The 56,526-nt window shown below is 66.6% G+C and carries 54 protein-coding genes and 1 riboswitch (1 of these 55 only partly in view); of the genes, 33 read left to right on the top strand and 21 right to left on the bottom strand.

The genetic code is table 11. The features are described 5' to 3' along the window. The 9 genes from CH339_RS13905 to CH339_RS13865 form a co-directional block, all read right to left on the bottom strand. Positions 1-789, bottom strand: the 5' portion of a protein-coding gene (locus tag CH339_RS13905) for an NAD(P)/FAD-dependent oxidoreductase (RefSeq protein ID WP_111434963.1). Its footprint begins 339 nt before the window's first position; only the first 789 of its 1,128 coding nucleotides appear in the window; its start codon is at positions 787-789; its stop codon lies off the left edge, out of view. After that, on the bottom strand, positions 786-1,817 hold the full coding sequence (locus CH339_RS13900; protein ID WP_111434962.1) for a histone deacetylase family protein: 1,032 nt from the start codon (positions 1,815-1,817) through the stop codon (positions 786-788). The genes CH339_RS13905 and CH339_RS13900 overlap by 4 nt, the downstream gene beginning before the upstream one ends. Next, entirely contained in the window at positions 1,814-2,302 is a 489-nt protein-coding gene (locus CH339_RS13895; RefSeq protein WP_111434961.1) for a GNAT family N-acetyltransferase, read from the bottom strand. The genes CH339_RS13900 and CH339_RS13895 overlap by 4 nt, the downstream gene beginning before the upstream one ends. Before the next feature lie 14 nt (positions 2,303-2,316). Continuing rightward, positions 2,317-3,243, bottom strand: a complete 927-nt coding sequence (gene kce, locus CH339_RS13890; RefSeq protein ID WP_111434960.1) for a 3,5-dioxohexanoate:acetyl-CoA acetone transferase — start codon at positions 3,241-3,243, stop codon at positions 2,317-2,319. After that, positions 3,240-4,589 (bottom strand): aminotransferase family protein, encoded by a 1,350-nt coding sequence (locus CH339_RS13885; protein WP_111434959.1) that lies wholly within the window; start codon positions 4,587-4,589, stop codon positions 3,240-3,242. The genes kce and CH339_RS13885 overlap by 4 nt, the downstream gene beginning before the upstream one ends. Continuing rightward, on the bottom strand, positions 4,586-5,677 hold the full coding sequence (locus tag CH339_RS13880; RefSeq protein ID WP_111434958.1) for an ABC transporter ATP-binding protein: 1,092 nt from the start codon (positions 5,675-5,677) through the stop codon (positions 4,586-4,588). The genes CH339_RS13885 and CH339_RS13880 overlap by 4 nt, the downstream gene beginning before the upstream one ends. A gap of 109 nt (positions 5,678-5,786) precedes the next feature. Further along, positions 5,787-6,950, bottom strand: coding sequence for an extracellular solute-binding protein (locus tag CH339_RS13875; RefSeq protein ID WP_111434957.1), 1,164 nt, complete (start codon positions 6,948-6,950; stop codon positions 5,787-5,789). A gap of 59 nt (positions 6,951-7,009) precedes the next feature. After that, entirely contained in the window at positions 7,010-7,792 is a 783-nt protein-coding gene (locus tag CH339_RS13870; protein ID WP_111434956.1) for an ABC transporter permease, read from the bottom strand. A 15-nt stretch (positions 7,793-7,807) separates the two neighbouring features. Next, positions 7,808-8,677: an ABC transporter permease gene (locus CH339_RS13865; protein WP_111434955.1), complete on the bottom strand. Its 870-nt coding sequence runs from the start codon at positions 8,675-8,677 to the stop codon at positions 7,808-7,810. Positions 8,678-8,795: 118 nt separating this feature from the next. On the opposite strand from CH339_RS13865, the gene CH339_RS13860 reads away from it, so the two are divergent. Beyond that, a complete protein-coding gene (locus CH339_RS13860; protein ID WP_111434972.1) occupies positions 8,796-9,770 on the top strand; it encodes a LysR family transcriptional regulator in 975 nt (324 codons plus the stop codon). A gap of 37 nt (positions 9,771-9,807) precedes the next feature. Here CH339_RS13860 and CH339_RS13855 read toward each other — a convergent pair whose 3' ends face one another. Next, entirely contained in the window at positions 9,808-10,299 is a 492-nt protein-coding gene (locus CH339_RS13855; RefSeq protein ID WP_146610178.1) for a protoglobin domain-containing protein, read from the bottom strand. A 116-nt stretch (positions 10,300-10,415) separates the two neighbouring features. Beyond that, a complete protein-coding gene (locus CH339_RS13850; protein ID WP_111434953.1) occupies positions 10,416-11,405 on the bottom strand; it encodes a LysR family transcriptional regulator in 990 nt (329 codons plus the stop codon). Between the two features lie 99 nt (positions 11,406-11,504). Between CH339_RS13850 and CH339_RS13845 the strand changes: the two genes are divergently transcribed. The 8 genes from CH339_RS13845 (at position 11,505) to CH339_RS13810 (ending at position 20,664) form a co-directional block, all read left to right on the top strand. After that, positions 11,505-12,956: an aldehyde dehydrogenase family protein gene (locus CH339_RS13845; RefSeq protein ID WP_111434952.1), complete on the top strand. Its 1,452-nt coding sequence runs from the start codon at positions 11,505-11,507 to the stop codon at positions 12,954-12,956. 16 nt (positions 12,957-12,972) lie between these two features. After that, positions 12,973-13,962, top strand: a complete 990-nt coding sequence (locus CH339_RS13840) for a membrane dipeptidase (protein WP_111434951.1) — start codon at positions 12,973-12,975, stop codon at positions 13,960-13,962. Then, positions 13,962-15,677 (top strand): hypothetical protein, encoded by a 1,716-nt coding sequence (locus CH339_RS13835; RefSeq protein ID WP_111434950.1) that lies wholly within the window; start codon positions 13,962-13,964, stop codon positions 15,675-15,677. The genes CH339_RS13840 and CH339_RS13835 overlap by 1 nt, the downstream gene beginning before the upstream one ends. Continuing rightward, on the top strand, positions 15,674-16,408 hold the full coding sequence (locus CH339_RS13830; RefSeq protein WP_170138526.1) for a DUF3726 domain-containing protein: 735 nt from the start codon (positions 15,674-15,676) through the stop codon (positions 16,406-16,408). Before CH339_RS13835 ends, CH339_RS13830 begins: the two co-directional genes overlap by 4 nt. Before the next feature lie 24 nt (positions 16,409-16,432). After that, the gene (locus CH339_RS13825) at positions 16,433-17,449 is read left to right on the top strand and encodes an Ldh family oxidoreductase (RefSeq protein ID WP_111434948.1); all 1,017 of its coding nucleotides are present in this window, start codon (positions 16,433-16,435) and stop codon (positions 17,447-17,449) included. Positions 17,450-17,576: 127 nt separating this feature from the next. Beyond that, positions 17,577-18,587 carry an ABC transporter substrate-binding protein gene (locus CH339_RS13820; RefSeq protein WP_111434947.1) on the top strand — a complete coding sequence of 337 codons (1,011 nt, stop codon included), beginning with the start codon at positions 17,577-17,579 and terminating at the stop codon, positions 18,585-18,587. Positions 18,588-18,749: 162 nt separating this feature from the next. Then, a complete protein-coding gene (locus CH339_RS13815; RefSeq protein WP_111434946.1) occupies positions 18,750-19,622 on the top strand; it encodes an ABC transporter permease in 873 nt (290 codons plus the stop codon). A 4-nt stretch (positions 19,623-19,626) separates the two neighbouring features. Then, positions 19,627-20,664: a quaternary amine ABC transporter ATP-binding protein gene (locus tag CH339_RS13810; RefSeq protein ID WP_111434945.1), complete on the top strand. Its 1,038-nt coding sequence runs from the start codon at positions 19,627-19,629 to the stop codon at positions 20,662-20,664. Between the two features lie 33 nt (positions 20,665-20,697). Here CH339_RS13810 and CH339_RS13805 read toward each other — a convergent pair whose 3' ends face one another. Further along, entirely contained in the window at positions 20,698-21,603 is a 906-nt protein-coding gene (locus CH339_RS13805) for a MurR/RpiR family transcriptional regulator (RefSeq protein WP_111434944.1), read from the bottom strand. Between the two features lie 144 nt (positions 21,604-21,747). Between CH339_RS13805 and CH339_RS13800 the strand changes: the two genes are divergently transcribed. The 7 genes from CH339_RS13800 to CH339_RS13770 all read left to right on the top strand — a co-directional run bounded on the left by CH339_RS13800 (position 21,748) and on the right by CH339_RS13770 (position 29,622). Next, positions 21,748-22,266: a TRAP transporter small permease gene (locus CH339_RS13800; protein ID WP_111434943.1), complete on the top strand. Its 519-nt coding sequence runs from the start codon at positions 21,748-21,750 to the stop codon at positions 22,264-22,266. A gap of 2 nt (positions 22,267-22,268) precedes the next feature. Beyond that, positions 22,269-23,549 (top strand): TRAP transporter large permease, encoded by a 1,281-nt coding sequence (locus CH339_RS13795; protein ID WP_111434942.1) that lies wholly within the window; start codon positions 22,269-22,271, stop codon positions 23,547-23,549. Between the two features lie 69 nt (positions 23,550-23,618). Beyond that, positions 23,619-24,659 (top strand): TRAP transporter substrate-binding protein, encoded by a 1,041-nt coding sequence (locus tag CH339_RS13790; protein ID WP_111434941.1) that lies wholly within the window; start codon positions 23,619-23,621, stop codon positions 24,657-24,659. 113 nt (positions 24,660-24,772) lie between these two features. Beyond that, positions 24,773-25,993 carry a diaminopropionate ammonia-lyase gene (locus CH339_RS13785; RefSeq protein ID WP_111434940.1) on the top strand — a complete coding sequence of 407 codons (1,221 nt, stop codon included), beginning with the start codon at positions 24,773-24,775 and terminating at the stop codon, positions 25,991-25,993. Further along, entirely contained in the window at positions 25,990-27,222 is a 1,233-nt protein-coding gene (locus CH339_RS13780; RefSeq protein ID WP_111434939.1) for a M20 family metallo-hydrolase, read from the top strand. Before CH339_RS13785 ends, CH339_RS13780 begins: the two co-directional genes overlap by 4 nt. A gap of 4 nt (positions 27,223-27,226) precedes the next feature. After that, the gene (locus CH339_RS13775) at positions 27,227-28,159 is read left to right on the top strand and encodes an N-carbamoyl-D-amino-acid hydrolase (RefSeq protein WP_111434938.1); all 933 of its coding nucleotides are present in this window, start codon (positions 27,227-27,229) and stop codon (positions 28,157-28,159) included. Next, on the top strand, positions 28,156-29,622 hold the full coding sequence (locus CH339_RS13770; RefSeq protein ID WP_111434937.1) for a pyridoxal-phosphate dependent enzyme: 1,467 nt from the start codon (positions 28,156-28,158) through the stop codon (positions 29,620-29,622). The genes CH339_RS13775 and CH339_RS13770 overlap by 4 nt, the downstream gene beginning before the upstream one ends. A 68-nt stretch (positions 29,623-29,690) precedes the next feature. On the opposite strand, the gene CH339_RS13765 is transcribed toward CH339_RS13770, so the two are convergent. Then, positions 29,691-30,605 carry a hydrogen peroxide-inducible genes activator gene (locus CH339_RS13765; protein WP_111434936.1) on the bottom strand — a complete coding sequence of 305 codons (915 nt, stop codon included), beginning with the start codon at positions 30,603-30,605 and terminating at the stop codon, positions 29,691-29,693. Positions 30,606-30,735: 130 nt separating this feature from the next. Here CH339_RS13765 and CH339_RS13760 point away from each other — a divergent pair, with 130 nt between their 5' ends. After that, the gene (locus tag CH339_RS13760) at positions 30,736-31,209 is read left to right on the top strand and encodes a Dps family protein (RefSeq protein WP_111434935.1); all 474 of its coding nucleotides are present in this window, start codon (positions 30,736-30,738) and stop codon (positions 31,207-31,209) included. Positions 31,210-31,577: 368 nt separating this feature from the next. After that, positions 31,578-32,261 (top strand): HAD family hydrolase, encoded by a 684-nt coding sequence (locus CH339_RS13755; protein ID WP_111434934.1) that lies wholly within the window; start codon positions 31,578-31,580, stop codon positions 32,259-32,261. A gap of 159 nt (positions 32,262-32,420) precedes the next feature. On the opposite strand, the gene CH339_RS13750 is transcribed toward CH339_RS13755, so the two are convergent. From CH339_RS13750 to CH339_RS13740, 3 genes are read right to left on the bottom strand one after another with little or no spacing between them, the layout of a single operon-like run. Then, positions 32,421-34,073, bottom strand: a complete 1,653-nt coding sequence (locus tag CH339_RS13750) for an ABC transporter ATP-binding protein (RefSeq protein WP_111434933.1) — start codon at positions 34,071-34,073, stop codon at positions 32,421-32,423. 4 nt (positions 34,074-34,077) lie between these two features. Next, a complete protein-coding gene (locus tag CH339_RS13745; protein ID WP_170138525.1) occupies positions 34,078-35,001 on the bottom strand; it encodes an ABC transporter permease in 924 nt (307 codons plus the stop codon). A gap of 7 nt (positions 35,002-35,008) precedes the next feature. Continuing rightward, positions 35,009-35,965, bottom strand: a complete 957-nt coding sequence (locus CH339_RS13740) for an ABC transporter permease (protein ID WP_111434932.1) — start codon at positions 35,963-35,965, stop codon at positions 35,009-35,011. A gap of 617 nt (positions 35,966-36,582) precedes the next feature. On the opposite strand from CH339_RS13740, the gene CH339_RS24340 reads away from it, so the two are divergent. Beyond that, positions 36,583-36,909, top strand: coding sequence for a hypothetical protein (locus CH339_RS24340; RefSeq protein WP_146610177.1), 327 nt, complete (start codon positions 36,583-36,585; stop codon positions 36,907-36,909). Between the two features lie 204 nt (positions 36,910-37,113). Here the strand turns inward: CH339_RS24340 and CH339_RS13735 are convergent, their stop codons facing one another. Both CH339_RS13735 and CH339_RS13730 read right to left on the bottom strand, forming a co-directional pair. Continuing rightward, positions 37,114-37,569 carry a DUF2852 domain-containing protein gene (locus CH339_RS13735; protein ID WP_111434931.1) on the bottom strand — a complete coding sequence of 152 codons (456 nt, stop codon included), beginning with the start codon at positions 37,567-37,569 and terminating at the stop codon, positions 37,114-37,116. Between the two features lie 324 nt (positions 37,570-37,893). Then, entirely contained in the window at positions 37,894-38,532 is a 639-nt protein-coding gene (locus CH339_RS13730) for a TetR/AcrR family transcriptional regulator (protein WP_111434930.1), read from the bottom strand. 153 nt (positions 38,533-38,685) lie between these two features. Between CH339_RS13730 and CH339_RS13725 the strand changes: the two genes are divergently transcribed. After that, a complete protein-coding gene (locus tag CH339_RS13725; RefSeq protein WP_111434929.1) occupies positions 38,686-39,291 on the top strand; it encodes a PilZ domain-containing protein in 606 nt (201 codons plus the stop codon). Positions 39,292-39,318: 27 nt separating this feature from the next. Here the strand turns inward: CH339_RS13725 and CH339_RS13720 are convergent, their stop codons facing one another. After that, positions 39,319-40,767 (bottom strand): cobyric acid synthase, encoded by a 1,449-nt coding sequence (locus tag CH339_RS13720; protein WP_244669208.1) that lies wholly within the window; start codon positions 40,765-40,767, stop codon positions 39,319-39,321. A gap of 81 nt (positions 40,768-40,848) precedes the next feature. Further along, positions 40,849-41,053: riboswitch (cobalamin riboswitch) on the top strand. A gap of 146 nt (positions 41,054-41,199) precedes the next feature. Between CH339_RS13720 and CH339_RS13715 the strand changes: the two genes are divergently transcribed. From CH339_RS13715 to cobJ, 7 genes are read left to right on the top strand one after another with little or no spacing between them, the layout of a single operon-like run. Continuing rightward, on the top strand, positions 41,200-41,604 hold the full coding sequence (locus CH339_RS13715) for a DUF1636 family protein (protein WP_111434927.1): 405 nt from the start codon (positions 41,200-41,202) through the stop codon (positions 41,602-41,604). Next, positions 41,601-42,641, top strand: coding sequence for a cobalamin biosynthesis protein CobW (gene cobW, locus CH339_RS13710; RefSeq protein ID WP_111434926.1), 1,041 nt, complete (start codon positions 41,601-41,603; stop codon positions 42,639-42,641). Before CH339_RS13715 ends, cobW begins: the two co-directional genes overlap by 4 nt. Before the next feature lie 4 nt (positions 42,642-42,645). Continuing rightward, complete coding sequence (gene cobN / locus CH339_RS13705) at positions 42,646-46,020, top strand: cobaltochelatase subunit CobN (protein ID WP_111434925.1); 3,375 nt, start codon at positions 42,646-42,648, stop codon at positions 46,018-46,020. Then, positions 46,017-47,309: a precorrin-3B synthase gene (gene cobG, locus CH339_RS13700; protein WP_111434924.1), complete on the top strand. Its 1,293-nt coding sequence runs from the start codon at positions 46,017-46,019 to the stop codon at positions 47,307-47,309. The genes cobN and cobG overlap by 4 nt, the downstream gene beginning before the upstream one ends. Continuing rightward, on the top strand, positions 47,306-47,938 hold the full coding sequence (locus CH339_RS13695; RefSeq protein ID WP_111434923.1) for a precorrin-8X methylmutase: 633 nt from the start codon (positions 47,306-47,308) through the stop codon (positions 47,936-47,938). Before cobG ends, CH339_RS13695 begins: the two co-directional genes overlap by 4 nt. Further along, positions 47,938-48,666 (top strand): precorrin-2 C(20)-methyltransferase, encoded by a 729-nt coding sequence (locus tag CH339_RS13690; protein ID WP_111434922.1) that lies wholly within the window; start codon positions 47,938-47,940, stop codon positions 48,664-48,666. Before CH339_RS13695 ends, CH339_RS13690 begins: the two co-directional genes overlap by 1 nt. Further along, positions 48,663-49,427, top strand: coding sequence for a precorrin-3B C(17)-methyltransferase (gene cobJ, locus CH339_RS13685; protein ID WP_111434921.1), 765 nt, complete (start codon positions 48,663-48,665; stop codon positions 49,425-49,427). The genes CH339_RS13690 and cobJ overlap by 4 nt, the downstream gene beginning before the upstream one ends. On the opposite strand, the gene CH339_RS13680 is transcribed toward cobJ, so the two are convergent. Further along, positions 49,415-50,182: a cobalt-precorrin-6A reductase gene (locus tag CH339_RS13680; protein ID WP_111434920.1), complete on the bottom strand. Its 768-nt coding sequence runs from the start codon at positions 50,180-50,182 to the stop codon at positions 49,415-49,417. The two genes, cobJ and CH339_RS13680, sit on opposite strands and share 13 nt — an antisense overlap. Positions 50,183-50,194: 12 nt before the next feature. On the opposite strand from CH339_RS13680, the gene cbiE reads away from it, so the two are divergent. The 6 genes from cbiE to CH339_RS13650 all read left to right on the top strand — a co-directional run bounded on the left by cbiE (position 50,195) and on the right by CH339_RS13650 (position 56,230). After that, entirely contained in the window at positions 50,195-51,406 is a 1,212-nt protein-coding gene (gene cbiE / locus CH339_RS13675; RefSeq protein ID WP_111434919.1) for a precorrin-6y C5,15-methyltransferase (decarboxylating) subunit CbiE, read from the top strand. Beyond that, complete coding sequence (locus CH339_RS13670) at positions 51,403-51,816, top strand: cobalamin biosynthesis protein (RefSeq protein WP_111434918.1); 414 nt, start codon at positions 51,403-51,405, stop codon at positions 51,814-51,816. The genes cbiE and CH339_RS13670 overlap by 4 nt, the downstream gene beginning before the upstream one ends. Beyond that, positions 51,813-52,574: a precorrin-4 C(11)-methyltransferase gene (cobM, locus tag CH339_RS13665; protein ID WP_111434917.1), complete on the top strand. Its 762-nt coding sequence runs from the start codon at positions 51,813-51,815 to the stop codon at positions 52,572-52,574. Before CH339_RS13670 ends, cobM begins: the two co-directional genes overlap by 4 nt. 90 nt (positions 52,575-52,664) lie before the next feature. After that, positions 52,665-53,189 carry a DUF2937 family protein gene (locus CH339_RS13660; RefSeq protein ID WP_111434916.1) on the top strand — a complete coding sequence of 175 codons (525 nt, stop codon included), beginning with the start codon at positions 52,665-52,667 and terminating at the stop codon, positions 53,187-53,189. Positions 53,190-53,251: 62 nt separating this feature from the next. Next, positions 53,252-54,157 (top strand): LysR family transcriptional regulator, encoded by a 906-nt coding sequence (locus CH339_RS13655; protein ID WP_111434915.1) that lies wholly within the window; start codon positions 53,252-53,254, stop codon positions 54,155-54,157. Positions 54,158-54,325: 168 nt separating this feature from the next. Beyond that, positions 54,326-56,230 carry a HoxN/HupN/NixA family nickel/cobalt transporter gene (locus CH339_RS13650; RefSeq protein WP_111434914.1) on the top strand — a complete coding sequence of 635 codons (1,905 nt, stop codon included), beginning with the start codon at positions 54,326-54,328 and terminating at the stop codon, positions 56,228-56,230. Positions 56,231-56,262: 32 nt separating this feature from the next. Here the strand turns inward: CH339_RS13650 and CH339_RS24965 are convergent. Continuing rightward, on the bottom strand, positions 56,263-56,526 hold a 264-nt coding region (locus CH339_RS24965), incomplete at its 5' end, for a hypothetical protein (protein ID WP_210207377.1).

The following is a 56,526-nucleotide window of genomic DNA, read 5'->3' as shown; positions in this document are numbered from 1 at the left end:
GACCGGGTCCTCGTCGGCTGGCGAGACCAGCAGCCGGCCGCGCTCCGGCTTGGCGTACCAGGTCTCGGAGCCCGAGACGACCAGCGGCCAGCGCTCCACGCCCATGTCGTCCGGCATCGGCAGGACGGCGATGGAGCGGCGCATGGGCGTCAGCCCGACGGGCGCCACATGGGCCATGGCGGCAAGGCCGTCGGCCCAGGCACCGGCGGCGTTGACGACGATCGGCGCCTCGTAGGAGGCATCCTTCGTGCGGACCTGCCAGGTGGTGCGGGCACGGACGATCTCGGTGACCTCGGCCCGGCGCTCGATGCGCCCCGCTCCGGAGCGGGCAAGCCGGGCAAAGCCCTGCAGCAGCCGGTCGACGTCGATGTCCTGGGCGTTCGGCTCGAAGACGGCGCGTTCGATCTTCTCGCGCCTCAGGATCGGGATGCGGCCGACGGCGTCGTCCGGCGTGATCTCCTGGAGGCCATCGCTGCCGGCAAGGTAGCGCTCCAGGGCCTCGATCTCGTTCGCGGCCGCGACCATCATCTCGCCGCGCGGGCTCAGCAGCGAAAAGTCCGCAATGCCTTCGGGATTTTCCAGCACCGGCGCGCTTGCCGCGTTCAACGCCCGCACCGTGGCGTTGCCGTAATTTCGGATGAAGACGGCGGCGGAGCGGCCCGTTGCGTGGTAGCCGATGGCGTCCTCGCGCTCCAGCACGAGGACCTTGGCCTCCGGGGCGAGGCGGGCGGCGGCGCCGATGCCGCCGATGCCGCCGCCGATGACGAGAATGTCCGCGGTTTCCGTCACGACGCCCGCTCCGCGCCGAAGCCGGTCAGGAAGCTCGTCAGGTTCGGCCCCAGCTCCGGGCAGAGATAGCCGCCCTCCTGGACGATGACGGTCGGCAGCTTCAGGCCGGCCAACGCGTCGGCGATGCGGGCAAAGCCGGCCGTCGTCACGGCAAGGCCGCCGAACGGATCGCCCTCGAAGGCATCGAGCCCGAGGGCGACGACGAGGACGTCGGCCCCGAAAGCTCTGACGCGCGAAAGGCCGGTGTCGAGGGCGGCAAGGAAGGACTCGTCCTTCGAGCCGCGCGGGATCGGCAGGTTGAGATTGGTGCCGAGGCCGGCGCCCGTCCCACGCTCGTCGGCATGGCCCCAGAAGAACGGGTAGTAGCGCGCCGGATCGGCGTGGATGGAGACGGTGAGGACGTCACTGCGCGTGTAGAAGATGCCTTGGGTGCCGTTGCCGTGGTGGAGGTCGACGTCGACGATGGCCGGGCGGTGGCCGGCGGTCAGCAGGCGCTCGGCGGCAATCGAGGTGTTGTTGAGGAAGCAGAAGCCGCCTGCAAGGTCGGCAAAGGCGTGGTGCCCTGGCGGGCGGCAGAGCGCGTAGGCATCGCCGGCGCCGGAGGCCACGTGGTCGGCGGCGGCGACCGCCGTCTGGGCGCTCCAATAGGCCGATTCCCAGGTGTTTTCCGAAATCGGGCAGGCGGTGTCGGCCATGTGGAAGCCGGCCTGGCCGACGGCGGATTTCGGGTAGCCGACGTCGCGCCGGTCCGGGTGGATGTTGGGCACGACCTCGGCGGAGGCGCCGGGAATGCGCTGCCAGCGGGCGTAGATGTTCTGCAGAAAGACGAGATATTCCGGCGAGTGGATGGCCGCGATCGGGCCGAAGCCTCGGTCGGCCGGAGCGTCCGTAGCGACCTTCGCCTCGGCGAGGCCGGCAAGGAGTGCGTCGATGCGGCCCGGCACCTCCGGGTTCGGCTGCGGCGCGCCGCTCGACAGGAAATGCTTGGGGTCGTGGCGGCGCTGCTGGTCGTGGAAGAAGGCTTTCATTGTGGGTCACTCATTCTGCCGAAGTCCGGTCCCTCAAGGACGAGGGTCTGGTCGTGGCCGCCATTGGCAAAGCCGTGGCGGCGATAGAAGCGCTCGGCGCGCGGATTGTCGAGGTGGACGGTCAGCTTCATATAGCCGGCCTGCCAGCGTGCTTCGCCGTGGCGTGCGGCCTCAGCCAGCAGCCGTTTGCCGAGGCCGGAATTGCGCAAGGCGCCGTCGATCCAAAGGTCCTGCAGATAGATGCCGGGCATGCCCCTGAGGGTCGAAAACTCCGGAAAGAAGAGGGCAAGGCCGACGGCAATGCCGTCCCGCTCGGCGATCAGGCAGTGGAACAGCGGCGTCTCGCCGAAGCCGTGGCGACGGAGGATGTCAGTGCTCGAGGCGAACGTCGTCGTCTCGCCGAGGTCGACGGCAAGGCGGGCGAGCATGGACTGGATCTTGTCGGCGTCGCCGTCGGTTGCGAGGCGGATGGCGATGTCGGTCATGGGTCTATCTGGTGTCAGAACGCCGTGCGGTCGGCGCCCTTGAGGTCGAGCATTTCTCGGGCGTCGTCCGGTGTGGCGACGACCCGGCCGAGTTTTTCGACGATCTGACGGATCAGCGCAACCTGGTCGGCGTTGGAGCGGGCGAGTTCGCCGCGGGCGATGTAGATGCTGTCCTCAAGGCCGACGCGGACGTGACCGCCCATGGCCGCGGCCATGGTGGTGATCGGGATCTGGTGGCGGCCGGCGGCAAGCGCCGACCACTGGTAGCCGTCGCCGAACAGCTTGTCGGCGATCCGCTTCATGTGGGTGAGGTTTTCCGGGTCGGCGCCGATGCCGCCGAGCACCCCGAAGACGAACTGGATGAAGAGCGGGGCTTCGACGAGACCGCGGTCGAGGAAATGGCGCAGCATGTAGAGGTGGCCGACGTCGTAGCACTCGAACTCGAAACGGGCGCCGCGCTTGTCGCCCATCTCCGCGATGACATGGGCGATGTCGCGCGGCGTGTTCTTGAAGATGAGGTCGTCGGAGTTTTCCAGGAACGGCTTTTCCCAGTCGTGGCGCCAATCGGTGATGCGGCTTGCTGCCGGATAGAGCGCAAAGTTCATGGAGCCCATGTTGACGGAGCACATCTCCGGTGCGGCCGTCATCGGCGCGCGCAGGCGCTCGTCCAGCGTCATCGTCGCGCTGCCGCCAGTGGTCAGGTTGAGGACCGCATCGCTTGCCTGCTTGATGCGCGGCAGGAAGGCCATGAAATGGTCCGGATCGGCGGAGGGGCGCCCGTCCGCCGGGTCGCGGGCGTGAAGGTGCAGGATCGCGGCGCCGGCCGCTGCCGCGTCGACGGATTGCGATGCGATGTCGTCGGCCGTGATCGGCAGGTGGGGGGTCATGGACGGGGTGTGGATGGAGCCGGTGACGGCGCAGGAAATGATGATCTTGGTCATGCGGCCCGTGCCACCGGCAGGCCGGCCTCGTCGGCGAAGCGGTCGAGGGAGGTGATCAGAAGGCCGACGATCTCGTCGATGTCGCTCTCGGTCACGATCATCGGCGGGCAGACGAGGAAATGGTCGCCCGAAATGCCGCCGCGGGTGCGCCTTGAATAGAGGATGAGGCCGTTCTCATAGGCGATGTCGACGAGGCGCAGATAGGCGTTGAGGGCGGTCGGCAGCGGCGTCATGGTCGCGCGGTCGGCAACGAGCTCGAAGGCGAGCAGGAGGCCGGCGCCGCGCACGTCGCCGATGAAGGGGTAGCGCTCGGCAAGGCCGAAGAGCCGCGCCTTCAGCAGCGCGCCCATCTTCTCGGCATTCGTCATCAGGTCGAGGCGGTGGATCTCGTCGATGACGGCAACGCCGGCGGCGCAGGCGAGGGGATTGCCGGCATAGGTGAAGCCGTGGGCGAAGCCGCCGGCATCGAGCACCGTATCGACGATGCGGCCATGGGCGGTGACGGCACCGAGCGGCGCGTAGCCGGCTCCGAACCCCTTGGAAATGGCGATAATGTCGGGCTCCACGCCCCACAGATCGCCGGCAAAGAAGCGACCGGTGCGCCCGCCGCCGCACATCACCTCGTCGTTGATCATCAGGACGCCGTAGCGGTCGCAGATCTCGCGTACGCGCTCCATGTAGCCGGCCGGCGGCACCAGCGCTCCGGTGGAGGCGCCACCGACGGGCTCGACGATGAAGCCGAGCACGGTTTCGGGGCCCTGCTTCAGGATCTCCGCCTCCAGCATGTCGGCATAGTGGTGGCCGGTCGCCGTCAGCGCCGGATCGAGGCCGTCGAGATAGGCGCGCGGGGCCGGGATCTTCGGCATCTCGCGCATCATCGGCGCGAACGGGTCGGTCAAAGGGCCGTAGCCGGTGAGCGCCAGGGCGCCGAGGGTGGCGCCGTGGTAGCTCGGGATCCGCGAGATCACCTTCCAGCGGCTGGCCGCGCCGCGGGCAAGCGCATACTGGCGAGCGAGCTTGATGGCGCTTTCGGTCGCCTCGGAACCACCGGAGACGAAGAACACCCGGTCGAAGCCGGGCGGGCTCAGGTCCGCCGTACGGGCCGCCAATTGCTCGGAGGCTTCGGTCTCGAAATGCAGCCGGTAGCCGAAGGTGGATTTCTCCATCTGCCGGCTCATGGCGGCAAGGACGTTCGGGTTGGAATGGCCGATATTGCAGACCATGGCACCCGACGAGCCGTCGATATAGCGCTTGCCGCTCTTGTCCCACAGATAGATGCCCTCGGCGCGGTCGAGGACGGGGCGGCGCAGGCGGGTCTGGTAGAAGAGGCGGCTCTTTTCGCTCATTCTGAGGGTTCCTCGGCCGGCAGCACGACGCACTCGTCAGGCCGGATGCCGACGGCGATCTCGGTTCCTTCCTGGAACGGGCTGCCGTCGATCATGCCGACGCTCTGCAACTGGATATCGCCGACGCGCACGAAATAACGCACGATCTGGCCCTGGTAGTCGGTCGCTTCGACGGTGCCAGGGGCGCTGACGCCACCTTCGGGTGCCGAGGCTGCCGGATAGAGCTTCAGCTTTTCCGCCCTTGCGACGACCTTGCCGCGGGCGCCGGGGCCGAGCCCGTTGGCGGCCTTTTTGGGGACCGCGAACCGGCCGAAATGGCGCGTGTCGACGACCACGTCGGCGCCGTCGGCGCTGGCGACCGTCGCCTCGATGAGGTTGGCGGCGCCGAGGAAGCTGGCGACGAATTCCGTTGCCGGGGCGTTGTAGACCTCTTCCGGCTCGCCCTGCTGCTGGACCCTTCCCGCGCTCATCACGACGATGCGGTCGGACATGGCCAGCGCCTCGGACTGGTCGTGGGTGACGAAGACGGAGGTGACGCCGATGCGGTGCTGGATGGTCTTCAGCTCCACGCGCAGCTCCTCGCGCAGATTGGCGTCGAGCGCCGACAGCGGCTCGTCGAGAAGCAGCACGTCCGGCTCGATGACGATGGCGCGGGCAAGCGCGATGCGCTGCTGCTGGCCGCCGGAGAGCTGGGTCGGATAGCGGTCCTCCACGCCCGGCAGGCGGACGATGTCGAGAGCATCGGAGACCTTCTTTGCCGCATCGGCCCTGGAGACGCCGCGGTATTTCAGGCCGAAGGCGATGTTCTCGCCGATCGTCTTGTGCGGGAAGAGGGCGTAGTTCTGGAACACGATGCCGAGATTGCGCTTGTGGACCGGCACGTCGTTGACGCGCCGCCCGCCGATCAGGATGTCGCCGCCGGTCGGCTTTTCCAGCCCCGCGATCATGCGCAGGATCGTCGTCTTGCCGCAGCCGGACGGCCCCAGGAGGGTGGTGAAGGAGCCCTCCTGGAAGTCGATATCGACCGTCTTGACGGCCAGAAAGGCGCCGAACGACTTGGTGACGCCGCGAAGTTCAACCTGTGCCAAAGCCTTCTCGCCCCTGCCAGGTGCGCATGGCCGCAGCCCTCACGCACGGAAGGAAGGTCCGGGGCTAATCGAAAAGCCCCGGACAGGGAGTGTCGGGTGAAAAAGGGGGTCAGGCGCCCTTCTTGACCCGGTTCCACATCTTCTTCTGGTCCTTCTCGACCTCGTTCCACTTGACCGGATCGCGGAACACGAGGCCGTCGAGCTTGCCGGTCGGATCGAAGGCTGGCAGGCCCTTGACCATGTCGGTCATCTCGACCTTGGAAGGATCGAGGGCGGGCGGATATTTCTGGCCCTCGGCGACGGCGATCGAGGTCTCCGGGGCGAGCATGAAGTTGAGGAGTTCCTCGGCCTCGGCCATCGGCGAGCCCTTGAGGACGAACATCGTCTCCATCCAGGCAAGGCCGTTCTTGGGATCGAAATAGCCGATCGGATGGCCTTGCGCCTGCAGGGCGGCGACGCGGCCGGACCAGGCCTCGGTGACGTAGATCTCTTCCTTGGCGAGAAGGTCCATCAGCTCGGCGCCGGAGCTCCAGTATTTCAGGATCAGGCCGCGGTGCTCGCGGACCTTGTCCCAGACGGCGTCCCAGTCGGTGATGTCGTTGGGGTCCTGGCCGGACTGCAGCGCGCCGTACCAGGCGCGGTTGGCCCAGTCGCCGCCCCAGCCGCCGATCTTGCCCTTCAACTCCTTGTTGAGGAGCAGGTTGGCGCCCATGGCCTTGGCGTCGGCCTCCGAGACGTATTTGGTGTTATAGGCGATGCCCGTGGTGCCGTAGTCGTAGGGCGCGGCAGACAGGTGATCCGGGGTGACGGCGCGGAACGGCTTCAGCACCGCCTCCATCACATTGGCCATGTTCGGGATGTTCTTTTCGTTGATCTCGCTGGCGTAGCCATTGTCGACCCAGCGCTTGTACCAGGCGATGCCGGATGAGTGGATGATGTTGTGGCCGTCGATGCTGCCGGCGGCCTTCAGCTTGGTCAGCACTTCCTCCTCGCCGCCGAAGGTGGCGTCGATGACGGAATTGCCGGTCTTTGCCTCATAGGGGTCGAAGGCGTTCTTGCGCAGGGCTTCCGAGACGATGCCGCCCCAGCCCTCGAAATGGAGTTCGGTGCCGGCGGCGAGCGCCTGGCGCGAGAGCGTCGTCATGATGCCGCCGCCGACGCCGGCGACGAGGCCGGCGGCGCCGAGGAGGCCCATGAAGGAACGACGGTCGATGTCGCCGTTGCCCATGACCTCGCGGAGCTTTTCGTATCGCTTGGTGCTGTCCTGTTTCATCGGTTTGGTTCGTCCTCTGGTTCTGGTGGTTTTTTCAGGTTTTTTGGATGTCGTGCCGTTCATCTTTTGCGCGCGAAGTAGCGCGCGAGGCCGCCGGCCATGAGCGGGACACCGACGGTAATGACGATCATGACGAAGCCGAGGGCATTGATCTCCGGGCTGACGGAGTTGCGCAGCATGCCGAAGATCTGAGTCGGCACGGTTTCGGAACCGGCCGGACGCCAGAAGATGGTCGCCGTGATGTTGTCGAAGGAAATGGTGAAGGCAAAGAGCGCGCCGGCGAACACGGCCGGCATCAGGAGCGGCAGGGTCACCTGGAAGAAGGTCTGCAGCGGGTTGGCGCCAAGGCTGCGCGCGGCTTCCTCGTATTCCTTGCGGATGCCGACGAGGCGGGCCTGGACGACCAGCACCACGAAGGGCAGGGCGATCATGGTGTGGCCGAGCAAGAGGACGGCGAAGGAGCGCGGCATCGACAGCCAGCGCAGGAAGATGAGGAGGCCGACGGCGAGCACGGTTTCGGGCACCAGCACCGGCGAGATCAGCAGCGTGGTGATCCACTCCTTGCCGGGCACCTTGTAGCGGACCAGCGCCAGCGAGGCGAGGATGCCGAGCGTGGTGGCGAAGAACGCTGTCAGCACGCCGAGGATCAGCGACGTCTCGAAGGCGCGCATGATCGCCTCGTTCTCGAACAGCTTGGCGAACCAGCGCAGGCTGAAGCCCTCTATCGGGAAGCCGCCGAACTGTGAGCTGTTGAAGGCGAGCAAGAGCACGACCGCGACCGGCGCGAACATGAAGATGTAGACGAGGACCGTGTAGATCTTGATGAGGTTCCAGGCGCGCATGGGCTGGTTCGTCTCCTAGCTCAGTGCCTTGTAGAGCTGGTTGAGGCCCATGAAGCGGCTGTAGATGACGACGACGATGCCGAGCAGGAACAGCAGCGTGAAGGAGAGCGTCGCGCCCATCGGCCAGTTCAGCTCCGAGACGACGGCGTCGTAGATCAGGTTGCCGAACAGGAAGTCGTTGGGTCCGCCGAGGATGATCGGGGTGACGTAGCTGCCGGCGGTCAGCACGAAGACCAGGAGGCTGCCGGCGGCAAGGCCGGGCAGGGACAGCGGCAGCGTCACCTCGCGAAAGGCCTGCCAGGGCGTGCAGCCGAGGGTGCGGGCGGCCGGCTCCAGGTTGCGGTCGATGCCCTCCAGGCTGACATAGACGTTGAGGATCATGTAGGGCAGGAAGACGTGGATGAAGCCGACGATGACGGCGAACTCGTTGTACATCATGGAGATCGGCTCGTCGGTCAGCCCGAGCCAGATGAGGACGCCGTTGATGGCGCCCTGGTTCCCCATGATGTGGATCCACGACATCGTGCGGATGATGAACGAGACCCAGAACGGCAGGATCAAGAGCAGGAGCAGCAGCCACTTCCGCCGGAAATTGGTGTGGGCGATGAAATAGGCCGGGATGTAGCCGAGAAAGGCGGCCAGCACCGTGACGATGACCGCCATGCGGAACGTCTTCCAGATGGCGTTGTGGTAGTAGCTGTCGGTGAGGAGGTCCTGCCAGTTGCCGAACTGGAAGGCGACCTCGTCGACGCCGAGATCGACGTTGATGTAGAACGAATAGACGAGGATGAAGCAAATCGGCGCGATCACCAGGAAGGCGATCGCCAGGAGGGCCGGCGACAGCAGGTACCAGGGTCTGGGATCGAATGCGGTCGCCTTGGCCATCTAGAGCCCTTGGTGATGGGTCGGGATGCGCGGGAACGTGGCAAAGTGTTGCAGCGCTGCGCCCGATAGCGCAAATTAATATTCACTATATCCAACATTGCGTGAGTTAATGCGCCCGATGAGCAGCGAGCGGCCGGAACGGTTCGTCACCAATCTCGACTGGAATTTGTTGCGGACTTTCGTCGTCATCACCGAGGAGGGCGGCATCACCGCTGCGGCCAACCGGCTGCTGCTGAGCCAGCCGACGGTGAGCCTTGCCCTGAAGCGGCTGGAGACGCAGATGGGCACGCGGCTGATCGAGCGCGGCGGCGGCACGTTTCGCCTAACGGCGGCGGGCCGCGACCTGCAGCGCGAATGCCTGGAGATCTTCCATAGCATCGCCCGGCTCAGCGAGGTGACGACCTCGGCGGCGCGCGAGATCACCGGCAACATTCACATCTCGCTCGCCAGCCACGTCAGCACGCCGCTGCTCGACAGGGTGCTGGCGGAGTTCCACGCGGAATTTCCGGCGGTCACCTACAAGCTGTCGATCCAGTCGAGCGATGCGGTCGCGCGCAGCGTCCTCGACAAGTCGGTGAGCCTCGGCATCTGCCTCGTCAACAAGCGGCTGCCGCAGCTCCACTACGATCTCTTCTACCGGGAGTTCTTCGGCTATTTCTGCGGGCCGCCGCACAAGCTGTTCGGCCGAAAAGACCTCAGGATCGAGGATTTGCGCGGCCATGCGGCGGTGTCGTTCGACACCGACGACGTCGCCGATGCGCTGCGGCCCGTTGCCGAGCTGCGCCGTCAATACGAGCTGGAGCAGCGCATCGTCGGCCAGTCGCCGCACCTGGAGGAGGTGCGCCGGATGATCCTGTGCGGCCTTGGCATCGGGCCGCTGCCGATCCATGTGGTGGAGCGCGACGTCAGCGATGGCGACCTCTGGCGCCTGCCGCCCTACGAAAACCCGCCGGCGATCGACATCTTCCTCGTCACCAACCCGAAACGCCGGCACAACCGGGCCGAGGCGCGGTTCATCGATGCCTTGAAGGCGGAGATCGCCCGCCGGCCGATGGCCGAGCGGACCTATGCGGACGAGAGCGCTTCCGCATGAGCGTGAGACGCCTCAATCGCGGACCCCGGACGAGGGGTCAGAAGGCGATGGTCTTGGCGGAGGGACCGGCGTCCTGGCCGGTCTCTGCGTCGACGCCGAGGGCGCGGGTGATGTCCTCGGAGATGATGCTCTGCAGGGCGACGATGAGGTCGTAGGCCTCCTTGGGCCCGGACGCGTGCTTCAGGATCGCCTTCTGGAACAGGTTCATCAGGAAAAAATAGGACGCGATGTAGTGGCTGTGCGTCAGGCCGATCTTGATGTGATAGGCGTGCATGTTGCGCAGCCGGACGTCATAGGTCTCATCGACCCGGTACAGCAGAATGCGGCGCCAGTGGGTCTTCTGCTTCTGGGTCAGCTTGTCGATGTCGAGGCCATCGAGGATCCGGTGCAGGTTGGAATTGCCGATGCGCTGGTAGAATTTCTGCAGGATCGCGTCGATGTCCCGGGAGATAAAGAACCAGAGCTTGTCGCGCGTTTCCGACGGTATTGACGCCGGATCGGTCCAGATCTGCATTCGTTCGTTGATCACCGTTTTTTATCCTCGCCGCGCGGGCCCGGGCGTTTCCGCAAGCCGTGCTATCCCTATCGGGTGCAACCCTAACAGGGAAATCTTGATCATTGGTTGTCGGGCGGGGGGCAGGCCGATTAGAGCGCGGCATCTTCCGGGTCGGTGGAGCGGATTTCGGCCGATTCCAGCGCTTCCGGCCGCTTGGGCGGTTGCGGAGTTTCCGGTGGTTCGCGCTCGTCGAGGCCGAGACTTGCAACCAGCGGGGGCAACTCTTCCACCAGCACCTTGCGAAAGGCGGCGGCGACCGGGCTGAGCGTGATGCCGTTGCGCTCCACGATGCCGACGACGCGCTCCACGGAGGTGTCGGCGAGATCGCGGGCAACGACGCCCATCGGCAGGTCGGTGGTGGACAGCGCCGGCAGAAGCGTGACGCCGAAGCCGGAGCGGGCGAGCGCCACCAGGGTGGTGACGTTGCGCACGGTCATCGTCGCGCGGTCGGACAGCGCCTTGTAGCTCGGCGCCTTGATCCGCTCCGAGGCGCCGTTGAGGATCAGGTTCTCGCGCCTCAGGTCCGACCAGCGCAGCGGCCGGTTGATCCGGGCGAGCCGGCTGTCGGTGCTGCAGATGACCCGGAACCGGTCGCGGAACAGCGGCATGAAGGAGACCGGGGCGTCCGGTGCCGGGCGGCCGGCGATGCCAAGGTCGACCTGGCCGCTTTCCACCATGGCGCGCACGGAACGGCTGTCGATGTCGAACATCTCGATCTCCACCTCGTTGCGGTCGGCAACGAAGCGGGGCAAGATCTGCGGGATCAGGTTGGCGGCGACGGACGGCACGGAGGCAAGGGTCAGCCGGCCGATCCGGTTTTCCGCAAAGGCATGCACGCGCTCGATGGCGCGGTCGTAGCTGTCGACCTGCATGGCGCCGGTTTCCAGCATGAAGGCGCCGAGCGCGGTCAGCGAATTCTTGCGGTCGGTCTCGAACAGCGGTCCGCCGACCTCTTCCTCAAGCTGCTTCAGCGTCATGGAGACGGCGGATGGCGTCCGGCACAGCTTCTTGGCGGCGTCGCGGATGTTGCCGGCTTCGGCAACGGTCACGAAAGCGCGCAGGGCCTCCAGCTTGATCACAGAGTATCCATTTCAGTTTCTCTGAAATTAATAACAGATGTTTCGATTTGATTGAAGTCCGAATTTGCCCGAAGCTGCTCCCCTGACTTGGAGAGGCGGATGAACAAGACCTACTGCAATCTGATCGCGGGAAGCTGGCGTGAGGGCGCGACGACGATCGAGAACCGCAACCCGTCCGATCTCGCCGACGTCATCGGATACTACGCACAGGCCGGCGCCGATCAACTGGAACAGGCTGTCGCAGCCGCAAGGCAGGCGTTGCCGGCCTGCCGGGCGCTCGGGCTGGAGGCACGCCAGACGGCGCTGGAGGCGATCGGTCGCGAGCTGATGGACCGGTCCGGCGAACTCGGCACGCTCTTGTCGCGCGAGGAGGGAAAGCCCTTTGCCGAGGGCAAGGGCGAGGTCTACCGCGCCGGCCAGTTCTTCACCTATTTCGCCGCCGAGGCGCTGCGCCAGCTCGGCGAGAATGCGGACTCGGTCAGGCCGGGCGTGGAGATCGACGTGCGCCGCGAGCCGATGGGGGTCGTTGCGGTCATTTCGCCGTGGAACTTCCCGACCGCGACGGCAAGCTGGAAGATCGCGCCGGCGCTCGCCTATGGCAACGCGGTGATCTGGAAGCCGGCCAATCTGACGCCGGCCTCGGCCTGGGCGCTCGCCGAGATCATCTCCCGGTCCGGGCTCCCGGCGGGCGCATTCCAGCTCCTGATGGGGTCCGGGTCGACCATCGGCAACGGCCTTGCCGGCCATCCCGGCGTCGATGCCGTCACCTTCACCGGCTCGCACGCCGTCGGCAAGAAGGTCGCCGCCGCGGCCGCTTCCAACCTCACCAAGTTCCAGCTCGAACTCGGCTCCAAGAACCCGCTCCTCGTCATGGACGATGCGGATCTTGAGCTTGCGGTCGCTGCGGCCGCCGCAGGCGGCTATTCGGGCACCGGCCAGAAATGCACCGCCTCGTCGCGGCTGCTGGTGCACGAGAAGGTGCACGATGCCTTCGTGGAGCGGCTCGGCCACCGGCTTGGCGCCATGAAGGTCGATCATGCCCTCGCCGAGGGCACGGATATCGGCCCGGTGGTCAGCGAAGAGCAGCTTTCCGCCAATCTTTCCTGGATCGAGACCGCGAAGAAATCCGGCGTCGACATCGTCGCCGGCGGCGCACGGGTCAGCCGCGCCACCGAGGGCTATTACATGACGCCGGCGCTGCTGGTCGGCACCAGCAACGACATGGCGCTGAACCGCGAGGAGCTGTTCGCGCCGATCGCCGCCGTCCAGAAGATCGGCTCCTACGAGGAGGGGCTGGCGATCGCCAACGACACCGAGTTCGGGCTCGTCGCCGGCATCTTCACGACCTCGCTGGCGCGGGCCGGCCACTTCCGGCGCAACGTGGAAACCGGCTGCGTTTCCGTCAACCTGTCGACGGCCGGCACCGACTATCACGTGCCGTTTGGCGGGCGGAAGGCGTCGAGCTTCGGGCCGCGCGAGCAGGGCCGCAGCGCGGCGGAATTCTATACCCAGGTGAAGACGGCCTATATCCGCGCCGGCGATCCGGAATGAGGACCGGAGTGGGGACATGAGCGAAGATCTGCCGGTCATCGACTGCCTGCAATACGCCAACTGGTCGGAGAAGGTCTTCCGCCAGATGAGGGAGGGCAGGCTGGCGGCCGTCCATGTCACCATCTGCTACCACGAGGATTTTAAGGAGACGGTCGCCAATATCGGTGCCTGGAACCGACGCTTTCAGGCGTTTTCAGACATCATCGTGCCGGGGCGCACGGCTGCCGATGTGGACGCCGCGATGGCCTCGGACAGGACTGCGATCGTCTTCGGCTGCCAGAACTGCTCGCCGATCGAGGACGATATCGATCTCGTCGAGATCTGCCACCAGCTCGGCATCCGCTTCCTGCAGCTCACCTACAACAACCAGAGTCTTTTGGCGACCGGCTGCTACGAGGCCGAGGACAGCGGCGTCACCCGCATGGGCCGGCAGGTGATCCGCGAGATGAACCGGGTCGGCATGGTCGTCGACATGAGCCATTCGGCGGAACGTTCCACGCTCGAGGCGATCGAGATTTCCGAACGCCCGATCGCCATCACCCACGCCAATCCGGCAAGCTGGCACAAGGCCCTGCGCAACAAGTCCGACACGGTGCTGGCCGCGCTTGCGGAAAGCGGCGGCATGCTGGGCCTGTCGCTCTACCCCCATCACCTGAAGGACAAGAGCGCGTGCACGCTCACCTCCTTCTGCGAGATGGTGGCGCGCACGGTGGAGCTGATGGGCATCGACCATGTCGGTTTCGGCAGCGACCTTTGCCAGGACCAGCCGGACAGCGTCGTTGAGTGGATGCGCAACGGCACCTGGTCGCGCGAGATGGACTATGGCGAGGGCTCGGCCGGGGCTGCAGGCTTTCCCGAGCAGCCGCTGTGGTTCCGCGACAATCGGGATTTCGGCAACATCCTGGAGGGCCTGAAAGGCGTCGGGTTTTCAACCGGGGAAATCGAGCGCATCGCCTATCGCAACTGGCTCGACTTCTACCGAACATCCTTCGAGCGAGGTGCCTGATGCCCTCCCTGGAAGCGCTCGCCGCCGTCCCGCTCCGCCCGGCCGACCAGGTCATGCGGCTGGCGCGGATGGGCGCGGCCTTCCAGACGCGGCTTTCCTTCATGCGCCAGCTCCTGCGCCGCATGAGTTCGGACCGCTGGCGCTTCGAGCGGGTCCGCTTCGACGTGGACGACAACGGCTTCGGCGCCTCGGTCTATGCCGCCCACGGGCCGGAGCGCAGCTACAGCCTCGTCTCCTTCACCAGGGACATCCCGCCCGAGGAGCGCACCGACCGGGTGATCGCGAAGGTCTGGGACGGCACCTTCTCGCTGTTCGACGGCATCCCGACAGATGAGGATATCGCCCGGCTTGCCGAGAACACGCCGCGCCAGGAGGCGGGGCGGTTCCGGGCGAGCGAACTGGTGCTTGCCCGCGGCAACAAGAGCCTGCGCCTGTTCGAGCATGTCGTCGAACGCCTTTCGCGCGGCGAACAACCCGACGCCGAGGTTCTTTGCGACGTCGGCTACCTGATGCGCACGACCGCGGTCTATGGCAGCGGCAAGTTCGGCTGCGCCGACCGGTTGAAGATCGCCGAGAGGCCGGAACTTGCCGCGCCGTTCCAGGCGGAAATGCTCGCGGTCTACCTGATCCGCTGGCTGACCATCGACCTCGTCAATCACGTCGCCCGTTGTCGCGGCGGCGATGCTGCCGTTTCCCTCGATCCGGACCATGCGCGCTATCTCGGCATCGGCAATTCCACCGGGCTCGGCATGGTGCCGTTTCTCGTCAAATACCCGGAGCTGATCCACAACTGGGTGGCCGCGCGCGAGACCGCGCTTGCCCGGGTCCGCGCCATCGCGACGGCCAGCGACGCCGACATTGCCGATTTTGTTGGCCTGATCGGCCGCGCCCGGCGCCATGTGGGCGAGTGGCGGGTGGAGGATGCGGCCCAGGGTCAGCGTATCGACCGGCTGAAGGCCGATCTTTCCGCCCTTGCCGACTGGTGCGGGGAGGGGCTCAAGACCTCCCATCCGTGGGACGCGGCCTATCGCTTTGCCGAGGAGGCCTTTTCGCCCGAGGGTCAGGAGCTGACCGTGTCGCTGCTGCTGGAGGAGCGCGGCGACCTCGTCGACGATCTCGGCGCCACGATGAGCGCCAATGGCGCCTTTGCCCTCGACCCGGCGATGGCGCTCGGCAACCTGAAGGATCTGATCGACACCCATTACGGGTGGGCGCTCGGCATCGACTACGACGACCCGACCGCCCAGGAGCGGTTCTGGTACTACTCGGAGGACAAGCTGGAGCCGCGGCTCGGCGAGCGCTTCAAGGAGCCCGGCGCGGAGCGGGAAATGCCGCTTTCCGTCGGACGCGACGCGGCCCGGCTCTTTGCCGCCGTCCAGGCGCGCGATCCGGCCGAGCCGGTCGCCGACTTCCTCATCGCCCATCCGGAATTCCGGCACATGGTGCGCCGGGTGCAGGGGGCGGCCGTCGCGCCCTATGGCGAGATCCGCGACAACCTGCTTGCCGCCGGCGTGCGCCCGCTCGACGTGCTGCGCTTCAAGCTCGCCTTTTTCGGCGTTTCCAAGTTCGATCCGAAATCGGACCTGTGGACCCGGGTGAACATGTTCCAGGGCGCGCCTCTGCCCCTGGAACTCGCTAGCGGGTGGGACGGCGAATGGGTGTTCCCGGTGCGCCCGGGCGCGCCGCCGACGACCGCTGGGGAGGGGGCGTTATGAGCGCGCCAGCAACCCCGCTCTCGCTCAACGAGATCAAGTTCTTTTTCACACGGGCCGCCGTCGGGGCCGGTGCGCCGTTCGGCTTCGGCGAGTCGTTTTCCAAGAGCCTTATTTTCCTGGCCGCAATCGGGCTCGATCCGGCGGCGGTGGCAGCGCCCGCGCTCGACGCCCTGGCAGAGGGCACGAGCGTTCCCGTTGCCGCCTTCGACGACGGACCGAAGGGCCTGACAGCCCGGCCCGCCACCGAGGGCGCACCGGTCTCGGCCATCTATGCCGGGCCGGCGGTCGCCGACCGGCTGCTTCTCCTGGCCGCCCGCGGCGACGCGCTGCCGGTGCTCCTGCCGGCGGTCGATCAGCCGGCGCTGGTGCTCGCTGCGATCGGAACCTCGAGCCTTGCTGCGCCGCGGATCGTCATCTCCTGGCACAACGGCACTGATGCCATCCGCATGGTGCGTTCCGGCGATGGCGTGGACATCTCCGGGACGACGCTTGCCGGCCTTGTCTGCCCGGCACCGGCCTCCGCCACCGTGATGCTCGCCGAGGCCGACGGCCTGCCGCCGTTTTCGGCCGAGGCCTTCCTCAAGGCCCGTTCCGGACGGCTTGTGGAGGGCGTTGCCGTCGACGGGGAGAGCTTTGCCGCCGTCCAGCGCCATTTCCGCAAATGCCTCGTTCCCTCCACCGATCGCTCGCGCATTGCCGGCGCCGGGGCGGGCCTCACCGACAATGACTGATCGAGATCTTCCAAGGAGCCCCCGATGGCCGACGAACACCTGACCCTTGATGATGTGGAAAAGCTCGCGACGGACGCCCTGACCGGTGCCGGGGCGCGCCCTGAGGCCGCCGCGTCGGTGGCGCGCTCGACCGTCAAGGCGGAGCGCGACGGCATCCGCAGCCATGGCCTCCTATATGTGCCGATCTATGCCGAGCACGTCGTCTGCGGCAAGGTCGACGGCCGGGCCGAACCGGTCGTTTCGCGGCAACGGGCGGGAGCGGTCACGGTCGATGCGCGCTCCGGCTTCGCCCATCCGGCGATCGATGCCGGCTGGCAGGCGCTCCTGGACGCGGCGCGGGAGAACGGGATTGCCGCCATGACCGTCTTCAACTCCTACAATTGCGGTGTCCTCGGCCACCACGCCGAGCGCATCGCGGAGGACGGCCTCATCGGCCTTTGCTTCACCCATGCGCCGGCGTCCATCGCACCGGCCGGCGGCAAGACGCCGGTGATCGGCACCAACCCCTTCGCCGTCGGCGTGCCCGATACCGAGGGTGGCGCGGCGATCGTCATCGACCAGTCGGCAAGTGTCGTCGCCAAATCGGAAATCATGCTGAGGGCGCGCACCGGCGAAGCGATCGAGGCGGGCTGGGCGCTCGATGCCGGCGGCAACGTCACCACCGATCCGGCCGAGGCCCTGAAGGGCTCCATGGCACCGGCCGGCGGCTACAAGGGATTTGGGGTCGGCCTGATGGTGGAGCTTCTGGCCGCGTGCCTCTCCGGTGCCGTGCTTTCCAAGGACGCCAGCCCGTTTTCCGGCACCAAGGGTGGACCGCCCAACACCGGCCAGTGCTTTATCGCCATCGAACCGGCGGGCTTTTCCCCCGCGTTTTCGGAGCGTGTGGGCGCGCTGAGCGCCGCCATCACTGCGCAGGAGGGGACCCGCCTGCCGGGCGGGCGGCGGCAGGCCAACCGCGCCCGCATCGTTGAGGAGGGCGTTACCGCAGATACGGAATTGCTCAACCGGATTCGCGGCTTCTGTCGCCCGAATTACAATTAAATTGAACCAGGGATCAATAATCTCGATTTGCGCCCGGCTATTCGATAGCACATGCTGTCGCCAATCGCGTGGCTGAACGGCCGCGCTATTATGTTGTGACAAATTTAAACCTGAGGGGAATATCAATATGAGAAGCCTCAAGACTTCTATTTTCGGCGCTGTAGCTGCAGCCGCGCTGATCTCTGCTTCCGCCGCGCCGGCGTCGGCAACGGAATGCGGAACCGACGACAAGATCACCATTGCCGAAATGACCTGGCTATCGGCGAGCACGCTCGCCCACGTTACCCAGAAAATCCTCGCCGATGGTTATGGCTGCAACGCCGAAGTGGTGCCGGGCGACACGGTTCCGACCGCGACCTCGATGCTGACCAAGGGCGAGCCGACCATTGCCCCGGAGATGTGGGTGTCCACCGCCCAGGCGATCTGGGACAAGATGATGGACAAGGGCAACGTCTATAAGGCCGGCGACATCTTCGGCAGCGGCGGCGAGGAAGGCTGGTGGATTCCGGACTACACCGCCAAGGAGCATCCGGAAATCAAGTCGATCAGCGACCTGAAGGATAACTGGGAGCTGTTCGCCGACGTCGCCAACCCCGACAAGGGCCGGCTCTATGGCTGTCCTCCGGGCTGGGGCTGCGAGATCATCACCAACAATCTCTTCAAGGCCCTCGACCTCGGCGAGACCTACGAGCTGTTCTCGCCCGGTTCCGGCGCCAACCTGAAGGCCTCGATCGCCCGCCAGGTGACCCGCAAGAAGCCGATGGTCGCCTACTACTGGGGTCCGACCGCCGTCATCGGCAAGTACAACCTCGTGCGTCTCGACATGCCCGAGCATGATGCCGACAAGTTCAAGTGCCTGACCGACAAGAACTGCGCCGATCCGCAGGTCACCGGCTGGGCCGTCGGCGAGGTTGCCGTGGCGGCGACCACCGAGCTCAAGGAAAAGGCGCCTGCCGTCGCGGAATTCCTGTCCAAGATGCAGGTTCCGAACGACGACATCTCCAAGGTCCTGGCCTGGGGCGACGAGAACAAGGCCTCGCCGGCCGACACCGCCGCCTATTTCCTCAAGAACAACGAGGACATCTGGACCGCGTGGGTTCCGGAAGACGTGGCCGCCAAGGTCAAGGAATCGCTTTGAGCGGTTCCGGCGTTGTCGAACGCTAAAATCTGATAAGGGGGCGGGCGCCCTTTTTCGCGCCCGTCCCTTTTTGCTTTCCCGGCCGCCCGCGCAGCGTCCTGCAGCGCCTTCCCATCGCGGCCCGATACCGATCCATCCAGACCACCCCACGGGAGCCGCGACATGGCGGAGAACTTTCCAGAACTCATCGACACGCGGGCGTTGCGTATCGGCATTGACGACGGTTTCAACTGGGTCGTCGCCAACTATGGCGAGGCCCTGGAAATAGCGTTCCTGCCGGTCCTGCGCATGCTGACGGAGACCGAGCGGTTCCTGCAATGGCTGCCCTGGTACGTCGTGCTGCTGGCGCTGTGCGCCCTGACCTTCGTGACGACGAGAAGCTGGAAGGCAGCCGTCGGCGTTGCCGCGATGCTGTTCCTGATCGGCCTTACCGGCATGTGGGACGCGGCGATGGCGACCATCGCCCTGATGCTGATCTCCACCCTTCTTGCCGTCATCCTCGGCATACCGATCGGCATAGCCATGTCGCGGTCGGACACCTTGCAGGCGATCTCGCTGCCGGTGCTCGACATCATGCAGACGATGCCGATCTTCGTTTACCTGATCCCGTTCGTGATGCTGTTCGGCCCGGGCAAGATCCCGGCGCTGCTCGCCACCATCGTGTTCGCGATCCCGCCCGTCATCCGGCTGACCAATCTCGGCATTCGCCAGGTCGATGCGGAGGTCATCGAGGCGGTGACCGCGTTCGGTGCGACGCCGCGCCAACGCCTGTTCACCGCGCAGATCCCGCTCGCCCTGCCGACGATCATGGCCGGCGTCAACCAGACCACGATGATGGCGCTGTCGATGGTGGTGATCGCCTCCATGATCGGCGCCGGCGGCCTCGGCTACCAGGTGCTTCAGGGCATCCAGCGGCTGGAGGTGAGCCGCGGCCTGCTCGCCGGCCTTGGCATCGTGTTCCTGGCCATCATCTTCGACCGCATCGCCCAGGCCTATGGGCGACGGTCGCAACAGCATCTGAATCTCGGGGACTGAGCCGATGACCGACGAACAGAACATCAAGATAAAGGTCGACAGCATCTGCAAGGTGTTCGGGGAAGACCCGGAATCGGTGATGGACCTCGTGCACCAGGGAATCAGCAAGAGCGATCTCCTGGAGCAGACCGGACACGTCATCGGCATCCGCGATGTCAGCCTCGACATCGCCGGCGGCCAGACCTTCGTCATCATGGGCCTGTCCGGTTCCGGCAAGTCGACGCTGATCCGTCACTTCAACCGGCTGATCGAGCCGACGGCCGGGCACATTCTGGTCGACGGCGTCGACGTGGTCGGCATGAACCAGCGCGAGTTGAAGGAATTCCGGCGCTCCAAGGTGTCGATGGTGTTCCAGCGCTTCGCCCTGTTGCCGCATAAGACCGTGCTCGACAATGTCAGCTACGGCCTCTTCATTTCCGGCATGAACCGGAAGAAGGCTTACGACCACGCCATGGAGCAGATCAGCCTGGTCGGCCTCGACGGCTTCGAGAACCACTATCCGACCCAACTTTCCGGCGGCATGCAGCAGCGCGTGGGCCTTGCCCGGGCGCTCGCCACCGATGCCGAGGTGCTGCTGATGGACGAGGCGTTCAGCGCACTAGACCCGTTGATCCGCAACGATATGCAGTCCCAGCTAAAGGAACTGCAGGCGCGGCTGCACAAGACCATCGTCTTCATCACCCACGACCTCGACGAGGCGCTGAGGATCGGCGACAAGATCGCCATCCTCAAGGACGGCGAACTGCGCCAGGTCGGCACCGGCACGCAGATCATGCTGCATCCGGCCGACGACTACGTCGAACGGTTCGTGCGCGACGTCAACCGCTCGCGGGTGCTGACCATCGGCTCCATCGCCGAGCCGGTCGACGGGGCCCTGGAAGGGCTTCCGGCCGACACGCCCCGGATCCGCGAAGACACCATGCTCGACGAGGGGTTCCGGGCACTTGCCACCGGATCGGGCACCGCCATCGTCGTCGACGAGGCGGCGCGCCCGGTCGGCGTGGTAACGCCGAAAACCCTGCTTGAGGCGCTGGCGGGGTAATGGGAACGCCCGGCCGCGGTGCCGGGCGACCGCTCAGTCGAAGTCGTGCAGATCCTCGTGCAGGCCCTCGATGCGCTGCAGGCGCGCCCGGGCCTTGGCGCCGAGCCGGTTGAAGACGGCAACGGCGAGGAAGTGCAGCAGCGACATCGCCGAGGCATAGCGGTCGAAGACATCGCGGCCGCGCACCGCGCAGGGGATCGTCCAGGTCGCGTGCGGCGAGGGCTTTGCCGTCCTGTCGGTGATGTAGAGCAGTTTCGCGCCCGCCTTGCCGGCAGCCGCCATCGCCTGGCGCATCTCGTCGACCCGACGACGGAAGCCGAGGACGATGAGGATGTCGTCCGGGGTCAGGCCGGCGATCTCCTCGGCCAGCGTTTCGCCCGGCGAGGGCAGGAGATAGACCTCGTCGCGGCCGATCAGGAACTGCTGGCGGGCATAGCCGGCGAGATAGTGGCCGTTGCGGTAGCCGAGGAAGAACACCCGGCGGGCCCGGCAGATGGCGCCGACGATTTCCCCGAAAACGTCCGATTGCAGGGTTTCCAGCGTCAGCGTGATATTGCGCGTGTCCTGGTCGATCTGGGTCTGGACGCGGCTGCCGAAACTGTCGGCCGGCGCCTCGCGCGACAACAGGTAGAGCGGTGAGCCCCAGGTCTGGCCGTCGCGGGCGGCGCGCCGCGCCTCCTCGAAATTGGCAAAGCCGAGACGGCGGACCAGCCGCGTCACCGCAGCCTTGGAGCCGCCGGACAGGCCGGCCAGTTCCGTCGCACTGTAGGCGGCGACCTCGCCGGGCGATTCCAGGATCAGATCGGCAATCCGGCGCTCGCTTTCCGGCAGGTCTTCGTAGTGGGCGCGGATGCGGCCTTCCAGCGACGAGGTCACCGGCGCCATGGGATCCGCGCCCGATCCATCGCCGTCGCCAAAACCTGTGCGTGTATCGGACATGGTCGATTCCCGCTGACGTTCCGACTCGTTAGACTATACTAAAATTCCAGTTTCAAAAGCCCTTGACGATCTGAAATTTCGGTTTCAGAGTAGTGGCAACGATAAAACACACCGCCACATCCAATTGTCGAAGAGGGGCATCCTTTGCAGGATCTGGCACGGCATGCGATCGGCCTCAGCCGGCGGCTCAACTGGTTTGTCGAGCGGCTCTGCGTCGGCCTTCTCATCCTCCTGGTGCTCGATGTCTGGCTCGGCGTGCTGGTGCGCTACGTGCTGCCGTCGAACTGGACCTTTACCGAGGAACTAGCCCGCTACCTGATGATCTGGATGGCGTTGCTCGCCGTCTCCAGCGGCATCTCGCACCGCGAGCATATCGGCATGCTGGTCATCTTCGAGCGCTTTCCGCCGCTGGTGCGCAAGCTGCTCGCCATCGCCTTCGACGTCATCGCCTTCGCCTTCTTCGCCGTCATCTTCATCTACGGCATCGGCTTCGTGGAGCGCGGCTTCTCAAGGCTCACCATGATCTACGAGATGCCGAAGGCCTATCCGTTCATCGGCGTGCCGCTGGCTGCCGGACTGGCCTGCATCCAGCTCTGCCTCGTTGCGATCCACGACTTCTTTGCGTCCGACGTCCATGCGGCCGCCGACCGGGCGGAGATCTGATCATGCTCGTCGTTGCCGCAACCTTTTTCATCCTCCTCTTCCTCGGCATGCCGGTCGGCTTTGTGCTCGGCGTCGCCGGTCTCGTCGGCATCTTCGAGATGGGCGGCGGGCGCTTCCTGATGATGGCGCCGGACCGCATGTTCGCCGGGCTGGACCTGTTCCCGTTCCTCGCCATGCCGTTCTTCATCCTGGCCGGCGAGATCATGAATCGCTCCGGCATCACCATGCATCTGGTGCGCTTCGCCGATGCGCTGGTCGGCTGGCTGCGCGGCGGGGCGGCCCATTCCAACATGGTTGCCTCGGTGATGTTCGCCGGCATCACGGGCGCGGCGACCGCCGATGCCGCCGCCTTCGGCAACACGCTGGTGCCGGCGATGGTCAAGCAGGGCTATACCAAGCCGTTCGCCTGCGCGGTCACGGCCGCCGGCTCGATCATCGGCCCGACCATTCCGCCGTCCACCCTGATGGTCATCTACGGCTCGATCATGGGCGTGTCGATCGCGGGCCTCTTCGCCGCCGGCATCGTCCCCGGGCTCCTCATCTGCGCCATCTGCATGGCGATCATCGCGGCGCTGGGCAAACGCCTCAACCTGCCGAAGCGCGAGGGCGGGCCGCAGCTCATGCCGATCCTTCGCGCCTTCAGGGAGAGCTTCCTGGCGCTGGTGCTGCCGATCTTCATCCTTGGCTCGATCCTCGGCGGCATCGCGACGCCGACCGAGGCCGCGTCGATTGCCGTCTTCTACGCCCTCATCGTCGGCGGCCTCGTCTATCGCGGGCTCACCTGGCACGACCTTTACGACATGTGCGTCAGGACCACCCGGATCACCGGCGTCATTTTCCTGATCATCGCCTCGGCCTCGATCCTCGGCTGGTGGATGACCTTCAACCAGATCCCCCAGGCCGTCGCCGAGGGCTTCCTGGTGCTCTCCAACGACCCGAACATGATCATCGGCATGATCATCGCGCTTCTCTTGTTCATCGGCCTCTTCATGGACATCAACGCGACGCTGATCATCCTTGCCCCGGTGCTGGCGCCGCTGACGGCCGAGATCGGCATGGACCCTGTGCATGCCGGCATCATGATCATCCTCGCCCTCAACATCTCGCTGATGACGCCGCCGGTCGGCGCCTGCCTGTTCGTTCTCGCCTCCGTCACCAAGGAGAAGATCGAGAACATCGCCAAGTCGCTGTGGCCGTTCCTCATCGGCGAGGTGCTTGTGCTTTTCGTCATCGCCTACTGGGAGGGGCTGACGCTGGCCGTTCCCAGATGGTTGGGGCTCTAGCCCCGTCCTCCAGCCGCCGTATCATTGGCGGCAAATGCCTCCAACTGCCAACCCGAAAGAGGTAATAAAATGAGTATCTTCCAGAAAATCGCGAGCACCGCTGCGGCGACCGTCGCGGCCGCATCGATCGCCGGCAGCGCGCTTGCGGCCGACATCACCATCCGCGTCGGACATCTCAACCCGGCCGATCCGTTCGAGAGCCATTCCGGTGCCATGGCGGCGATCTTCAAGTCGCTGGTGGAGTCGGCCTCCGGCGGCGACATCGAGGTCAAGATCTATCCGAATGGCCAGCTCGGCAAGGACAACGAGGTCATCCAGCAGGTCCGCGATGGCATCGTGGAGTCGACCATCTCGTCGGCCGGCGGCATCGCCCAGCATTATCCGCTGGTCGGCATCTTCGACATTCCGTTTGCCTTCCCGAACATTGCGGTCGCCAGCCGGGTGATGGATCAGCGCAGCGAGTTCGGCAAGAAGTTCTGCGGCGACCTGGAGGCCAAGACCGGGCTGAAGGTGCTCGGCATGATCGATTCCGGCGGCTTCTTTGCCTTTACCAACTCCAAGCGGCCGATCAAGACCGTCGAGGACATGGACGGCCTTAAGATCCGAACCATGACCCTGCCGACCCACAAGGCGATGGTGGATTCGCTCGGCGCGCAGGCCACCCCGCTGCCCTGGGCCGAGGTCTATACCTCGCTGCAGACCGGCGTTGCCGACGGCGAGATGAACCCGATCCCGATCATCGCCTTTGCCAAGTTCGACGAGGTCCAGAAATACCTGTCGATCACCAACCACGTGATCACCCCCTACATCTGGACCATGAACAAGGACTTCTACGACAGCCTCAGCCCGGAGCACCAGAAGATCGTCGACTGGGCCTCGGAAGTGGCGACGGAATCCGGCCGCGGCGTCTCGCGCGTCATCGAGGCTTCCGATCGCGGTCTGCCGAAGCTGGCCAAGAACATGGAAGTCAACGTCGTCACGCCGGAAGAGCAGAAGAAGTTCGCCGCCGCCGCGCAGCCGGCCGTGCGCGAGCTGATCGCCGAAAAGCTCGGCGCCGAGGGCACCGAGATGCTGGACGCCATGATGGAGGCCATCGAAAAGGCGGAGTAACGCTTTTCAGCTCCAGGGCGGGACCGGGGGGCGGCGTCCCCGGTCCCGTCTGTTCCCGAACGCCCCGAAAACTCCAAACGTCAAACGCCCAAGAACCAGAAAAACCGGCTCCCATGACACTTGCCTTTCCAAAGCTCCCGTTCGAGCTGATCGACAATCCCGGCGCGGACCCGAGTGCCGCCTATGGCGACCGGCAGGCCGCCGTCCTCAATGCCGAAGGCCTCGCGGAAGCCCGGCGCTGCATCACCGCCTGGCCCGGCTATGCGCCGACGCCGCTGGTCGAGCTTGCCGGCCTTGCCCGCGAGCTCGGCATCGCCAGGCTTTCCTACAAGCAGGAGGGCGCACGCTTCGGCCTGAAAAGCTTCAAGCCGCTCGGCGGCGCCTTTGCCGTTGAGCGCTGCCTGATCCGCGCGGTTGCCGAGGCGACCGGAGAGGCCGACGTCGATCCGGCCCGCATTCTCGATGGCACCCATGCGGATATTGTCTCCAGGGTCACCGTGACGGCCGCGACCGACGGCAACCACGGGCGCTCCGTTGCCTGGGGCTCCCGCATGTTCGGCTGCCGCTGCGTCATCTTCATCAACGAGGCGGTCTCGGCTGCCCGCGAAAACGCCATCGCCGATCTCGGCGCCGAGGTGCGGCGCCTCAAGGGCAGCTACGACGACGCCGTCCGCCATGCCTTCAAGACCGCGCGCGAGGAAGGCTGGACCGTCATTCCCGACACCAGCGACAGCGACATCGTTACGGCACCGCGCGACGTCATGCAGGGCTATGCGCTGCTCGCCGACGAACTCTTCGAGCAGCTCGACGCAGCCCCGACCCATCTCTTCCTGCAAGCGGGCGTTGGCGGCATGGCCGCGGCCGTTGCCGCGGAATTCTGGCGGCGTTCCGACGCCGCGCGGCCGATGACGATCCTCGTCGAACCGAAGCAGGCGGCGTGCTGGTTCAAGAGCCTTGAAGCCGGGGAACCGACGTCGGTCACCGGCGACATCGACTCCTTCATGGGCGGGTTGTCCTGCGGCGAATGCTCGGCGCTCGCCTGGGAGATCCTACGGCCGGGCGCCCATGCGGCGATGATTGTCGACGACGAAGCGGCGAAAGAAACCATGCGGCTGCTGGCCAACGGCGTTGCCGGCGATCCGCCGGTGGTCGGCGGGGAATCCGGCGTTGCCGGCCTTGCCGCTCTGATCACGGCGGCCACCGATCCCGGCGCCAGAGAAAAACTCAAGCTCGACGAAGAATCCCGCGTCGTCGTCATCGGCAGCGAGGGGGCCGTCGACGAGGCGGTTTTCCGCGATGTGGTCGGCAGGGCATCCGATGAGGTGGCGGCATGATTACCAACCATAGGATCGATCTCGACCGGCTGATGGGCCGGATCAGGGCGCTCGGCGAGGTCGGTTCGCTGCCGGGCGGCGGCGTCTGCCGGCTCGCCCTCAGCGATGCCGACAAGGCGGGGCGCGACCTCGTCAGCGGCTGGATGCGCGATGCCGGCCTTGCCGTCACCGTCGATGCCATCGGCAACGTCGTCGGGTCACGCAAGGGCGAGACGGACGGGCCGATGGTGCTCGTCGGCTCGCATATCGACACCGTGGCGACCGGCGGGCTCTATGACGGCAATCTCGGTGTGCTCGCCGGGCTGGAAGTCATCGACGTCCTCAACGACCTCGGCCTCACGACCCACCATCCGGTCGGCGTCGCCTTCTTCACCAATGAGGAGGGCGCGCGCTTTGCGCCCGACATGATGGGCAGCGGCGTCCACCAGGGAGCGCTATCTCTGGAGACTTGCCTTGCCACCGCCGGCATCGATGGGGCCACCGTCGGCGAAGAGCTGCAGCGCATCGGCTATGCCGGCGAGACGCCGGCGGGCTCTGTTACCCCGCGCGCGTATTTCGAGCTCCATGTGGAGCAGGGGCCGGTGCTGGAGGAGGCGGGCATCGCCATTGGTGCCGTCACCGGGGTGCAGGGCATCTCCTGGACCGAGTACACCGTCGCCGGCGTTTCCAACCATGCCGGCACGACGCCGATGCGGCTGCGCCACGACGCCGGCTACGTGGCGGCGGAGATCGCCGTCGAAGCGCGCCGGATCGCCCGCGACATCGGCGGCGATCAGGTGGCAACGGCCGGGGCCATCGAGCTCGATCCGGGCCTCGTCAATGTCATCGCACGCTCCGCGCGGATCACGGTCGATCTGCGCAACACCGACGACCTCCTCCTGCGCGAAGCCGAGGCGCAGATGGCGGCGCGGGTCGTGGAGCTGGAAAAGAGCGAGGGCGTGACGATCGCGGCGCGCAGCCTCGCCCGCTTTGCACCCGTCGGCTTCGACGAGGCGTTCGTGTCGTTGGTCGCGGAAACGGCGCAAAAGCTCGGCCATACGGCCATGCGCATGCCGTCCGGTGCCGGGCACGACGCGCAGATGTTCGCGCCGAACTGTCCGACGGCGATGGTCTTCGTGCCCTCGGCCGGCGGCATCAGCCACAATGTGGAAGAATACACCGCACCGGACGAGATCGCGGCGGGCGCCAATGTGCTCCTGCAGATGGTCCTTTCGGCGGCGGGGAGGTGAGGGCATGTCCCGTATCGTAAACGTCGCCGCCGCCCAGATGGGGCCGATCGCCCTCGACGAGCCGCGCTCCTCCGCCGTCTCCCGGATGATGGCGCTGCTTCGCGAGGCCAAGGACGAGCACGCGGATCTTGTCGTCTTTCCGGAGCTGGCGCTCACCACCTTCTTTCCGCGCTGGTACATGGTGACCGATGCCGAGATCGAGCGCTTCTTCGAACGCGGCATGCCGAACCCGGACGTCCAGCCGCTGTTCGACCTCGCCCGCGAGCTCTCCATCGGCTTCAATCTCGGCTATGCCGAACTGACGCCGGACGGCCAGCGCTTCAACACCGCGATCCTCGTCGACAAGGCAGGTCAGATCGTCGGCAAATACCGCAAGGTGCATCTGCCCGGCCATTTCGACAACGAACCCTGGCGGCCGTTCCAGCACCTGGAAAAGCGCTATTTCGAGACCGGCAATCTCGGTTTTCCCGTGGTCGAGGCGTTCGGCGGCAAGGTCGGCATGTGCATCTGCAACGACCGCCGCTGGCCGGAGACCTACCGGGTCATGGGCCTGAAGGGCGCGGAGATGATCGTGCTCGGCTACAACACGCCGCTGCACTATCCGCCGGCGCCGGAGCACGACTATCTGCAGGACTTCCACAACCGCCTCGTCATGCAGGCCGGGGCCTACCAGAACGGCACCTGGGTCGTCGGCGTTGCCAAGGCCGGCCGCGAGGAGGGATGCGACCTCATCGGCGGAACCTGCATCATCGCGCCGACCGGCGAGGTGGTTGCCGAATGCGCCGGCCTTGAGGACGAGGTCGTCGTTGCCCCGTGCGACCTCGACAGGTGCCAGGAAATCAGGTCCAACGTCTTCAACTTCGCGCTCCACCGGGAGCCGGAAAACTATCAGCTGATCACCGCGACCAAGGGCGCGGTCTCCGGAGACACCAAATGAGCCTCGGGCTGGAACGCGACATCATCGATCAGGCCGCCTACGACAAGAACCTGCAACACCTGCGCGGCGCCGGCGTCACCCTGCCGAAGATCGCCGACCTTGCCGACCCGCCGGCGCGGCTGGCAGGCAAGATGGCCGAGATCGCCGGCATCGATCCGGACACGCCCGCAGCGGAGAACCTTTTCCGTGTCCACTGGCACAACGATGCCGGCCGACGCGGACTTGCGCCTGTCCCCGATCACGTTGTGCTCGGCCCGGAACTGACGGGGGTTGAGGCGAAGATCGTCGTTGCCCTCGGCAACCGCTTTCCGATGATCCATGCCCACAAGGTGCTCGCCGCCTATGGCTGCCTGGTGCCGCGGCTCCTTTCGGGAAAATTCGATGCCGGCAAGCACCGCGCCGTCTGGCCCTCGACAGGCAACTACTGCCGCGGCGGCGTCGCCATCTCGCGCATCCTCGGCTGCCGCTCCGTCGCCGTCTTACCGGAGGGGATGAGCAAGGAGCGGTTCCGCTGGCTGGAGGAGTGGACGGCGGACCCGGCCGACATCATCCGCACGCCGGGAACGGAGAGCAACGTCAAGGAGATCTACGACGCCTGCCACGAGCTGGCGAAGGACGACGAGAACATCATCTTCAACCAGTTCTCCGAGTTCGGGAATTATATTGTCCATCGGGCGGTGACCGGGCCGGCGCTGGCGCGGACCTTCGCGGCGGTGGGTGAGGGGCTGAGGCCCCGTGCGTTCGTCTCGGCGTCAGGCTCGGCGGGGACACTCGCCGCCGGCGATTTTCTGAAAGCCGAACTCGGCACCGACATCTGCGTGGTGGAGGCGACCGAATGCCCGACGCTGCTCTACAACGGTTATGGCGAGCACAACATCCAGGGCATCGGCGACAAGCACGTGCCGCTGATCCACAACATCATGAACACCGATTTTGTCATCGGCGTTTCCGACCGGGCAACGGACAATCTGAATCTCGTCTTCAACACCACGGCGGGACGCGACTACCTGCGCCAGCGCACCGGGCTTTCCCAGGAGGCGCTTTCCGGTCTCGGCGATCTCGGCCTCTCCTCCATCGCCAACATCCTCGGCGCCGTCAAATACGCCAAATATATGGGGCTCGGGCCGGACGACGCGGTGCTGACGGTGGCCACCGACGGGGCGGCGATGTACGAGACCGAACTCGCCATGGCCGAGGAAAAGGTGCCGGGCGGGCGCTTCGAAGCGCTCGATGCGGCGGAAGCCTATGGTCGCTACATGCTGGGCGCGGCCACCGATCACACGATGGAACTCGGCCGCTTCGACCGCGAGCGGATCTTCAATCTCGGCTACTACACCTGGGTCGAGCAGCAGGGCGTCTCGCTCGCCGATTTTGATGTCCGCCGCGACCAGGGGTTCTGGAACGGGCTGATGGACCTCGTCGGCATCTGGGACGGCATGATCGAGGCCTTCAACAAGGCCTGACCGGAAGCAATTCGATAAGTGCGTAGAACGAATCATCCGTTCTACGCATTATTTTCTTTACGGTATTTCTAAGCAGCGGTTTTCTCGAGCGTGCCTTCCGGCACCAATTCCCTGGCCAGCAGGCGGAATTCGCCCGCGCGCAGGGATGCGGCGCGCCAGATCAGGCCGATGCCGCGCGACGGCGCGCCGTCCAACGGCCGCAGCACGATGTCGGTGCCCTCGGCGATGTGGCTGTCGATGGCAAGCTGCGGCAGCAGGGTGACGCCGATGCCGGCCGCGATCATCTGCACCAGCGTGTAAAGGCTCGTCGATTCGAACTGGGAGCGGCGCCGGCGCTCGCCGATCTGGCAGGCGGACAGTGCGTGGCCGCGCAGGCAGTGGCCGTCTTCAAGCAATAGCAGCGGTTCGGCCTCAAGGTCGTCCTGGGTGATGTGCGCCTTGTCGGCCAGCCGGTGGCCCGCCGGTACGGCGAGCCTGAAAATGTCGTCGAAGAGCGGCTCGGCGATCAGCCCCTCAATATCATAGGGCAGGGCAATGACGGCGGCGTCGAGGTCGCCGCGCTTCAGCCGGGCGATCAGGTCGTCGGTCTGCTCCTCGCGCAGGAACAGCCGCAAATCCGGATATTTGCGCCTGAGGTCCGGCAGCACCCGCGGCAAGAGGTACGGCCCGACGGTCGGAATGACGCCGAGACGCAGGTCGCCGGAAAGCGGCTTCTTCTCCGCCGCGGCGACCGCCATGATCTCCCCGGCATCCCTCAACAGCGACCTGCTGCGGGCGGCGATCTCGCGGCCGAGCGGCGTCATCCGCACGCTGCGCTTCGTGCGTTCGGCGAGCGGGATGCCGAGCACCGTTTCCAGGTCCTTGATGCCGGCGCTCAGCGTCGAGGGCGTGACGCTGCACTCCTCCGCGGCATGGCCGAAATGCTCCGTATCGGCCAGGGCGACGAGATATTCGAGCTGCTTCAGGGTCGGCAGGATACGCATGTGGGCAGCCTCTCATAATTCGGAAAATCCGAATACTAACTCCATCATATATCGTTTCACTTTAGCAAATGCGAATACTATTTTTCGATCAACGGCCAACGGGGCCGCAGACACCAAAAAGGAGCGCAACATGGAACAGACCATCGACATCGGCATCAAATCGGAAGATCGCAGCGCCATCGCGGACGGCTTGGCGCGGCTGTTGGCCGACACTTACACCCTCTATCTGAAGACGCACAATTTCCACTGGAACGTCACCGGCCCGATGTTCAACACGCTGCACACCATGTTCGAGGAGCAGTACATGGAACTGGCGACGGCCGTCGACGAGATCGCGGAGCGCATTCGCGCCCTCGGCGTCCACGCTCCGGGCTCCTACAAGCAGTTCGCGGATCTGACCTCGCTCAGCGAGGAGACCAGCGTGCCGGACGCCAAGGAGATGATCGCGCAACTCGTCAAGGACCAGGAAGCGGTGGTGCGCACCGCGCGCAGCGTCTTCCCGACGGCCGAGGCCGCCAATGACGAGCCGACCGCCGACCTCCTCACCCAGCGCATGCAGATCCACGAAAAGACCGCGTGGATGCTGCGCTCCATGATCGCCTGATCCCCCGCAAAACCCCACGGCCCCGAGCGCAGTTCCTGACGGGGCCGACGGATCGGAGGGGATGAAGCGGACGTTTCGGGACAGCGCTCTCCCGGTGCTTCCGCCGCCGCCTCGGCGGCCCATCCCTTCCAAGCTGCCCGGAGCCCCCTCGCTCCGGGCAGCATTCTTGAGCGGCTTGTCGAGCTACCTGCCCGATGAGCGGGAAACGCCTGGCCGGACCTCCCCCTCCCCGTTCCGGTCGGGCGTTTTTTGCGGTCGAAAGCGGGTCTTCAGAGCCGCGCGACCTTGGCGCGGCGGGTGCGGCGCCATATGTTGGCCCCGTGGCGGCGTCCTCCTTCCTTCCCTGCCGCCCGCCGACGGAGATTTCCATGCAGCTCGTCATTTTCGATTGCGACGGCGTCCTGATCGATTCCGAAGCGGTATCGATCGCCTGCGAGGCCGAGGCCTACAACAAGGTCGGCCTCGACATCAGCGAACCGGAGTTCGCGGTGCGCTTCGCCGGCCTGCCGCACGAGCGCATCAAGGAACTGGTGGAGGAAGAACTCGGCCGGCCGCTGCCGGAGGATTTCGAGGACGAGAAATACCGCGTCTTCCACGAGCGCATGGCCCTGGAACTGAACGTCATCGAGGGCGCGCACGAGGTGCTCGATGCCATCGATTATGCGCGCTGCGTCTGCTCCAACTCCAGCATGTGGCACCTGAAGACCTATCTCGGAAAGTTCGACCTCTACGACCGCTTCCGGCCCTATATCTTCTCCGCGCCGGAGGTTCGCGAGGGCCGCACCAAGCCGGAGCCGGACGTCTTCCTGCACGCGGCCGAGGAGCTCGACGTCGACCCGGCCGAATGCTTCGTCATCGAGGACTCCGCCTTCGGCGTCATGGGCGCGAAAACGGCCGGCATGCGCGTCATCGGCTTCGTCGGCGCCAGCCACACCTGGCTCGGCCATTCCGACGCGCTGATGGAGGCGGGCGCCGAGACGGTTGTGCGGCGCCTCGCCGAGATCCCGGCGACGCTGGAGGCGCTGGAGCATTGGCGCGAGCCGGTGGCGTAGGGCCGTCGCCAATGGCGGGCGATCCGCCCTGGATTGCTTCGCTGCGCTCGCAATGACGATTCTCTCAACTATTTCAACGTCATTGCGAGGAGGCCGCAAGGCCGACGCGGCAATCCAGTGGCGCTGGCGACGGACTATGGCCGCCCGTCGCCCATCCCCTCAATTCCCGGCAGATTCGATTTTAACGCCCGCTTCCTCGCGCTCCTTCAAAAGATTGTCGAGCCAGTCCGGGTCCATCTCCGGCACGGACGACAGCAGCAGGTCCGTGTAGGCGTGGTGCGGGGGGCGGAACATTTCGCTCTTGGGGCCGGCCTCGACCACCTTGCCTTCCTTCATGACCACCACCTCGTCGGCGATCGCCTTTACGGTCGCCAGGTCGTGGGTGATGAACATGTAGGCGAGGTTGAAGTCGTCCTGGAGCTTGGCGAGCAGCTTCAGGATGCCCTCGGCGACCAACTGGTCGAGGGCGCTCGTCACCTCGTCGCAGATGATGAATTCCGGCTCGGCGGCGAGCGCGCGGGCGATGCCGATGCGCTGCTTCTGGCCGCCGGAGAGTTCGGCCGGCAGGCGGTCGATGAAGTCGTCCGGCTCCAGCTCGATCTGGTCGAGGAGGGCTCGGATGCGCTCCTCCTTCTTCTTGCCCTTGAGGCCGAGATAGAACTCGATCGGCCGGCCGACGATATCGCGGATGCGCTGCTTCGGGTTCAGCGCGGTATCGGCCATCTGGTAGATCATCTGGATCTGGCGCAGATGGTCCCAACTGCGCTTGCGGTAGTCGGCGGCCAGTTCCTCGCCGTTGAACAGGATAGTTCCCTCGGTTGGCGGCAACAGCCCGGTGATGCAGCGCGCCGCGGTCGATTTGCCGGAGCCGGATTCGCCGACGACGGCGACCGTGCGGCCGCGATGGATGTCGAAGCTGACGTCGTGGAGGACGGTGAGGGTGCCGTAGGCGGCGGTGACGTGGTCGACGGAAACGACCGGCGTCTCCTCCGGCGGGGCGAGGGGCTTTTCCGGTCGCTTGAAGGACCGCACGGCCCACAGCGACTTGGTGTACTCCTCCTGCGGCTCGGCCAGCATGGTGCGGGTGTCGGCCTCCTCGACCGGATCGCCCTTCAGGAGCACCAGGATGCGGTCGGCCATCTGGGCGACGACCGCAAGGTCGTGGGTGATGTAGATGGCGGCCGTGCCGAACTGCTCCACCGCATCGCGGATCGCCGCCAGCACCTCGATCTGGGTAGTGACGTCGAGGGCGGTGGTCGGCTCGTCGAAGATGATGAGGTCGGGCCGGCAGGACATGGCCATCGCCGTCATCGCGCGCTGCAACTGGCCGCCGGAGACCTGGTGCGGATAGCGGAACCCGATATCCTCCGGGTCGGGGAGCTGGATGCGCCGGAAAAGGTCGATGGCGTCGTGCTCGGCCTCGGACCGGGACATGACGTGGTGGTGGACGGCGGACTCCGTGCACTGGTCGATGAGCCGGTGGGCCGGGTTGAAGCTGGCCGCCGCCGACTGTGCCACATAGGCGATGCGCTTGCCGCGCAGGGCCCGGCGGGTACGCACGCTCGACCTGGTTAGCTCGATGCCGTCGAAGGTGACGGTGCCGCCGGAAATGCGGCAGCCGTCGCGGGTGAAGCCCATGGCGGCAAGGCCGATGGTCGACTTGCCGGCGCCGGATTCGCCGATCAGGCCGAGGACCTCGCCGCGGTGCAGGTCGAGGTCGACGCCATGGACGATCTCGCTCCAGACCTCTTCGGAACGGCCCTCGATCTTCAGGCCGCGGATCGACAACAGGATTTCGTCGGTATCAGCCATGGTCTCAGTCCTTCAGTCCGGAGGAACGGTGCAGCATCCAGTCGACGACGAAATTGACGGCGACGGTCAGCAGCGCGATGGCGGCCGCCGGCATCAGCGGCGTCGGGTCGCCGAAGGTGATCAGGGTGGCGTTGTCGCGGACCATGGAGCCCCAGTCGGCGGTCGGCGGCTGGATGCCGAGGCCGAGGAAGGAGAGCGCCGAGATGGTCAGGAACACGAAGCAGAACCTGAGCCCGAATTCGGCGATCAGCGGCGCCGTGATGTTGGGCAGGATCTCGCGCCGGATCAGCCAGCCAAGGCCTTCGCCGCGCAGCTTGGCCGCCTCCACATAGTCCATCACCACCACATTCATGGCGACAGCGCGGGACAGGCGATACACCCGCGTGGAATCGAGAACGGCAATGACCAGGATCAGGTTGACGACGTTCGTTCCGACGATGGTCAGAAGCAGCAGCGCGAAGATGAGCTGGGGAATCGCCATCAGCACGTCGACGGCGCGGGAAAAGATCTGGTCGATCCAGCCGCCGAGGGTGGAGGCGAGCAGCCCCATCGCACCGCCGAGGAAGAAGGCGAGCAACGTGGTCAGGAAGGCGATGCCGACGGTGTTGCGGGCCGCGAAGATGAGCCGGGAGAGCATGTCGCGGCCGAGGCTGTCGGTGCCGAGATAGTAGGGCGCTCCCCAGGGCTCGTATTCGCTGGCGACGATGGCGGTCTCGGAGAACGGCGCAAAGACCGGGGCAAGCACCGCCAGCATCACGTAGATGAAGATGACGACCATGCCGAACCAGGCGGTGAGCGGTGCCGTCTTCAGGATATAGGCGTAGTCGGACGGGGCGACGACGACCGCGACGCGCTTGACGATCCACGCGGCGATGGTGAGGACGACGATGAGGCCGAGGCCGTAAAGGGCGAAGGAGCCGATGGTCATGTCACCCTCACTTCTTGTGCAACAGCCGCGGATTGGTGGCTATGGAGAGCACGTCCGCGATCAGGTTGAAGAGGATGTAGACGACGGCAAAGATCAGGCAGCAGGCCTGCACGACGGTGATGTCGCGCTTGGAAACGGAATCGACCAGGAGCTGGCCGAGGCCGGGATAGACGAAGACCACCTCGACGACGACGACGCCGGTGATGAGGTACGCCATGTTGAGCGCGATGACGTTGATGATCGGCGCCAGGGCGTTGGGCAGGGCGTGTTTCAGGATGACGACCCGGGGCGGCAGGCCCTTGAGGCGCGCCATCTCGATATAGGGCGCAGCCAGCAGGTTGATGATCGCCGCCCGCGTCATGCGCATCATGTGGGCGGTGACGACCAACGTCAGGGTCAGCGCCGGCAGGAACATGCGGATCAGTCGGTCCCAGAGCGGCGTCGACTCGTTGATGTTGGCGATCGAGGGAAAGACCCCGGCATGGACGGAAAGCCATAGGATGAGAATGTAGGCGACGAAGAATTCGGGAAACGAGATCGACGACAGGGTGAAGATGTTGATGCTGCGGTCGAACCAGGTGTTTCGGTAGAGCGCCGCGAGCAGGCCGAGACCGACCGCCAGCGGGATCGCGATCACCGCGGCGTAGGCGGCCAGTAGCAGCGTGTTGGCAAGGCGGGTGCCGATCAGCTCGGCGATTTCCCGACCATTGGCGAGGGATTTGCCGAAGTCGCCGGTGGCCGCGCCGCCGAGCCATTCCATGTAGCGGACGATTGCGGGCTTATCGAGGCCGAGTTCGTGGCGGAAGGCGGCAACCGTCTCCGGCGTTGCACTCTGGCCGAGGATCTCCTGGGCGAGGTCGCCGGGCAGGAGCTCGACGGCCGAGAAGATGATGACCGAGACGACGAAGAGGGTGAAAAGCCCCAGTCCCAGCCTTTGAAGGATCATTTTCAGGATCAGTTGCATGGGCGATCGTTTCCCGATGGAAGGGCGGCGAGGGGCCGCGACAAGGCCTTCGGATGCGTTGTATCCGGCGCGGCGTCCGCGGCAAGGAACGGTTTCGGCGTGACGAACCGGGAAGCCAGGTCAACAAAACGATGATGTCGCAGAACGCAAATGGTACTCGGCCTCAAGTTTTTTCTGACGCATGCACAAGTCGTTCTTTTGTCGACCTAAATTGTGCCGCTCCCCGTTCCGGGATCACGCATCGGCGATGACATGGTCGCGCGGCCGCTCAACTTGGAGCGCCTGCTGCGGCAGTCATCCCAGCCATAAAAAGACGTGACCCCGTTGCCGGAAGGTTTCCGGTGCGGCCAAGCATAGACAGTGCAATGCGCTCCGTCCACCCGCAGCAGCGGTCCTGTCGATGGCGCGGCAGGGCATCACCCCGCGGGCCTTGCGGCGCCGGCTACCGCTTTTTGCGGTTTTCTGATGAAGTTTTTGTCATTTATGCGGAGTACGGGTTTTCTATTAGGGGGGCAATCTGCCAAAGTGTGACGTGCGTCAACACGGCTCCGTAAACGCAATCCTATGTTTCAATGGTCGGGACGACAGACCGATATAACCGAAAGGAGCGAATGGAAATGCACAAGTATCTCAAGACCATCGCTGCCGCGGCCCTGGCGCTCGGTGCCGTTGCTCTGGCACAGCCTGCCACCGCCGCCATGTCCGGTGCCGCCGGTAGCGCGGTCGGGACCGCCACCGACGGTGTCGGCCAGAAGAACACCACCAAGGTGCGCCACTACCGCCGCCGCAGCCGCCGGCATTACCGTCGGTGGAGCCGTCGCCGCCACTATCGTCGGCGCAGCTATCGGCACTATCGCCGGTGGAGCCGTCCGCGGCACTACCGTCGCTACAGCCGCGGTCGCCGGTACCACATCCGTCCGCGCAGCCGCTACTACTGGCGGTAAGCCGGACGGTACGGGCCGGGGCGCCCTTGGCGGGTAGTCCCACAGCGCCACGGCCCGCAACACCGGCCAAAAAGAAGGCGGCCTCCCGGGGGATCGGGAGGCCGCTTTTGGTTGCGTCCATGGGGCGGAACGCCGGTGGGGCGCTCCGCCTTTCCGTCAGGGGGCGGACTTAACGCCGTCGCTCCCTTGTCCATGGTGGCCGGCTTACGCCCGGCCCCAGGCCTCGTTGCCGTTGCCGTTATCGGGCGCGGGCTTGTCGTTGCTTGCGGCCGGATGCTCCGACGATCCACCGGCATTGCGGCGGCGCTCGTCCATGAACTGGTCGAATTCGGCCTTGTCCTTGGCCTTGCGCAGGCGCTCCAGGAAGGCGATGAACTCGTCCTGCTCTTCCTCCAGGCGGCGTAGGGTCTCCTCGCGGTACTCGTCAAAGGCGGCGTTGCCGCTCGAGGCGCGGCGCATGTCGCTCTTCCACCAGTTGCGGCGACCCGCCCCGTCCATGTTGTGCCAGCGTCCGCGGTTCTTCGAACATCCCATTCGTCCACTCCATATGACATAGGCCAACAAGGCGAGGCCGAGCGGCCAGAAGATGATGAACGCCAGGACCGTCAGGGCGATCCAGGCCGGCTTTCCGTATTCGTCCACTCTTGCTGCCAGTTCCATTTCGTCCTCATGCTCATGTAAATGTTATTTACATTAACTTATGTGGACGAAATCGGCCGCGGTTTCAAGTGGGGGATCGTGAAAAATCGGTAAGGTGGTGCGGGCGAGGGGTGGCGGCGGACAATGCGGGGCCGTTAGCGGTGCACCCGGTACGGTGCCGACGGCGGCAACGGCGCGCCTCATATCGTCAGGTGGGGAGGTTCGCCGGTGTGCGCAAGGCGGCGTCCGGATGCAGGGCGCCTTTGGCGGGGCGATGCCGGGCCTGGTGCTCCGGCGCGTGGCGGCAATCCTGCGAGAACGATGGCGCCACGATCGGCGGGCGGGTCAGATGCGGATGCCGAGGCCGCGCAGATAGATCAGGATCGCCGCCTCCAGCAGCTCTTCGGGGGCCATCGGCAGCTTGCGCCGGGCCGCGTCGCCGCGCGAGAACAGCGCTGCGATGCCGTGCGACACCGACCAGATGTGGAGGCTGACCATCAACGCTGGCGGACGCTGTTCGGCGGGGGCCTCCTGGCACAGCACCTCGCTGGCCCGGCGCAGCACCGAGAACGCCTTTTCGTTGGCGCGCGAGAGCTCCGGGCTGGTGTCGCTGGGAAGTCCGGCCTCGAACATCACCGCATAATCCGCCGGGTTCTCGCGGGCGAATTTCAGATAGGCCCGGCCGACCCGTTCGAAGGCGGAGACCGGGTTCGGCGCGCCGTCGTCCCAGGCCGTCTCGAGCGCCTCGGCGAGGCGGTCGAAGCCGCGGCGCGCGACCTCGGCCATCAGGTCCTCGCGGTCGCGGAAGTGGCGGTAGGGCGCGGCGGGCGAGACGCCGGCGGCGCGGGCGGCTTCGGCCATGGTGAAGCCGGACGGACCCTTTTCGGCAATGAGCTCCAGCGCCGCGCGGACCAGCTCGTCCGGCAGGTTGCCGTGGTGATAGGCGCGGCGGCCCTTGTCGCTGCGGGATTTCGACCAGCTCATGTGAAGGCTTTTCACATAATTCCGCCCGCTTGCACAGGGCGATTGGGAAGCGCGCGGTGCCCCGGTACCGTTTGCTGCGCTCCATTAAACGGCCCTTAAGGGTCGCCGGCTATTGTTTCATGGCGTGTATAGAATAGGATTTGCACCTTGGAGATGAGCGAGCCCGACCTCTTCGTGTTTCACGAGCCGGCCGAAGGCGACGTCCGGCTGCCGACGTCGGCGCGGGTTATCGACCGCGAACGGCTGGTCTCGGTGGAGGCCAAGGTGCACAGCTTTCGCCGCACCGGCTGCGTCCTGGAAACCCGGGACAATTCGGACGTTCCCGACTATCTGTCGCTGCGCTTCGACAATCTCGACCAGTTGATCGGCGCCTGCGTGACGTGGCGGCGCGGAAAGATGACCGGCGTCGACTTCGAGACCGGTTCGCTACCGGAAAACGACCTGCGCAAGGAAGCGCGGATGCCGGTGAACATGCCGGCCGTGGTCAAGGATGCCGGCGGCGACTGGAAGGCGAGCTGCGTCATCACCGATGCGAGCCGGTCCGGCTGCCGCCTGCGTTCCGACAAGGCGATGAGCTTTCCCATCGACGTCCTGGTCAATATCGAGGCCGTCGACCGGCCGATCGGTGGCAAGGTGGTGTGGCGGCGCAAGAACCAGATCGGCATCGCGCTGTCGTGGAACGAGCGCCGACCGACGGTGCGGGACGACAAGCCGTTCCGGCTTTCCGAACGCGCAACGCGCGAAACGACCGGCGGTTAGTCTCGCTTCCGACGCCCCCTCGGGGCCTCAGCGAGCGATCTTCAGGATTTTTTCCAGGTCGAGATGGGCCTCGATATGGTCGGCGAGCGCATCGAGCGTCGCCTCGATCGCGGCATCGTGGTTCCGCCCGGAAGGCTTTCCGCCGAGCGTCTCGATGAACGCGGCGCGCTGGGCGTCATGGCCGAAGAGGCCGTGCAGATAGGTGCCGGAGACCAGGCCGTCGTCGGCGGTCGCGCCGTCCTGGCGGCCGTCGGCAAAGGTCAGCACCGGCCGTTCCGTGTCCGGGCCCACGGTTTCTCCGATATGCATTTCGTAGCCGGCGAAGGGCGCGCCGTTCGCTGCGCTCGTGCCGGAGGTCTCGGTCAGTCGCTTGTCGCCGGTCAGCACCGTTTCGATGTCGAGAAGGCCGAGGCCGGGAACGCTTGCCGGTGGGCCCTCGATGCCGTCCGGGTCGGAGATCGTTTTCCCCAGCATCTGGTAGCCGCCGCAGACGCCGAGCACGCGTCCACCGCGACGGTGGTGGCCGGCAAGGTCGATGTCCCAGCCATTGGCGCGAAAATCGGCAAGGTCGGCAATCGTCGCCTTGGAGCCCGGCAGGATGACGAGGTCGAGCGGTGCCGGCAACGGCTCGCCCGGTGCAACGAAAACGAGGTCGACGTCCGGCTCGGCGGCGAGTGGATCGAAATCGTCGAAATTGGCGATCCGCGGCAACAGCGGCACGGCGATCTTCAGCTTTGCGCCGTCCTTGCGCACGGGCGTCCGCTCGGCGAGTTCGAAGGCGTCCTCGGCGGGCAGGAGGCGGGCGGCGTCGAAATAGGGCAGGAGCCCGATCGCCGCCCAGCTGGTCTTTTCGGCAATCGTCGTCATGCCATCGGCGAAGAGGGACGGGTCGCCGCGCATCTTGTTGACGATGAAGCCTTCGATCATCGCAACGTCTTGCCGCTCCAGCACCGTCTTCGTGCCGACGAGGCTCGCAATCACGCCGCCGCGGTCGATGTCGCCGACAAGGACGACCGGCACGTCCGCAGCGCGGGCAAAGCCCATATTGGCGATGTCGTTGGCCCTCAGATTCGTCTCCGCCGCACTGCCGGCGCCTTCCACGACGACGATGTCGGCCGCGGCCTTCAGGCGCTCAAAACTTTCCAGTACGGCCGGCATCAGGCCACGTTTGATCTCCTGAAACTCCCGCGCCTTGGCGCTTCCCGTCACCTTGCCCTGGACGACGATCTGCGCGCCGACCTCGCTCTGGGGCTTCAGCAGGACAGGGTTCATGTCGACGGTCGGGGGAACGCCGCAGGCCCTTGCCTGAAGCGCCTGCGCCCGCCCGATCTCGCCGCCGTCCGCCGTCACCATGGCGTTGTTCGACATGTTCTGCGGCTTGAACGGGCGTACGGTCAGGCCGCGCCGCGTCAGCGCCCGGGCGATGCCCGCCGTCAGCAGCGACTTGCCGACATTCGAGCCCGTTCCCTGGAACATGACGGCGCGCCCGGCCGCGCCTTTGCGCCCGCTCGTTGTCCCGTTCCCGTCGATGATGCGATTGACACCCATTTCGGCCCGTAATAATCAGAATCCGACGGTTCTTCCATCGGGAAGATAATAGGGAATGCGGTAAGGGCTCTGCCCGATGCCGCAGCTGCCCCCGCAACTGTAGGCGGAATGCCGCTTGTCGGTGCGCCACTGGGTCACGCAAACGAACCCGGGAAGGCGACAAGCGGCGGAACGATCCGCGAGCCAGGAGACCTGCCGTCAAAGGACTATTGCGCGGTCGAACGGGGTGCGTCGGCCAGGGCAAACGTCGCGAAGGATTTTTTCCCCCGCGGCGCGTTTCGCTCACCACCAGGCGATTCGGCAAGGACCAGCACCCCGCGACAAGCGCGCTTCCTTTGCGCGCGGGACAAGGACTGCGCGGTGCCGGACGACGATCAACCTCTTCTCCACGTCTGTGTGACCTGCAAGAACGCCAAGCTTCCCGCCCCTGGCGAGGACGACCCGGCGCATGGCCGCGTCCTCTATGAGCGCATCGCAGTAAAGCTTCAGGGCGATGCGGAGGCGCCGATCGCGGTGGAGCCCATCGTCTGCATGGCCAATTGCGAGCAGGGCTGTTCCGTCGCCATCTCCGCGCCGGGCAAGTGGTCGTATCTGCTCGGTCACCTGACGCCCGACCACGCCGACGACCTCATCACCTACGGCGCCGCCTTTCGCGCATCGAAGAAGGGCACCGTATTCCGGTCGAAACGGCCGGCATCGCTCTATGACGCCATCGTTGCCCGCTTTCCGGGCATGCTTGCCAAGGACGAGGAACCCCAGACATGAAGACCATCGCCGAGCGCATCCCCGTCACCGTGATCACCGGCTTCCTCGGCGCCGGCAAGACGACGCTGCTGCGCCATGTCCTTGAAAACGCTGGTGGGCGGCGCTTTGCCGTCCTCGTCAACGAATTCGGCTCGGTCGGTGTCGACGGCGGGTTGCTGCAAGGCTGCGGTCTTGCGTCCTGCCGGGACGAGGACATCGTGGAACTGGCAAACGGCTGCATCTGCTGCACGGTTGCCGATGATTTCCTGCCGACCATGCAGGCACTGCTGGACCGGGACGAAAAACCGGATCACGTGCTGATCGAGACCTCCGGCGTTGCCCTGCCGAAGCCGCTGATCAAGGCGTTCGACTGGCCGGACATCCGCGCCCGCATGACCGTCGACGGAGTGATCGCCGTCGTCGATGCGCCGGCCGTCGCCGACGGGCGCTTTGCCGACGATCCGGATGCGGTCGAGGCGCAGCGCCAGGCCGACGCAATGCTCGACCACGACAACCCGCTGAACGAGGTCTATGAGGACCAGCTCATGGCCGCCGACATCATCCTCCTCAACAAGGCGGACCTTTTGGAGCCTGGCGTTATCGAGCGGCTGACGGCGGAAATCGCCGCCGAAGTCCCGCGCGCGGTCAAAATCGTGCCGACGGTGAGCGGCCAGCTCGACGTCGACGCCGTGCTCGGCCTTGCCGCCGCCGCCGAAGACGACCTCGACGCCCGACCGTCGCACCACGACGCCGTCGACGGCGAGCACGAGCATGACGACTTCGAGAGTTTTATTGTCGAGCTGCCGGAGCTTTCCGCGCCGGAACCGCTCTTGGAACGGCTGAAGACCGTCACCGGCGATCATCCGATTCTCAGGGTGAAGGGGCATGCGGCGGTTGCCGGCAAGCCCATGCGGCTGACGGTGCAGGGCGTCGGCGAGCGACTGCAGCACCATTACGACCGGCCCTGGCCGGCGAACGATCCGCGGCGCGGACAGCTCGTCGTCATCGGCCTTTCCGGCCTCGACCGGGCGGCCATCGAGACGGCGATACGCGGCTGAACCCATGCACCTTCTCGTCCGCGAAAGCCACTCTTTGGAGGAAGCCGAGGTCGCCATCGATCTCGGCCAGAATGCTGCGGACATCGTCGTGCTGTCGTTCTCCGACAGCGACCTCAATGCGCTCGCCGCCGCCTTCCAGCCATTGGAAGGTGCGTTGCCGAGCGTCAGGATCGCCAACCTGTCCCGGCTCAAACACCCGATGTCGGTCGACCTTTATGTGGAGGAGGTGATCGGCCGGGCGAAGTGCGTCATCCTCCGGCTTCTCGGCGGCATCGACTACTGGCGCTACGGCGTCGACGAGGTGACCGCCGCCTGTCGGACATCCGGTGCGAAACTGGTGCTGCTGCCCGGTGACGGGAGGAAGGACGAGCGGCTGGCCGCTCTCTCCACGGTCGATGGGGAGATGCACGCGCGGCTCGACGATCTCTTTGCTGCGGGCGGCCCGGCGAATATGGGGCTCGCCCTGAAGCTCGCCGCGCACCTGTCCGGGGCGGCGCCCGATCCGGGCGGGGTGGCTGAAACCGTGCCGCTCTTCGGCGTCCATGATCTTGCGACGCCTGAGCAGGAAGGACGCCCGCTCGCGGTCCTCGTCTTCTATCGATCCTATCTGCTCGCCGGCGACTTCGCGCCGATCGAGGCGCTGGCAGACGCGCTCGACGCGGAGGGGCTCAACGCCCGTGCGGTCTTTGTCCACAGCCTGAAGGATTCGGGCGCCGCCGCCTTCGTCGCCGACACGGTGCGCATCTGGGAGCCGGCGGTCGTGATCAACGCCACCGGCTTTTCCGCCCGGCTCGGCGACGGGCCGTCGCCGCTCGATGCCGCCGGGGTGCCGGTGCTGCAGGCGGTCTTTGCCGGCTCCTCGCGCGAGGCATGGGAGGGCGCGGCGCGGGGGCTTTCCCAGGCCGATCTCGCCATGCAGGTGGTGCTGCCGGAACTCGACGGTCGGGTGCTCGCCACCGCCGTTTCCTTCAAGGCGGAAGAAGTGGCGATCCCGGCGCTGCAATACTGCCGCGCCATGCACCAGCCATTCGCTGAGGGCATTTCCCTGACGGTGCGGCGGGCGGCGAACTGGGCCCGGCTTGCCGCGAAAGGGCGGAGCGAGCGGCGGCTGGCGCTCATTCTGTCGGACTATCCGGCCGGTGGCGGCCATGTTGCCCATGCGGTCGGGCTCGACACGGTCGCGAGCCTGGAAACCCTCACCGCGCGGCTGGCTGCCGAAGGCTATGATCTCGGCGAAACTCTGCCCGACCAGAAGAAACTCATTGCCGGGCTGTGCGAGGTCGCCGCAGTCCCGACGCTCTCGCTCGACGACTACCGGGCGCTGTTCTCCGCCCTGCCGGACAGCGTGCGCCGGGACGTTCTGGAAGCCTGGGGGGCGCCGGAGGAGGATCCGGCGGTCGAGGACGGAACATTCCGCTTCAAGGTGCTGACGCTCGGCACTTCGGTGGCGGCGATCCAGCCGGACCGGGGCGCACGGGACGACCGCAAGGCGACCTATCACGACCCCGACCTGCCGCCGCGCCACGGCTATGTCGCCTTCTATCTCTGGCTATCGCGCGCGCTCGGCATCGACGCCATCGTCCATCTCGGCACCCACGGCACGCTGGAATGGCTGCCGGGCAAGGCGGTCGCGCTGTCCGGTGCCTGCTTCCCGACGCTGCTCTCCGCCGACCTGCCGGTCGTCTACCCCTTCATCGTCAACAATCCGGGCGAGGCCGCGGTCGCCAAGCGGCGCGTCGGCGCCGTCACCGTCGGCCATCTGACGCCGCCGCTGAAGCAGGCCGGAATCCATGGCTCGGCCCGCGAGCTGGAGCGGCTGGTCGACGAATTCGCCGCCGCCGACGGGCTTGATGTGCGGCGCATGGCGCTGCTCAGGCGGGAAATCCTTGAGCGCGCCGAAAGCGAGGGGCTCCTGGCGGAAAGCGGCGTCACCCGCGACATGTCCGACGACGACGCGCTCGCCCGGCTCGATGCCTATCTCTGCGACGTCAAGGACCTGCAGATCCGCGACGGGCTTCACATTTTCGGGGCCAGCCCGGGTACCGAGCGCCGGGACCTGCTGCTCGACGCTTTGAAAGCGGCCGCCCCGACCATTGCGCCGGACGATCTGGAACGCCGACTCGACGCGTCGCCGACCGCCGAAATGGACGCCCTCCTTGCCGCCCTCGACGGCCGCTTCGTCGAACCCGGTCCGGCCGGCGCGCCGACGCGCGGGCGGGCCGATGTGCTGCCGACGGGCCGTAACCTCTTCACCATCGATCCGCGCGCGATCCCGACCCGTTCCGCGCTGGTGCTCGCCGAGAAGGCGGCGGACAACCTCCTCCTGCGCCACCTGCAGGAGCATGGCGACTGGCCGCGCTCGCTGGTCATCGACCTGTGGGGCTCGACCACCATGCGCACCGGCGGCGAGGATCTTGCCCTCGCCCTCACCCTGATGGGCGTCAAGCCGGTCTGGGACGACGGCTCGGCCCGGGTCTCCGGCTTTGAAATCCTGCCCCAGGCGCTGCTCGACCGGCCGCGCATCGACGTCACGGTGCGCATCTCCGGCGTCTTCCGCGATGCCTTCGAGAGCCAGATCGCGCTGCTCGATGCCGCGATCCGGGCCGTAGCCGCGCTCGACGAGCCCTCGGGCAATCCGCTGGCAGATGCCGCGCGGGGGCTTTCGGGCCAAGAATTCCGCCGGGCGACGACGCGCATCTTCGGCGCCGCTATCGGCGACTACGGCACCGGCATCGAAACGGCGATGTTGCGCGGCGACTGGCAGGCCAGCGCAGACCTCGGCACGCGCTATATCGACGCCTCGTCCTTCGCCTACGGCAAGGATCTCGACGGCATCGCCGACCGCGAGGGCTTTTCCGACCGGCTGAGGGCGGCCGATGCCTTCGTCCATTCCCAGGACCATGGCGAGGTCGACCTCCTGGAAAGCATCGACTACGCCGCCCATGAGGGCGGGTTCGCAGCTGCTGCCGAAGCGCTCGGCGGCAAGCCGGCGCTCTACCATGCCGATACCTCCAAACCGGACGCGCCGACCGTCCGCACGGTCGCCGAAGAGGTCGCGCGGATCGTGCGCGGTCGGGCCGCCAATCCGGACTGGATCGCCGGCATGATGCGCCACGGCTATCGCGGCGCCTCGGAGATCGCCCGCACCATCGACGGGCTCTCCGGCTTTGCCGCCACCGTCCCGGTGCGTTTCGACCGGCAGTTCGAGCTCCTGTTCGACGCCACCCTCGGCGACGATGCGGTCGATGCGTTCCTGATGGACGCCAACCCGGCCGCGCGCGAGACCATGGCCGACCGGTTCCGCGACGCGATCTCGCGCGACCTCTGGCGTCCGCGGCGCAACTCGGTTGCCTTTGCGCTGGAAAGGGACGCGTCGTGACGGCGCCGATGCGCAAGGGCTGGTGCCCGAGCCTGTTGAAGCCGATGGAGTCCGGCGACGGGTTCCTGGCGCGCGTGAAGCCGACGGCGGCGACGCTTTCGGCCAATGCGGCGCGGGCGCTGGCGGAGGCAGCGATGCGCTTCGGCAACGGGCTCGTCGACGTCACCAACCGCTCGAACCTGCAGTTTCGCGGCTTTTCTCTCGATTCCATCGCGCCCTTCGCCGATGTCGTCTTTCGCCACGGCCTTGCCCATGACAGCGCACCGGTGGAGCAGGTGCGGAACGTCGCGGCAAGCCCGCTCGGGGCCGATGATCCGTCGGCGGCGTTCGATGCGCACCTTGCGGCGCGAGCCATTGAGGCGATGCTGGCCGCGACCCCGGAGGTCCGGGCGCTGCCGCCGAAATTCGGTTTTTCGGTCGATGGTGGCGGGGCGTCGCCGCTCGGCGATGTGGGGGCCGACGTCCTGATCGTGCCGGGGCCGACCGGCGTTGCCGTGCGGCTTGCCGGGTCAACGCTCGCGGCCGAATGCGCCGAGGGGGATATTCCATCGGCCGCCCGCGCGGTAGCGCTGGCGTTCCTCGATCTCGCCGGGACGCAACCCGAGCCACCGCGGCGGATGCGCCATCTCATCGAGGTCCTGGGCCCCGAGGCGGTGTTCGCCAAGGCGGGGCTCATGCCGGCGGGGCAGGAGCAGCCGGTCGCTCGATCTGCGCCCAGGATCGGCTATGGCGATTTGGGGAAGGGCACAGGCTTTTTCGCAGTCGGCGTGCCGTTCGGAACACTAGAGGTGTCCGCCCTCGCACAACTTGCCGATTTCTCAGAAGAATTCGGCAACGGCACGATCCGGCTGACGCCGTGGCGGTCCCTCGTCCTTGTCGGCATCGCGCCCGAGGCGGCGGACGCCCTCGCTGAGGCCGTCGCTTGCTCCGGCCTCCTCACGGACCCCGCCGATCCGCGCCTTGCCATAGTCGCGTGCCCCGGCAAACCGGCCTGCGAAAGCGCAACCGTCGCGACCCGCGCGGATGCCGCCCGCCTTGCCGCTTCGGGCGTGCTGGACGACGTCTCGGATGCGACCGTCCATGTCTCCGGCTGCGCCAAGGGCTGCGCCCATCCGCGCCCGGCGACCCTCACCCTTTCCGGCAGGAACGGTGCCTATGACGTGATCCTGAACGGCAGGGCGGACGCAGCAGAGAAAGCAGGGGCGGACGCCGCGCCGCATTTCTCCGGGCTTGACCTTGAGGGTGTCATCGCCGTACTTGCGACGGCCCCCTGGAGTAAACCCCGTTGACACCCGGCTACGACTACATCCGCGACGGCGCGGAGATTTACAGAAAATCCTTCGCGACGATCCGGTCCGAGGCGGACCTTGCCCGCTTCAGCGCGGACGAGGCGCGCGTTGCCGTGCGCATCATCCATGCCTCAGGCATGGTCGACGTCGCCAAGGACCTGACCTTTTCGCCGGGTTTCACCGACGCCGCTCAGGCGGCGCTGAAGGCCGGGAAACCGATCCTGTGTGACGCCAAGATGGTCGCCAACGGCGTCACCCGCACGCGGCTTCCCGCCGACAACCGGGTGATCTGCACGCTCGATTTTCCCGCCGTGCCGGACCTGGCGAAAAAGATCGGTAACACGCGTTCGGCCGCCGCCCTCGATCTTTGGGGCGCGGAAATGGAAGGGGCGCTCGTCGCCATCGGCAATGCGCCGACCGCGCTCTTTCACCTGCTCGAGCTCTTCGACGCCGGGGCGCCGCTGCCGGCGGCCGTCATCGGCATGCCGGTCGGCTTCGTCGGCGCGGCGGAATCGAAAGAGGCGCTTGCCGCCGACGGCCGCGTGCCGTGCCTCACCGTTTCCGGCCGGCGCGGCGGCAGCGCCATGACGGCCGCAGCCGTCAACGCCCTCGCCACCGAGGTGGAGTGATGGCGACCGGCACCCTCTATGGCGTCGGCGTCGGGCCCGGCGATCCGGAACTGATGACGCTGAAGGCGGCGCGGTTGATCGGCTCCTGCCCGATCGTCGCCTATTTCGCCAAGCGCGGGCGCCAGGGCCATGCGCGGCGCATCGTCGACGGCCATATCGGCCCGGCCTCGCGCGAGCTGCGCCTGGAATATCCGTTCACGACGGAAGTGCCGGTCGACGACCCGCACTACCCGAAGGAGCTTTCCGCCTTTTATTCCCGCTCGGCGGAGGAAGTGGCGGCCGAGCTCGATGCCGGCCGGGACGTTGCCGTCATCTGCGAGGGCGATCCGTTCTTCTACGGCTCGTTCATGTATCTCTTCGACCGGCTATCCCAGGTCTATCCGACCGAGATCGTCCCCGGCATTTCCGGCATGCACGGCTGCTGGGCGCAGGCGAAGACGCCGATCTGCCATGGCGACGACGTCTTTTCGGTGCTGCCCGGCACGATGGACGGCGCGCTTCTGGCTGAGCGGCTGAAGGGGAGCGACGCCGCCGTCATCATGAAGATCGGCCGCAACCTTGAAAAGGTGCGCACCGCGCTCGCCGAGGCCGGACTTCTCGACCGCGCGATCTATGTGGAGCAGGGCACCATGGAGGGCGAGCGGGTCGAAATGCTCGCCGATCTTGCCCATGCGCCGGCGCCCTATTTCTCGCTGATCCTCGTTCCGGGGCGGCAGGGGCTCAGATGACCGGCTCGCTGACCATCGTCGGGCTCGGGCCCGGCGCAGCAGACCAGGTGACGGGCGCGGCCAGTCAAGCGCTTGCTGTCGCGACCGACATCGTCGGCTACGGGCCCTATGTGGACCGGGTGCCTGAGCGGGCCGGCCAACAGCGCCACCGTACGGACAACCGGGAAGAAATCGACCGCGCGCGCCATGCGCTGGAAATGGCCGCCGAGGGTCGCCATGTCGCTGTCGTCTCATCTGGCGATCCGGGCGTCTTTGCCATGGCCGCCGCCGTCTTCGAGGCCGTGGAGACCGGAGAGGCGGCCTGGCGCGCGCTCGACATTTCGGTGGTGCCGGGGATTTCGGCGATGTTCGCCGCTGCGTCCCGGCTCGGCGCGCCGCTCGGCCATGATTTCTGTGCCATTTCCCTCTCCGACAATCTGAAGCCCTGGGATCTGGTGCTGAAGCGGCTGCGCGCCGCGGCGGAGGGCGACTTCGTCATCGCGCTCTACAATGCGGCGTCGAAGGCGCGCCCGCGCCATCTCGGCGAGGCGCTCGAATTGCTGCGCGGGATCAAGGGGCCGGACGTGCCGGTGATCTTTGCAACGGCCATTTCCCGCGCCGACGAGGCGATCGAGATCACGACGCTGGGCGAGGCCGACGCCGCCCGCGCCGACATGCGCACGCTCGTCATGATCGGCTCCAGCGCGACGCGGCTCGTGGCGCGGCCCGGCGCACGGCCGTTTGTCTATACGCCGCGCCGGGTAGACGGTCAGGTGCCTTGAGCCCCTTCCATCAGCCAGGAAAGGGCCGTTGCCGCATCCGGCACGGTGTCGATTGCGGGAAGCGGCGGGCGTTCGACCATCACCACCGGAATGCCGGCCTCGCGGGCGGCCGTCAGCTTTGCCGCGGTGGCCGTGCCGCCGGCGTTCTTGGTCACCAGGATATCGATGCCGTGGTCGGCGATAAGGGCGCGCTCGTCGTCGAGCTTGAACGGGCCGACGGCTTCGATGGCGGTGCAAATCGGCGGGCGGGTTTCCGCGTCGGGCGGATCTACGCTGCGGGTAAGGTAATGGTGCTGGGGCGCTGCCCTGAACGCGGCGAGTTCGTTGCGGCCGATGGTGAGGAAGACGCGTTTCGGCTCAGGTCCGAGGGCGCTTGCGGCCTCGGTCATTGTGGCGACGAAGATCCAGGTGGCGCCCGCCTGCGGTTGCCAGGCCGGCCGGTCGACGCGGATCAGGGGCACGCCGGTCGCTTTTGCCGCCGCCGCGGCATGGTCCGTCATCTGGGCGGCAAAGGGGTGGGTCGCGTCGACCATCGCCTCGACATGATTGACGTTCAGATAGGCAACGAGGCCTTCGATGCCGCCGAAGCCGCCGATGCGGTACGGGATCGGCGGCAACTTCGGGGATTTCGTGCGCCCGGCGAGCGACAGGACGGGCGCGATTTTCGGCTCGCCGACCAAGGCCTTGGCAAGTTCGGAGGCCTCGGTGGTGCCGCCGAGGATCAGAACGCGGTAGGGTGTCTCTAGGTTTTGCACGGGGGGACTGCAATGACGGAGCGCTGGCTTTCCATTGTGGGGATCGGCGAGGACGGTGTCGAGGGGCTTTCGCCGGCGGCGAAAAAGCTCATCGAGGACGCCGAACTGGTCGCCGGCGGCGCGCGGCACTTAGGCCTCGCCGGCACGCTGATTTCCTGCGAGAGGCTTTCCTGGCCGAGCCCCTATACCGACGCGATCCCGCATCTCGTCGGGCGGCGGGGCCGCCCGGTCTGCGTGCTCGCTTCCGGCGATCCGTTCTTTTATGGCGTCGGTGCCAAGCTCACCGCGTTCGTCGCGCCGGAGGAGATGCGGATCGTGCCGGCGCCGTCGTCGCTGTCGCTGGCCGCGGCCAAGCTCGGCTGGTCGCTCGCCGACGTGCGCACCATCTCCTTTTGCGGCCGGCCGCTCGCCCCGCTCGCGCCGCTGCTGCAGCCGGGCGCGAGAATTCTGGCGCTTTCCGCCGATGCGGCGACGCCGGCCGAGGTCGCCGACTTTCTCTCCCGGCGCGGCTTCGGCGAGAGCCGCATCCATGTCCTGGAATCCCTCGGCGGGCCCGAGGAGCGCATCCGCAGCACGACCGCGTGGGACTTTGCGTTCGACGATGTGGGCGCCTTGAATCTAACGGCGCTGGAAATCGTTGCGGGGCCCGACGCCGTCATCCTGCCGCGCACGGCGGGCCTGCCGGACGGGCTCTTTGAAAACGACGGCCAGATGACTAAGCGCGAGGTGCGCGCCGTCACCCTGTCGACGCTGGCGCCCCATTCCGGCGAACTTCTCTGGGACATTGGCGCCGGCTCCGGGTCGATTGCCATAGAGTGGCTGCTCGCCGATCCGGCCAACCGGGCGATCGGGATCGAGCGCGACGAGGTGCGCGCGGCGCGGGCGGCGCGCAATGCGGTCGACCTCGGCGTGCCGGACCTCGACATCCGCGAGGGGTCGGCGCCGGAGGCCTTCGCCGGGCTGGAAGCGCCCGATGCGGTCTTCATCGGCGGCGGGATCACGAGCGAGGGCGTCCTGGATGGTGCCTATTCGGCCCTGAAGCGCGGCGGACGGATCGTCGCCAATTCGATCACCGTTGAAAGCGAAGCCGTCTTGATCGACGCGGTGCAGCGCTATGGCGGGACGCTGGCGCGGCTGTCGGTGGAGCGGCTCGATGCCATCGGCGGTATGCACGGGTTCCGGCCGGCCATGACCGTCACCCAGTGGAGCGCGGTCAAGCCATGAGCGAGGCCGCACTCGCGACAGGGGCGCCGCGCGTCGTTGCCGGCATCGGCTTTTCCAGCGAGGCGACGGCGGAGGAGATTGCCGGGCTCTTGCAGCGCTGTCTGCGTGATGCAGGCATTGCCGCGGCGGACGTCGTTGCCGTGCCTGCTTTCAAGAGTGGCGCGCCGATCGTCGGCGTCTTGCCGGGGCTGCTCGGCCTCGACGTTCATCTCATCGAGGACGCCGACATGGCGGCCGTGCAGGATCGCTGCTTGTCCCGATCGTCGGTGGTAAAAGCTGCGACCGGGCATGGCTCGGTGGCAGAAGCCTGTGCGCTCGCCGTCGCCGGCCCCGGCGGCCGGCTCACCGGGCCGCGCCTTGCCTCTGCCCACGCCACCTGCGCGCTCGTCCTCTGCCAGGAGACTTCATGACCGTCCATTTCATCGGCGCCGGACCGGGCGCGCCCGACCTCATCACGCTGCGCGGCCGGGACCTCCTCGCCGCCTCGCCCGTCTGCCTCTATGCCGGATCGCTGGTACACGAGGCGGTGCTCGCCCATTGCGGGCCGAACGCGCGGATCGTCAACACCGCGCCGATGAGCCTTGAAGAGATCGAGGCGGAGTATGTTCGGGCGTTTGAGGCGGGTCAGGACGTCGCGCGGCTGCATTCCGGCGATCTCTCCGTCTGGAGCGCCATGGGCGAGCAGATCCGCGTCTTGGAAGCCCGCGGCATCCCCTATACGGTGACGCCCGGCGTTCCGGCCTTTGCCGCCTCCGCCGCCGTCCTCGGCAGGGAACTGACGCTGCCGGAGGTCGGCCAGTCGCTGATCCTCACCCGCACCACCGGCCGTGCCTCGAAAATGCCGGAGGGCGAGACGCTGGAGGCCTTCGCCGCTACGGGGGCGACGCTGGCGCTGCACCTGTCCATCCATGTGGTCGAGGACGTCGCGGCGCGGCTCGTCCCCTTCTACGGCGCCGACTGTCCGGCCGCCGTCGTCTTCCGCGCCTCCTGGCCGGACGAGACGGTGCTGACGGGCACGCTTGCCACCATCGCCGACCAGGTGAAGGCCGCCGAGATCGACCGCACGGCGCTGATTCTCGTCGGTCCGGTGCTGGGGGCGGCCGACTTCCGGGCGAGCGCGCTTTACGATGCCGACTACCAGCGGCGGTTCCGCGGCCGCGGGAACTGAGCCAGTCCCCTGGCGTTGTTCCTTGCGAACGTCTCTCAATCGTTGCCGAATGCTGCTACAACGGTGGGGGACCTGAGCGGGAGAGGACAGATGGGCCGGACGATCATCCTGGCATTGGGGCTGATTCTCGGCGGCGTCTTTTCCCAGGCGCCAGAATACGCGCAGCAATACCGCCAGCGGCTCGGCGGTGCCATCGACGAGCTGAAGCAGGTGGTTGCCGACTTCAACTCCGATGCCGAGCGCGAGGGCCTTCGGACCGACGATGCCCTGAAGCGCCTTTCCGACAATCCCGACACGCTTGCCAGCCGGCGCGGCCAGCGCATGACCGAGATCATCGCCCGCTATCACCGGCTGGAGCGCCAGCAGAACGCCATGCAGTCGGCCGGTCCGGTCAACCGCATCGTGGCGCTTGCCCGCGATTTCGACGGCGAGGTCGCCGAGGGCGCCTATGAGGATTTCGAGCCGGGCGTGCCGGTGACCATCGAGGGATTGCTCGCCGCCCTCGTCGGCTTTGTCGTTGCCTATTTCGGCGGCGGCGTCGTCTGGTCGGCCAATCGCTGGCGGCGCAGGCGCCGCGCCCGGCGCAAGGCCGAGGCAGCCAACGAAACCGTTTGACGGCCAATGGCTTTGCCGGAAAACCCGTTTCCAGCCTTCCCCCCAATGCTATAGATGCGGCCATGGACACGCTGACGCGCATGCGCATTTTCGTTCAGGTCGTCGAATCGGGTGGCTTTTCGGCCGCGGCCCGCGCGCTCGGCCGTTCCAAGGCGCTGGTCTCCAAATATGTCCGCGAGCTTGAGGACGAACTCGGTGTCCGCCTCCTCAACCGCACCACGCGCCAGCTCTCGCTGACGGAAATGGGCGAGACCTATGTGCGCGAGGCGTCCGAAATCATCCAGAAGATCGAGGACCTCAACGGCTCGCTCGGCGAGCGGCACGGCGAGCCGCGCGGTCTCCTGCGCGTCTCCGCGCCGCGCTCCTTCGGCGAGCTGGTGCTGGCCGAGCCGATCATGGAGTTTCTCGCCACCGAGCCGCAAATCCGCATCTCGCTGCGGTTCGAGGACCGCTATGTGGACCTCGTGGAGGAGGGGATCGACGTCGCCATCCGGATTTCCGAACTGGCCGACTCCAGCCTCGTTGCCAGGCGGCTCGCGCCGATGCGCAACAAGATCGTGGCCGCGCCGCTGCTCCTGGACGCGTCGGGCCGGCCGCAGCATCCCAAGGACCTTGCCGACCTGCCCTGCATCATCGACCGCAACATGCGGGTGCCGGCAAGCTGGACGTTTCGCGAGGACGGCAAGCGGTTTTCCGTCTCCGTCAGCGGGCCGGCCGAGGTCGACAGCCTGATCGCCGTCAGGGCCGCCGCGCTCCGCGGCCTCGGCTTTGCCAGCGTGCCGGAGTTCGTCGCCCGCGACGATATCGCCTCCGGCGCCCTCGTCGAGGTGCTGGGCGGCTTCCAGTCCGACGATATCGGCGTCTATGCGCTCTATCCGCACCGCCGGCACCTGCCGGGCAAGGTGCGCGCATTCATCGACTTCCTTGCCGCCTGGTTCGGCCGCGACTGGCCGCGCAGCGCGGATTGACCGCCGTCAGTGCGATGCGGCGCTTTTGAAGATATATGGACAGGGCGCATTTCAAAGGGGGTGGGTCGGCCGGACGGGCTCCACGTTTTCGCCAATCTTCGGGGCGATGAGGTGGAGGCTGCATTCCCGATTCGCGTTCCGCCGCAAACCGCAGGCCGTGTTCACGCCATGATCCGATCGCGACATCCCGCCCTCGTGGCCGCCGCGCTGATCGCTGCCCTTGTCGCCTCCCTGCTGGCGCGGCCGGCGCTGGCGCATCCCCATGTCTTCATCGAGGCCAAGGCCGAGATCGTCTATGACGGCGAGGGCAATGTCGTTGCCATCCGCCACCACTGGCGCTTCGACGACGCCTTTTCGGCCTTCGCGATCCAGGGCCTCGATACCAACGGCGACGGGAAGTACACGCGCGAGGAGCTTGCCGACCTCGCCGACGTCAACGTCAACTCGCTGAAGGACTGGGGCTATTTCACCTTCGGCGACGACACCAAGGTGGAGATCGACTTCAAGCCGCCGGAGCCGGGCTACTGGCTCGACCTCGTCTCGGTGCCGCTTACCGACTACTGGGCAATGTCGGACGAAGACATCAAGGCGATCGCGGAAGATGCCGAGCGCGACGGCACCCAGCCGATGCAGGAGGTGAAGCTCCTGGAGCTCCACTTCACCCTGCCGCTGAAGGAGCCGGTCGGCTCCGACACCAAGGTCACCTTCGACGTCTACGACCCGACCTATTACATCGACTTCCGCTTCGCCAAGGACGCGGACGCGGTGAAGCTCGTCAACGCGCCGGACGACTGCAGCACGGAAATCCGCCTGCCGCAGCCGCTCGACGACGAGACCGCGGCGCGGCTTGCCTCGATCGGCGCGGATGTGCGCGAGCCGCCGCCGGAGCTGCGGGCGATCACCCAGACGCTGGTCAACCAGGTCGTCATCACCTGCGGCGATGCGGTCGCGGCGGCGCCTGCTGCTGCGCCGCCCTCGGCCGAGGACGCCGTGACGCGGATGGCGGCCGGCGATCCCGGCGCGACGGCGCCGGGCGGCCAGGCGAGGTCGGAGGCGGCGACCGAGAGTGCGCCGCAATTGCACTCCGTTGCCGATCCGGAAGCGATGTCGGCGCCGTCAGCCGGGTTCTTTTCCGGCATCGTCGGCACCGTGGCGCGGATGCAGTCGGAGTTCTACCAGCGCCTCATCGGCGCGCTCCGGCGCTTCAAGGGCGACCCGGCCGCCGTCTGGTTCCTGTTCCTCCTAAGCTTTGCCTATGGCGTCTTCCACGCCGCCGGGCCCGGCCACGGCAAGGCGATCATCACCTCCTACATGTTCGCCAACGAGGCGACGCTGAAGCGGGGCGTCGCGCTCTCCTTCGCCGCCGCCTTCGTGCAGGCGACCGTGGCGGTGGCCATCGTCACCGTCGTCGCCCTGGTGCTCAGCGGTACCAGCATCGCCATGAAGTCGACGCTCGGGGTGTTCGAGGCCGGCAGCTTCGCGCTCGTGGCGCTGCTCGGCGCCTGGCTGGTCTATCGCAAGACCCGGGCCTTCCTGCGCCTGTCGCCGTCACCTGCGGCCGTCGGGGCCGCCCATGTGGCCGACACGCACGTCCATGGGCATGCCCACGATCACTCCCACGATCACTCCCACGATCACTCCCACGATCACGGGCACCACCACCATTCCCATGATCATGACCACGACGATGCCTGTTGCGGCCACAGCCATGCGCCGGACCCGGAGGCGATTTCGGGAAAACTGTCGCTGCGCGAGGCCGTCGCGGCGGTGTTCTCCATCGGCATGCGGCCCTGTTCCGGCGCGCTGGTGGTGCTGGTCTTTGCGCTTTCACAAGGGCTCTATCTCGCCGGCGTTGCCTCGGCCTACATCATGGCGATCGGCACGGCGCTGACGATCTCGACGCTTGCGATCATCGCCGTCACCAGCCGCGGCATCGCCCAGCGCATCATCGGCGCGGAGACGTTGCGCGCGCGGCGCATCTTCGCCGGCGTGGAGATCGCCGCCGCCGTCGTCGTCGTCCTCGTCGGCGTCGTCTTCTTCATCGCCGCGCTTCAGGCCCCCGCGACGCTTTGATGGGTCGGCTTTCGGCGCACCGGTTCGCGCGTCTAGATTTGACCTATACTCTGCGTCACCACCGGGTCGGGTCCAATGCTGTCCGGTTCATGGTCGCGCACGTCGGCACCCACCGGCTCCGCGTCATCACCGGGCTTGACCCGGTGATCCATGATGCCTTGCAGCTTGCTGATGCCTAAGCGATTGAAATCAGAGGCCCTATGGATTGCCGGGTCAAGCCCACTACTGTCCGGTTTAGATTGGGGCGAGGTCGAGGGACATCTGGTTGGGGTTGGTTGGCGGCGGTTTTGGCTGTG

This window comes from Rhodobium orientis (genome assembly GCF_003258835.1).
Lineage (GTDB): Bacteria > Pseudomonadota > Alphaproteobacteria > Rhizobiales > Rhodobiaceae > Rhodobium > Rhodobium orientis.
The sequence above is the reverse complement of the archived record's forward strand: the minus strand, read 5'-3'. Positions and strand labels throughout refer to the sequence as shown.

Bases quoted from the DNA above. Each gene is read 5' to 3' on its own strand.
- CH339_RS13840 (WP_111434951.1), top strand. From the start codon at position 12,973: ATGAGCGAAGATCTGCCGGTCATCGACTGCCTGCAATACGCCAACTGG.
- CH339_RS13835 (WP_111434950.1), top strand. From the start codon at position 13,962: ATGCCCTCCCTGGAAGCGCTCGCCGCCGTCCCGCTCCGCCCGGCCGAC.
- cobM (WP_111434917.1), top strand. From the start codon at position 51,813: ATGACCGTCCATTTCATCGGCGCCGGACCGGGCGCGCCCGACCTCATC.
- CH339_RS13900 (WP_111434962.1), bottom strand. From the start codon at position 1,817: ATGAAAGCCTTCTTCCACGACCAGCAGCGCCGCCACGACCCCAAGCAT.
- CH339_RS13690 (WP_111434922.1), top strand. From the start codon at position 47,938: ATGGCGACCGGCACCCTCTATGGCGTCGGCGTCGGGCCCGGCGATCCG.
- CH339_RS13790 (WP_111434941.1), top strand. From the start codon at position 23,619: ATGAGTATCTTCCAGAAAATCGCGAGCACCGCTGCGGCGACCGTCGCG.
- CH339_RS13775 (WP_111434938.1), top strand. From the start codon at position 27,227: ATGTCCCGTATCGTAAACGTCGCCGCCGCCCAGATGGGGCCGATCGCC.
- CH339_RS13830 (WP_170138526.1), top strand. From the start codon at position 15,674: ATGAGCGCGCCAGCAACCCCGCTCTCGCTCAACGAGATCAAGTTCTTT.
- CH339_RS13770 (WP_111434937.1), top strand. From the start codon at position 28,156: ATGAGCCTCGGGCTGGAACGCGACATCATCGATCAGGCCGCCTACGAC.
- CH339_RS13825 (WP_111434948.1), top strand. From the start codon at position 16,433: ATGGCCGACGAACACCTGACCCTTGATGATGTGGAAAAGCTCGCGACG.
- CH339_RS13860 (WP_111434972.1), top strand. From the start codon at position 8,796: ATGAGCAGCGAGCGGCCGGAACGGTTCGTCACCAATCTCGACTGGAAT.
- CH339_RS13845 (WP_111434952.1), top strand. From the start codon at position 11,505: ATGAACAAGACCTACTGCAATCTGATCGCGGGAAGCTGGCGTGAGGGC.
- CH339_RS13725 (WP_111434929.1), top strand. From the start codon at position 38,686: ATGAGCGAGCCCGACCTCTTCGTGTTTCACGAGCCGGCCGAAGGCGAC.
- CH339_RS13755 (WP_111434934.1), top strand. From the start codon at position 31,578: ATGCAGCTCGTCATTTTCGATTGCGACGGCGTCCTGATCGATTCCGAA.
- CH339_RS13810 (WP_111434945.1), top strand. From the start codon at position 19,627: ATGACCGACGAACAGAACATCAAGATAAAGGTCGACAGCATCTGCAAG.
- CH339_RS13885 (WP_111434959.1), bottom strand. From the start codon at position 4,589: ATGAGCGAAAAGAGCCGCCTCTTCTACCAGACCCGCCTGCGCCGCCCC.
- CH339_RS13795 (WP_111434942.1), top strand. From the start codon at position 22,269: ATGCTCGTCGTTGCCGCAACCTTTTTCATCCTCCTCTTCCTCGGCATG.
- CH339_RS13760 (WP_111434935.1), top strand. From the start codon at position 30,736: ATGGAACAGACCATCGACATCGGCATCAAATCGGAAGATCGCAGCGCC.
- CH339_RS13670 (WP_111434918.1), top strand. From the start codon at position 51,403: ATGAGCGAGGCCGCACTCGCGACAGGGGCGCCGCGCGTCGTTGCCGGC.
- CH339_RS13740 (WP_111434932.1), bottom strand. From the start codon at position 35,965: ATGCAACTGATCCTGAAAATGATCCTTCAAAGGCTGGGACTGGGGCTT.
- CH339_RS13650 (WP_111434914.1), top strand. From the start codon at position 54,326: ATGATCCGATCGCGACATCCCGCCCTCGTGGCCGCCGCGCTGATCGCT.
- CH339_RS13660 (WP_111434916.1), top strand. From the start codon at position 52,665: ATGGGCCGGACGATCATCCTGGCATTGGGGCTGATTCTCGGCGGCGTC.
- cbiE (WP_111434919.1), top strand. From the start codon at position 50,195: ATGACGGAGCGCTGGCTTTCCATTGTGGGGATCGGCGAGGACGGTGTC.
- CH339_RS13895 (WP_111434961.1), bottom strand. From the start codon at position 2,302: ATGACCGACATCGCCATCCGCCTCGCAACCGACGGCGACGCCGACAAG.
- CH339_RS13745 (WP_170138525.1), bottom strand. From the start codon at position 35,001: ATGACCATCGGCTCCTTCGCCCTTTACGGCCTCGGCCTCATCGTCGTC.
- CH339_RS24340 (WP_146610177.1), top strand. From the start codon at position 36,583: ATGCACAAGTATCTCAAGACCATCGCTGCCGCGGCCCTGGCGCTCGGT.
- CH339_RS13720 (WP_244669208.1), bottom strand. From the start codon at position 40,767: ATGTTCCAGGGAACGGGCTCGAATGTCGGCAAGTCGCTGCTGACGGCG.
- CH339_RS13805 (WP_111434944.1), bottom strand. From the start codon at position 21,603: ATGTCCGATACACGCACAGGTTTTGGCGACGGCGATGGATCGGGCGCG.
- CH339_RS13730 (WP_111434930.1), bottom strand. From the start codon at position 38,532: ATGAGCTGGTCGAAATCCCGCAGCGACAAGGGCCGCCGCGCCTATCAC.
- CH339_RS13655 (WP_111434915.1), top strand. From the start codon at position 53,252: ATGGACACGCTGACGCGCATGCGCATTTTCGTTCAGGTCGTCGAATCG.
- CH339_RS13785 (WP_111434940.1), top strand. From the start codon at position 24,773: ATGACACTTGCCTTTCCAAAGCTCCCGTTCGAGCTGATCGACAATCCC.
- CH339_RS13870 (WP_111434956.1), bottom strand. From the start codon at position 7,792: ATGCGCGCCTGGAACCTCATCAAGATCTACACGGTCCTCGTCTACATC.
- CH339_RS13865 (WP_111434955.1), bottom strand. From the start codon at position 8,677: ATGGCCAAGGCGACCGCATTCGATCCCAGACCCTGGTACCTGCTGTCG.
- CH339_RS13820 (WP_111434947.1), top strand. From the start codon at position 17,577: ATGAGAAGCCTCAAGACTTCTATTTTCGGCGCTGTAGCTGCAGCCGCG.
- cobN (WP_111434925.1), top strand. From the start codon at position 42,646: ATGCACCTTCTCGTCCGCGAAAGCCACTCTTTGGAGGAAGCCGAGGTC.
- cobJ (WP_111434921.1), top strand. From the start codon at position 48,663: ATGACCGGCTCGCTGACCATCGTCGGGCTCGGGCCCGGCGCAGCAGAC.
- CH339_RS13765 (WP_111434936.1), bottom strand. From the start codon at position 30,605: ATGCGTATCCTGCCGACCCTGAAGCAGCTCGAATATCTCGTCGCCCTG.
- CH339_RS13815 (WP_111434946.1), top strand. From the start codon at position 18,750: ATGGCGGAGAACTTTCCAGAACTCATCGACACGCGGGCGTTGCGTATC.
- CH339_RS13750 (WP_111434933.1), bottom strand. From the start codon at position 34,073: ATGGCTGATACCGACGAAATCCTGTTGTCGATCCGCGGCCTGAAGATC.
- cobW (WP_111434926.1), top strand. From the start codon at position 41,601: ATGAAGACCATCGCCGAGCGCATCCCCGTCACCGTGATCACCGGCTTC.
- CH339_RS13735 (WP_111434931.1), bottom strand. From the start codon at position 37,569: ATGGAACTGGCAGCAAGAGTGGACGAATACGGAAAGCCGGCCTGGATC.
- kce (WP_111434960.1), bottom strand. From the start codon at position 3,243: ATGACCAAGATCATCATTTCCTGCGCCGTCACCGGCTCCATCCACACC.
- CH339_RS13780 (WP_111434939.1), top strand. From the start codon at position 25,990: ATGATTACCAACCATAGGATCGATCTCGACCGGCTGATGGGCCGGATC.
- CH339_RS13875 (WP_111434957.1), bottom strand. From the start codon at position 6,950: ATGAAACAGGACAGCACCAAGCGATACGAAAAGCTCCGCGAGGTCATG.